General features: G+C 42.4%; 38 protein-coding genes and 3 tRNA genes. 13 read left to right on the forward strand and 28 right to left on the reverse strand.

The genetic code is table 11. The features are described 5' to 3' along the window. Positions 1 to 489: 489 nt before the first annotated feature. Positions 490 to 1,455 (reverse strand): EamA family transporter, encoded by a 966-nt coding sequence (locus WC639_04285; GenBank protein MFA6306996.1) that lies wholly within the window; start codon positions 1,453 to 1,455, stop codon positions 490 to 492. 26 nt (positions 1,456 to 1,481) lie between these two features. Further along, positions 1,482 to 2,378: an agmatinase gene (gene speB / locus WC639_04290; protein ID MFA6306997.1), complete on the reverse strand. Its 897-nt coding sequence runs from the start codon at positions 2,376 to 2,378 to the stop codon at positions 1,482 to 1,484. 159 nt (positions 2,379 to 2,537) lie between these two features. Between speB and WC639_04295 the strand changes: the two genes are divergently transcribed. Both WC639_04295 and nspC read left to right on the forward strand, forming a co-directional pair. Then, entirely contained in the window at positions 2,538 to 3,788 is a 1,251-nt protein-coding gene (locus WC639_04295; protein ID MFA6306998.1) for a saccharopine dehydrogenase family protein, read from the forward strand. Positions 3,789 to 3,809: 21 nt separating this feature from the next. Then, positions 3,810 to 5,006 carry a carboxynorspermidine decarboxylase gene (nspC, locus tag WC639_04300; protein MFA6306999.1) on the forward strand — a complete coding sequence of 399 codons (1,197 nt, stop codon included), beginning with the start codon at positions 3,810 to 3,812 and terminating at the stop codon, positions 5,004 to 5,006. Positions 5,007 to 5,084: 78 nt separating this feature from the next. Here nspC and guaB read toward each other — a convergent pair whose 3' ends face one another. Together guaB and WC639_04310 are read right to left on the reverse strand one after the other, a co-directional pair. Further along, positions 5,085 to 6,614: an IMP dehydrogenase gene (guaB, locus tag WC639_04305; GenBank protein ID MFA6307000.1), complete on the reverse strand. Its 1,530-nt coding sequence runs from the start codon at positions 6,612 to 6,614 to the stop codon at positions 5,085 to 5,087. A 72-nt stretch (positions 6,615 to 6,686) separates the two neighbouring features. Further along, positions 6,687 to 7,949, reverse strand: coding sequence for a glycoside hydrolase family 1 protein (locus WC639_04310; GenBank protein ID MFA6307001.1), 1,263 nt, complete (start codon positions 7,947 to 7,949; stop codon positions 6,687 to 6,689). Between the two features lie 100 nt (positions 7,950 to 8,049). On the opposite strand from WC639_04310, the gene infB reads away from it, so the two are divergent. From infB to clpP, 4 genes are all read left to right on the forward strand, one after another. After that, a complete protein-coding gene (gene infB, locus WC639_04315; protein ID MFA6307002.1) occupies positions 8,050 to 10,017 on the forward strand; it encodes a translation initiation factor IF-2 in 1,968 nt (655 codons plus the stop codon). 2 nt (positions 10,018 to 10,019) lie between these two features. Continuing rightward, positions 10,020 to 10,361 carry a 30S ribosome-binding factor RbfA gene (rbfA, locus tag WC639_04320; GenBank protein ID MFA6307003.1) on the forward strand — a complete coding sequence of 114 codons (342 nt, stop codon included), beginning with the start codon at positions 10,020 to 10,022 and terminating at the stop codon, positions 10,359 to 10,361. Positions 10,362 to 10,489: 128 nt separating this feature from the next. Beyond that, a complete protein-coding gene (locus tag WC639_04325; protein ID MFA6307004.1) occupies positions 10,490 to 11,443 on the forward strand; it encodes a bifunctional oligoribonuclease/PAP phosphatase NrnA in 954 nt (317 codons plus the stop codon). 210 nt (positions 11,444 to 11,653) lie between these two features. Further along, the gene (gene clpP / locus WC639_04330) at positions 11,654 to 12,232 is read left to right on the forward strand and encodes an ATP-dependent Clp endopeptidase proteolytic subunit ClpP (protein ID MFA6307005.1); all 579 of its coding nucleotides are present in this window, start codon (positions 11,654 to 11,656) and stop codon (positions 12,230 to 12,232) included. 116 nt (positions 12,233 to 12,348) lie between these two features. Here the strand turns inward: clpP and WC639_04335 are convergent, their stop codons facing one another. Next, the gene (locus WC639_04335; protein ID MFA6307006.1) at positions 12,349 to 12,612 is read right to left on the reverse strand and encodes a hypothetical protein; all 264 of its coding nucleotides are present in this window, start codon (positions 12,610 to 12,612) and stop codon (positions 12,349 to 12,351) included. Positions 12,613 to 12,837: 225 nt separating this feature from the next. Between WC639_04335 and WC639_04340 the strand changes: the two genes are divergently transcribed. From WC639_04340 to WC639_04355, 4 genes are all read left to right on the forward strand, one after another. Continuing rightward, positions 12,838 to 13,164, forward strand: coding sequence for a hypothetical protein (locus WC639_04340; protein MFA6307007.1), 327 nt, complete (start codon positions 12,838 to 12,840; stop codon positions 13,162 to 13,164). A gap of 90 nt (positions 13,165 to 13,254) precedes the next feature. Beyond that, positions 13,255 to 13,326, forward strand: a tRNA-Arg gene (locus WC639_04345). 143 nt (positions 13,327 to 13,469) lie between these two features. Beyond that, positions 13,470 to 13,546, forward strand: a tRNA-Met gene (locus WC639_04350). A 5-nt stretch (positions 13,547 to 13,551) separates the two neighbouring features. Next, positions 13,552 to 13,624 (forward strand) — tRNA-Lys (locus WC639_04355). A 53-nt stretch (positions 13,625 to 13,677) separates the two neighbouring features. On the opposite strand, the gene WC639_04360 is transcribed toward WC639_04355, so the two are convergent. The 12 genes from WC639_04360 to WC639_04415 all read right to left on the reverse strand — a co-directional run bounded on the left by WC639_04360 (position 13,678) and on the right by WC639_04415 (position 28,651). After that, the gene (locus WC639_04360) at positions 13,678 to 13,959 is read right to left on the reverse strand and encodes an HU family DNA-binding protein (GenBank protein ID MFA6307008.1); all 282 of its coding nucleotides are present in this window, start codon (positions 13,957 to 13,959) and stop codon (positions 13,678 to 13,680) included. A gap of 10 nt (positions 13,960 to 13,969) precedes the next feature. Next, entirely contained in the window at positions 13,970 to 14,770 is an 801-nt protein-coding gene (locus WC639_04365; protein ID MFA6307009.1) for a TIGR00282 family metallophosphoesterase, read from the reverse strand. 111 nt (positions 14,771 to 14,881) lie between these two features. After that, complete coding sequence (rny, locus tag WC639_04370; GenBank protein ID MFA6307010.1) at positions 14,882 to 16,399, reverse strand: ribonuclease Y; 1,518 nt, start codon at positions 16,397 to 16,399, stop codon at positions 14,882 to 14,884. Between the two features lie 288 nt (positions 16,400 to 16,687). Continuing rightward, positions 16,688 to 17,458 carry a hypothetical protein gene (locus WC639_04375; protein MFA6307011.1) on the reverse strand — a complete coding sequence of 257 codons (771 nt, stop codon included), beginning with the start codon at positions 17,456 to 17,458 and terminating at the stop codon, positions 16,688 to 16,690. A gap of 53 nt (positions 17,459 to 17,511) precedes the next feature. Then, positions 17,512 to 18,996, reverse strand: coding sequence for a LamG domain-containing protein (locus WC639_04380; protein MFA6307012.1), 1,485 nt, complete (start codon positions 18,994 to 18,996; stop codon positions 17,512 to 17,514). 24 nt (positions 18,997 to 19,020) lie between these two features. Continuing rightward, the gene (locus tag WC639_04385) at positions 19,021 to 19,932 is read right to left on the reverse strand and encodes a tail fiber domain-containing protein (protein MFA6307013.1); all 912 of its coding nucleotides are present in this window, start codon (positions 19,930 to 19,932) and stop codon (positions 19,021 to 19,023) included. Between the two features lie 23 nt (positions 19,933 to 19,955). Next, positions 19,956 to 20,336, reverse strand: a complete 381-nt coding sequence (locus WC639_04390; GenBank protein ID MFA6307014.1) for a hypothetical protein — start codon at positions 20,334 to 20,336, stop codon at positions 19,956 to 19,958. Between the two features lie 112 nt (positions 20,337 to 20,448). Next, positions 20,449 to 21,207: a class I SAM-dependent methyltransferase gene (locus WC639_04395; GenBank protein MFA6307015.1), complete on the reverse strand. Its 759-nt coding sequence runs from the start codon at positions 21,205 to 21,207 to the stop codon at positions 20,449 to 20,451. 165 nt (positions 21,208 to 21,372) lie between these two features. Beyond that, positions 21,373 to 22,605 carry an AIR synthase-related protein gene (locus WC639_04400; protein ID MFA6307016.1) on the reverse strand — a complete coding sequence of 411 codons (1,233 nt, stop codon included), beginning with the start codon at positions 22,603 to 22,605 and terminating at the stop codon, positions 21,373 to 21,375. Between the two features lie 209 nt (positions 22,606 to 22,814). Continuing rightward, complete coding sequence (locus tag WC639_04405) at positions 22,815 to 23,453, reverse strand: phosphoribosylformylglycinamidine synthase subunit PurQ (protein MFA6307017.1); 639 nt, start codon at positions 23,451 to 23,453, stop codon at positions 22,815 to 22,817. Next, a complete protein-coding gene (locus tag WC639_04410) occupies positions 23,446 to 26,391 on the reverse strand; it encodes an AIR synthase-related protein (GenBank protein ID MFA6307018.1) in 2,946 nt (981 codons plus the stop codon). Before WC639_04410 ends, WC639_04405 begins: the two co-directional genes overlap by 8 nt. A gap of 196 nt (positions 26,392 to 26,587) precedes the next feature. Continuing rightward, entirely contained in the window at positions 26,588 to 28,651 is a 2,064-nt protein-coding gene (locus tag WC639_04415; GenBank protein MFA6307019.1) for a RecQ family ATP-dependent DNA helicase, read from the reverse strand. 151 nt (positions 28,652 to 28,802) lie between these two features. Between WC639_04415 and WC639_04420 the strand changes: the two genes are divergently transcribed. Continuing rightward, entirely contained in the window at positions 28,803 to 29,894 is a 1,092-nt protein-coding gene (locus WC639_04420) for a dihydroorotase family protein (protein MFA6307020.1), read from the forward strand. Positions 29,895 to 29,958: 64 nt separating this feature from the next. On the opposite strand, the gene WC639_04425 is transcribed toward WC639_04420, so the two are convergent. The 5 genes from WC639_04425 to WC639_04445 all read right to left on the reverse strand — a co-directional run bounded on the left by WC639_04425 (position 29,959) and on the right by WC639_04445 (position 36,556). Then, on the reverse strand, positions 29,959 to 31,716 hold the full coding sequence (locus WC639_04425) for an FAD-binding oxidoreductase (protein MFA6307021.1): 1,758 nt from the start codon (positions 31,714 to 31,716) through the stop codon (positions 29,959 to 29,961). Between the two features lie 110 nt (positions 31,717 to 31,826). Further along, on the reverse strand, positions 31,827 to 32,690 hold the full coding sequence (locus tag WC639_04430; protein ID MFA6307022.1) for a bifunctional 5,10-methylenetetrahydrofolate dehydrogenase/5,10-methenyltetrahydrofolate cyclohydrolase: 864 nt from the start codon (positions 32,688 to 32,690) through the stop codon (positions 31,827 to 31,829). A 168-nt stretch (positions 32,691 to 32,858) separates the two neighbouring features. Next, on the reverse strand, positions 32,859 to 34,106 hold the full coding sequence (glyA, locus tag WC639_04435) for a serine hydroxymethyltransferase (protein ID MFA6307023.1): 1,248 nt from the start codon (positions 34,104 to 34,106) through the stop codon (positions 32,859 to 32,861). A 396-nt stretch (positions 34,107 to 34,502) separates the two neighbouring features. Continuing rightward, positions 34,503 to 34,898, reverse strand: coding sequence for an NUDIX domain-containing protein (locus WC639_04440; protein ID MFA6307024.1), 396 nt, complete (start codon positions 34,896 to 34,898; stop codon positions 34,503 to 34,505). Between the two features lie 26 nt (positions 34,899 to 34,924). Then, a complete protein-coding gene (locus WC639_04445) occupies positions 34,925 to 36,556 on the reverse strand; it encodes a tRNA uridine(34) 5-carboxymethylaminomethyl modification radical SAM/GNAT enzyme Elp3 (protein ID MFA6307025.1) in 1,632 nt (543 codons plus the stop codon). A 46-nt stretch (positions 36,557 to 36,602) separates the two neighbouring features. On the opposite strand from WC639_04445, the gene WC639_04450 reads away from it, so the two are divergent. Both WC639_04450 and WC639_04455 read left to right on the forward strand, forming a co-directional pair. Beyond that, positions 36,603 to 37,742, forward strand: a complete 1,140-nt coding sequence (locus WC639_04450; protein ID MFA6307026.1) for a polymer-forming cytoskeletal protein — start codon at positions 36,603 to 36,605, stop codon at positions 37,740 to 37,742. A gap of 10 nt (positions 37,743 to 37,752) precedes the next feature. After that, positions 37,753 to 39,087, forward strand: coding sequence for a phosphomannomutase/phosphoglucomutase (locus tag WC639_04455; protein ID MFA6307027.1), 1,335 nt, complete (start codon positions 37,753 to 37,755; stop codon positions 39,085 to 39,087). A 245-nt stretch (positions 39,088 to 39,332) separates the two neighbouring features. Here WC639_04455 and WC639_04460 read toward each other — a convergent pair whose 3' ends face one another. The 6 genes from WC639_04460 to WC639_04485 all read right to left on the reverse strand — a co-directional run. Next, positions 39,333 to 39,629: a hypothetical protein gene (locus WC639_04460; protein ID MFA6307028.1), complete on the reverse strand. Its 297-nt coding sequence runs from the start codon at positions 39,627 to 39,629 to the stop codon at positions 39,333 to 39,335. 4 nt (positions 39,630 to 39,633) lie between these two features. After that, entirely contained in the window at positions 39,634 to 40,614 is a 981-nt protein-coding gene (trpS, locus tag WC639_04465) for a tryptophan--tRNA ligase (protein ID MFA6307029.1), read from the reverse strand. A gap of 398 nt (positions 40,615 to 41,012) precedes the next feature. After that, positions 41,013 to 42,305, reverse strand: a complete 1,293-nt coding sequence (locus tag WC639_04470; protein ID MFA6307030.1) for a TrpB-like pyridoxal phosphate-dependent enzyme — start codon at positions 42,303 to 42,305, stop codon at positions 41,013 to 41,015. Between the two features lie 211 nt (positions 42,306 to 42,516). Further along, the gene (locus tag WC639_04475; GenBank protein MFA6307031.1) at positions 42,517 to 42,687 is read right to left on the reverse strand and encodes a hypothetical protein; all 171 of its coding nucleotides are present in this window, start codon (positions 42,685 to 42,687) and stop codon (positions 42,517 to 42,519) included. 617 nt (positions 42,688 to 43,304) lie between these two features. After that, entirely contained in the window at positions 43,305 to 44,357 is a 1,053-nt protein-coding gene (gene tsaD, locus WC639_04480; protein MFA6307032.1) for a tRNA (adenosine(37)-N6)-threonylcarbamoyltransferase complex transferase subunit TsaD, read from the reverse strand. 14 nt (positions 44,358 to 44,371) lie between these two features. After that, on the reverse strand, positions 44,372 to 45,696 hold a 1,325-nt coding region (locus tag WC639_04485; GenBank protein ID MFA6307033.1), incomplete at its 5' end, for a putative Ig domain-containing protein.

The following is a 45,696-nucleotide window of genomic DNA, read 5'->3' on the forward strand; positions in this document are numbered from 1 at the left end:
CCAAACTAAAAATACCGCCCAGATCATAACTTCCAAAAGCGTGGACGGCAAGCCAAAAATATTAAACCTAATTAAATAAGCCGGCAGAGCTGCGATTAAAAGCATAACCGCCAGGTCTAGCCGGCGCCAAGCTAAAAGAAAAAATAAAATTGTGAATAAAAATATTAAATATTGCATGTCAAAAAATTATTCATAAAATATTTAAAAGTCGCCAGGGGGTTTGGGGGTTGGAGTTGGCGTCAAGGCGAGCGCGCCGAAGATAAAACGGTGAGATAGCCAATCGGAAACCCCCAAGACTTTTTGCTTACTTTTTAGTCATAAAAAGTAAGGCCTAGCGCAGCGTCACGAATATTTTAATTTAAAAAAAGATATACTACAATGTTCAAATGATTTACTAAATAAAAAGAAAAATTATCTTTATTCCTCTAACTCCTGGATTCCCGCTTTCCCACCAGAGGCGAACAAGCGCGGGAATGACAAACGGTAATTTTACATAATAAACAAATACAGCCCCAGACAAATCATTACCGTGCCGATTAATTTTTGGAGTAGCACGCCGCCGCCCAGCTGTTCGTTTAACATTTTGGGGAACTTATTGGAAATTAATATAATTATGACAAACAGAAATAAATATTGCACGCCCTGCAGAGCGTTAATCATAGCCACGTTGCCTAAGCTGATGGCGTAATTAATCATTATAAAAGCGGCCGCGGCCATAAGCCTGATAAGCAAAAAGAAAAATAAATTTTTAGGAGTTTTCGCGCCGCGCTGCTGCTTAAAAATTACCCGCCGCCAATCAGGAATGAACAGCATTAAAAGCACGCCGATGAAAGATCCTAGCCGCGAGTAGACAAAACTGCCGACAAACGGCTGATACATATAAATATATTTCATCAAAACATAATAAGCGGCGAAAAAAACCGCCGCCGTCACCGAATTAACTAAAATACGGCTGGTCGGCTGGACGCCAGCCGGCACCTCGCCGACAATATCGCCGATAACTTCCCTGAATCTGGCTATGACTTTTTGGTAGGAATAAACTTTGGTGTGTTTTATGGAAATTAAAGCGCCGCCGCAGATTAAAATAACAAAAGCCAATAGCTGCCGCTCGGATAAAGTTTCACCTAAAAAAACGAACGACAAAATAAAGCTGAAAATCGGCACGAGCGCGCCGACGATCGGCACCACGCGCGAAGCTTCGCTTTGATGCAGGGCTTTATACCAAAAAACCAAAGTTACCAAAAATAAAAAACCGGCCAGTAAATCAAGAGTCATTTCCTGGAGATTCGGCATCCAGGGCCAAAAAAACAACAGGCAAGCGTTAAAGACGCTCCAAATCCCGACATAAAAGGCGTAAGCGATCGAGGAATGGATTTTTTTGGACAACAAAAATTTATCCGCTATATAAACTCCGGCATTGATAAAATACGCGCCGACAGCGATAAAAATCCACATAAATTATTTGATTATCTGGCTATATTTTAGCATTTTTTATCCATGATTGCGAGGCGGCCGGCCGAAGCAGGCTTAAAATCATTAAAAATATAGCTTAACAATTTATAAATCAGCTTAACCGCGAGATAATCTGATGTTTTATCAATTTTATTGGGGCATAGCTCAACTATGTCAAAGCCAATAACTTCTTTTTCTTGGCAAACTTTTTTTAGAAAATTAATCACCGGATACCAACTTAAGCCTCCGGGCTCCGGCGTTCCGGTCGCGGGCAAAATGCTTGGGTCAAAAACATCAAGGTCAATGGTAATATATACTTTGCCCGATAGTTTAGCCAAAGCTTTTTCTTGCCAATTTTTATTATCATAAATTTCCTGGGCATAAAAAATCCTGCCCGCCGCCAAACCTAACCGCTCGCTTATATCCAGGCTTCTAACGCCAACCTGAACGATCGGGCAAATCTCTTTTACTCTGGCCATAACGCAGGCATGGTTGAATTTTGACCCTGAATATTCCTGCCTTAAATCAGCGTGGGCATCTAATTGCAAAACATGCAAATCTGGATATTTTTCCTTATAAGCCGCGATCGCCCCAAGGCTGACCGAGTGCTCTCCGCCGAGGACAACCGCCATTTTATCTTGAGCCAAATATTTTTTTACCGCCGACTCAACTTGCTTTACCATTAGCTCGGGCTTAGCCGAAATTTTAACCGGCTTAGCGGTATGAATGCCTTTTTTATAAACTTCGGAGCCGGTTTCTATGTCATACCATTCAAGATTAACCGAAGAATCAATAATGGCTTTCGGGCCTTTATCCGCGCCTTTAAGCCAGGTGCTGGTGCCGTCATACGGCACAGGCAATAAAACTATTTTAGATTCTTTAAGCGCGGAATACTTTTCCGGCCAATCGCCAAATTTTGCAATCATAATTTTATATTTAATTATTTATATGATTATTTATATTAATTTTAACACCTTTGAGAAAATTAACAATCTTTTTAATTTCTTAAGCCTAAAAGCTCCGCCCCATGATTGACAGATGGTTGCCGGGATAGTAAACTTTTATTATATTCTTAAATAAAAACTATGTCTAAAATCCTGGTCATCGGCTGCGGCAACGTCGGCAGCGTCGGCCTGCATAAAATGGCCCAGCTACCGAAAACTTTTTCCGAAATCCATGTGGTCAGCCGCACTTCTAAAAAATGCGAAACAGTAAAAGCTTCTATTTTAAAAAGAAGCAAAGGCAAAGTTAAGCTCAATATCCATCAGGGCGACGTCAGCGATAAAAAATTTTTATTAAGCCTGATAAAAAAAGTTAAGCCCGAGCTCTTAGTCCATTGGGGCCATCCTTACGATAATTTAACCGTTATGGACGCCTGCCTGGAAGCAAAAGTGAAATATATTGATACGGCTTGCTACGAAGACCCGAAAAAATACGGCTTCTCCCATAAACTGCAATGGGCTAAAGACAAGGCTTTTAAGAAAAAAGGCCTGTTGGCGATTTTAGGCGCGGGTTTTGATCCCGGAGTTTCCAATATTTTTTCCGCATACGCCCGCGATTATCTTTTTGACGAAATTAAGACGATTGATATTCTTGACTGCAACGGCGGCTCCAAGGACAAAAAAATAAAATTCGCGCCGAATTTTGACCCGGAAATAAATCTGCGCGAGCTTATTCTGCCGATTGAATTTTGGAAAAACGGCAAATGGCAAAAACGCGGCCGGCTGATTGACGAAGGAGCGGCTTATTTTGAATTTGACTTTCCGGAAGCCGGAAAATTCACGCCTTACATGATGTACCACGAAGAAATGGAAAGTTTGGTTAAGCATATTCCCGGGCTAAAGCGCCTGCGCTTCTGGATGACTTTTTCTCCGCAGTATCTTACTTATCTGCGCGTGCTTTATAACGTCGGCTTAACCAGGATTGATCCGGTAGCTTACAACGGCTGTTCGGTCGTGCCGGTTAAATTCCTTAAAGCAATTTTGCCCAGGGGCGAAGATTTTAATAAAAGCTATAAAGGCAAAACCAATATCGGCAACATTATTTCCGGCCTGAAAAACGGGCGGAAAAAAGTTGTTTATATTTATAATGTCTGCGACCACCAAAAAGCTTTTAAAGAAACCGGCGGCAACGCCATCGGCTATACCACGGCCATCCCGACGGTTACGGCGGCTAAACTGGTGCTTGAGGGCGAATGGTCCGGAGCCGGCGTAAAAAACACCGAAGATAAATCGCTTAACTCAAAAATATTCTTAAATGAAATGGCCAAAGTCGGCTTAAGCTGGACGGTCAAAGAGCTTAAAGATCTGCCGGACGCGCTAAAAAAGGAATATTAAATTAATAATTTACAGTTAATTATGACTGTCAAAAAAGAAAAGCCATTTGTTGAGCCTTGGATTGATACAACCGGCTGGCGGGCCGATGATTTTAAAAATCTGCCAACGCCCGGCTATATAGTTGATGAAAAAATTCTGGAGCGCAATTTAAAGATTTTAGCCAAAGTACAGAAGCAGTCCGGCTGCAAAATTTTAATGGCGCTTAAAGGCTTTTCCATGTTCAGCGTTTTCCCGCTAATAAAAAAATATCTTCCCGGCGCCGAAGCCAGCTCGGTTGACGAAGCCCGGCTCGGCTCTGAAGAATTCGGCGGCGAAGTCCATGCTTTTTGCCCGGCTTATACCAAAAAAAATATCCGCGAATTCATAAAATATTCCGATCATCTGATTTTTAATTCTTTCTCCCAATGGCTGGCGTTTAAAGGAGCGGTTAAAAATTCGGGCAAAAAAATCTCCTGCGGCTTGCGGGTTAACCCGGAGCATCGCGAAACCAAAACGCCGCTTTACGATCCCGCCGGCCCCTATTCCCGCTTGGGCGTGACTAAAAAGAATTTTCAGCCGGAAAATCTTATCGGCCTGGAAGGCCTGCATTTTCATACTCTCTGCGAGCTTAACGCCGATGCACTCGTCCGAACGCTAAAAGCCTTTGAAAAAAAATTCGGCGAATTTCTGCCGCGCCTGAAATGGGTGAACTTCGGCGGCGGCCACCATATCACGCGCGCGGATTATGATATTGATTTATTGATTAAAACCATTAAAGATTTTAAAAAACGCCAGCCTCATCTTCAGGTTTATTTGGAGCCGGGCGAAGCCATTGCTCTAAACGCCGGAGTTTTAGTGGCGTCGGTCGTGGATATCATAAAGAATAAAATTAATATCGCTATCCTGGATATTTCCGCGGCCGCGCATATGCCCGATGTTTTAGAAATGCCCTATCGGCCGGCGATTTTACAAGCCGATCTAGCCGGAAAAAATAAATATCTTTATCGCCTAGGCGGGGCAAGCTGCTTGGCCGGCGATATTATCGGCGATTATTCTTTTAACCAGCCATTATCCATCGACCAAAAGATTATTTTTCTCAATATGGCGATTTATACTATGGTAAAAAATAACACTTTTAACGGTTTAAGGTTGCCGAATATCATGAAGCGGGACTTAAACGGCAGAATAAGGTTAATAAAAAAATTCGGCTATAACGACTTTAAAAACAGATTGTCTTAAAATTAATAAAGCACTTCGCTCAAATAAAAACCGCGGCTGCCGGATCTGGCAGCCGCGGTTTAATTTAAAAAATGTATTTTACGCCCGTCCGAAATAATTCGGCGCTTCTTTTTCCATGACGATGCCGTGCGGATGCGATTCGCTCAAACCGGCCGAAGAAATATAATAAAAATCCGCTTTAGTTTGAAGCTCTTCTATATCGGCAGCGCCCGTATAGCCTAAGCCGCTACGCAACCCGCCTAAAAGCTGAAAAATAATTTTTTCCACCTCGCCTTTATACGGCACGACGGCTTCAACTCCTTCGGGCACTAATTTATCTTTGCCGGTTTCTTTCTGGCTGTATCTTTCGCGGGCCGCGGCGCTCGCTTCCATGGCCGCGAGCGATCCCATGCCGCGATACTGCTTAACCGGCATGCCGTTTCTTATAAAAACCTCGCCCGGCGTTTCGGCCGTGCCGGCGAACATTTTCCCGAGCATAACCGAGTCGGCGCCGGCCGCGAGCGCGACCGTAATATCACCGGAATATTCAATGCCGCCGTCCGCGCAAACCGGCACGTTTAAGCCTCTTAAAGCGCGCGCGCAATTATAAACGGCCGTAACCTGGGGGCAGCCGATGCCGGCCACTACGCGCGTGGTGCAGATTGACCCCGGACCTTGGCCGACTTTAAGGCCGTCGGCGCCGGCTTTAGCCAGCCTGACCGCGGATTCGGCTTCCGAAACATTGCCGACCACGATATCAATTTTAGAATATTTTTTCTTAAGCTGTTTTAAAGTTTCTAAAACCGCGCGCGAGTCGCCGTGCGCCGTATCAATAACTAAAACGTCAACGCCGCGCTCGCTTAATAATTCCGCCCTGTCTAAAGCGTCTTGCCCGACGCCCACGGCCGCGCCCACCCTTAAATTGCCGTTGGCGTCAAGATTATAAAAAGGCGAACCGCCGGTAATAATACGCTTAACGTCGGAGTAAACATACATGCCGGCCAGTTTTTTCTGCTTATCAAGTAAAGGCAGAATCTTCTTCTTGGTTTTTTGCATCATGATAAAAGATTGCTTTAAAGAAATTCCTTTTTCAGCCGTGACTAAATTTTTAGCCTTGGTCATGATTTGCCCGACTTTTAAATTATGATTAGAGCAAAATTCTATGTCATTGCCGGAAATAAGCCCGGTTAAGCGGCCGCGCGCGTCAACTACCGGAAAACTGCGGAAAGGATAATTTTTTTCCTCTATCATCTTTAAAATTTCCTTGATAGTTTGGCTGGTCTCTAGGCAAATCGGCCTTTCAATCAAACCGTTTAAATAAAATTTCACCCGTGAGACTTCCTTGGCCTGGTCTTTGGGTTTAAGCGCGCGGTGGATTATGCCTAAGCCGCCGCTTATGGCCAAGGCAATGGCCATTTTATGCTCGGTTATCATATCCATGGGCGAGCTTACAAGCGGCGCGGCCAGCGGCACGTTGCGCGAAAATCTGCTGGCCAGCTTAACATCGTTGGGAGCGGTTTCGGAATAAGAAGTTTTAAGCCTGACGTCGCCATAAGACAAAGCCAAGCCTAAAGCCTCAATTTTTTCAAAAAATCCGTCTTTTTTCAAAAATAAATCTTGTTTGGACATATATTTATAGAAAGCCCCCTTTAACAAAGGGGCCTGCCTGCCGGTAGGCAGGGTTGGGGGATTTTATTATTTTTAATCTACCTTAACCTGATTATTTTTGCAAATCTCGGCGTAAACTTTAGCGCTCTGACGCGCCGTCCGCTTAAAGGTTTTGCGGTCAACCGCGTATAAGCCGAATTTAGGCCAATAGCCTTCGGCCCATTCAAAGTTATCTAACAACGACCAATAAAAATACCCGCGCACGTCAACGCCCTCGCCAATGGCTTGATGGATATAAAATAAATGGTCTTTTATAAAATCAACTCTTAATTTATCGTTCGCGTCAGCGATGCCATTTTCTAAAATATAAATCGGTTTTTTGTATTTTTTGTAATTTTTTAAAACAATATATATTCCTTCTGGATATATTTCCCAGCCGCGGTCGGTAATTTTTTCATTCAAATTTTTTCTAAACGGCGGATACCAAACTAAACGGTCATGATGATACCAATTTACTCCGATATAATCAAAATAGCCTCTTACCCGATTTATATACCAATCGTTACGCAGATAATTAGCCAGCTTAACCATTAATCTTTCCAGCGGATTATATTTATTAGCCGCGGTAAAAGCGCCGGAGGTCATAGTGATGCTAACTTGCGCGCCTGGATATTTATTATGAATAATTTTATAACAATTTTTATGAACGGCTACGAAATTATTGAATACTTTAAATAAGGCCGAGCTAAACTTTTTGTTCGGCGGAAACTTGCCGTCTAAATAGCCATGGCCGATTATCATAAGCGGTTCGTTAAGCGTCACCCAATAATCAACCAAGTCGCCGAGCTCATCAACTATAAACTGCGCGTACCTGTTAAAATACCCTCTAACTTTTTTGCTTTCCCAGCCGCCCTCTTTAATTAACCAAAGTGGATTAGTCCAATGCCAAAGAGTTAAAACCACTTTAATATTATTTTCTTTAAGCGTTTTTAAAATTAACCGATAATGCTCAATGGCTTTCATATCAAATTTTCCTGCTTCAGGCTCAACTCGCGCCCACTCAACCCCTAGACGATAAGCTTGGCAATTCAGCTCTTTAAGGCATTCTATGTCTTGACTAAATAATTCATACGATTTGCAGGCCGAACCGCAAAAATAATTATCACGGTTAAACATTTCCGGAAATTTTTCTTGCTGCCAACGATGCCAATATGTTTCAGCTTGCTTCACTAAGCGATCAGCATTTTTTTCTTCCCATTCGCTCCAATCATTAATAATCCCGCCTTCAACTTGATAAGCCGAAGTAGACGCGCCCCAAAGAAAGCCGGCGGGAAATCTTAGTATTTGTTTGGACATATAATAATATTATAACATTTAATTTTTAAATTACCATTTTTTTAGTTGACTTTAGGCTAATTTTATTGTAAAGTAATTAAATAAATTATAAATTTTTTCCATGAACATAACCGAACTAGCCAGAATTTTAAGGGTTCCGACCCAGGAGCTGCGCGATAAGCTGCCGCTCATCGGTTTTGATATCGGCCAAAAAGCCATAAAAGTGGATAATGTAACCGCGCAAAGGATTATTAAAGAATGGCCGATATTGATTAAACAGCTGGCGGCCAAAGAGCAAACGGCTAAAAAAGAAGAAACCGTAAATACGGCCGTAGCTCAAGAAGCCAAAGAAATAAAAATTCCCGCCTTTATAACCGTCAGGGATTTTTCCAGCCTGACCGGCGCGCCGGTTAATAGAATCTTGTCCGAGCTGATGAAAAACGGCATTTTTAGCTCGCTGAACGAAAAAATTGACTTTGATACCGCGGCCATCATCGGCCAAGATTTAGGCCTTAATATAACGCCGGCCGGAGAAGTTGAAGTTAAGAATGAAGCCGACCTGGATATTTTAAAACAGGTTTTTAGCCAAGAAAATCAAGCTGATTTAATATCCCGAGCGCCGATCGTCGTGGTTATGGGCCATGTTGACCATGGCAAAACAAAACTGCTGGACGCCATCAGAAAAACCGACGTAGTGGCCGGCGAAGCCGGCGGCATCACCCAGCATATCGGCGCTTACCAAATAATCCATAAAAACAAGCCCATTACTTTCATAGATACTCCGGGGCATGAAGCCTTTACGGCCATGAGAAACCGCGGCGCGCGCATTGCCGACATCGCCATTTTAGTCGTGGCCGCGGACGACGGCGTTAAGCCGCAAACCGTGGAAGCTTACCGCATTATTGAAGCGGCGAAAATTCCTTTCATCGTGGCCATAAATAAAATTGATAAGCCGGAAGCCAACATTGACATGGTTAAGCGCGAATTAGGCGAACAGCTTAAAGTCGTTCCCGAAGATTGGGGCGGTAAAACCGTCTGCCTGCCGATTTCGGCTAAAAATAACCTTGGCTTAAGCGAACTTTTAGATATGCTGCTCTTAACCGCTGAAATGGAAGAAAAGAATATTAAGGCCAACCCTAAAGCCAGCGCTTCGGGCACGATTATTGAATCGCATATTGACCGCGGCCAAGGCCCGGTGGCTACGGTCTTAATCCAAAACGGCCGCTTAAGAGTCGGCGACCCGATGATCTTTAACGGCATGTTTTACGGCAAAGTAAGAGCCTTAGAAGATTACACGGGGAAAAACATTAAAGAAGTTTTGCCTTCCATGCCGGCGAAAATAATCGGCCTGAAAATGGCGCCGGCCGTCGGCGATATTATGCAGATCGGCCAAGGCGAAAAAATTAAAATCAGAAAAACCTTCTCTGCCGGCGGCGAGGCCGCTAAAACCGAAGAAAAAAAAGTAGCGGCTGACGTTAAAAACATAAACATTATCATTAAAAGCGACGTTCTTGGTTCGGGCGAAGCCATTGAAGGATCGCTGGCTAAAATAGACCAAGAAGAAGTAAAAATAAATATTATCGCTAAAGGCCTGGGCAATATTACCGAAGGCGATATCGCGCGAGCCCAGGACAACCAAGCTAAAATTTTAGGCTTTAACGTTAAAATAACTCCGCAAGCGCAAAAATTAGCCAGAGAAAAAAATATTGAAATAAAAGGCTACAAAATAATTTATGAATTAATCAACGACCTTAAAGCCGAAGTGGAAAGTTTTATCCAATCAAAAATGATCAGGGTTGATCTGGGGCGGATGAAAGTCTTAGCGATTTTCCGAACGGAAAAATCAAGCCAAATAGTCGGCGGGCGGATAATTGACGGAAAAATTGAAGCTAACTCCTCGATTGAAGTTACGCGCGATAAAGCGGTTATAGCCGAGGGAAAATTGGCTAAACTGCAAATCGCCAAGCAGGACGTCAGCATAGTCGACGTTAACCAGGAATGCGGCGTTAATTTTGAAGGCAAGCCGGTGATTAAAGTTGATGATATTTTGCAGTTTTATAAAATGGAAAAGGTAAAAAAACAAACCTAATTATGCCCCGACGCATTGAACAACTGAATGAACAGCTAAAAGAGGAATTGGCCAACCTGATAATAAAAGAGGTGGCCTTAGACAACGGCCTAATCACCGTTTGTTTTGTTAATTGCTCAACCGATTTAAAGCACGCTAAAATCGCCATTTCGGTTTTACCGGATAAATTCGGCCCGTCGGTTTTAAAAAAAATGTGGAAACTTTCCAGCCTGTTTAGCCGAGAATTAAAAAATAAATTAAAAATCAGGCAGATCCCGAGGTTCCATTGGGTGCTTGATACGACCGAGCGCCGGGCGGCGGAAATAGAAGAAGTAATTAAGCAGATAAAAGAGGAGGAGCTTTAATTGTCATTGCGAGAAGCCCATAATCGGGCGACGAAGCAATCTCACGAACAACAAACTTTTGCTCAAGACAACATATATGTTAGATTGCTTCGCTTTTTCCAAAAGCTCGCAATGACAGATCATATTTTATGGATATCCAACTATACACCAAAGCCTACAACTTAATAAAACAATCACAAAATATCCTGATTGTCACTCATGAACAGCCGGACGGTGACGCCTTGGCTTCGGCTTGCTTAATGGCGGAAATTTTAAGCCTCTTAAATAAAAAATACCGGCTTTACTGCTATAGCCAAGTCAATCATCAATACGGTTTTTTGCCGCACCTGGAAGAGCTAAAAAATAATATTGAAAATTTTGATTTTGATTTAATCATCGCGCTTGACTGCGGTAATGTTGAGCGCACTAAGCTGGAAAAGGAAATTTTAGCCCGCCGACCCGATCAGCTGGTAATAGAGATTGATCATCACCCGAAAATAAAAGACTATGCCGATTTGGAAATCCGCGATTCGGCCGCGGCCGCGACCGCGGAAATATTATATTATTTCCTTAAAGCCAATAAAATAAGGATAAATAAAAACATGGCCAGCTGTATTTTAACCGGCATTCTAACCGACACGGGAAATTTTCTCTACCCGTCAACTTCGCCGGAAACCGTTAACATCGCTTCGGAAATGCTTCGCCTAGGTGCGAAACTGCCGCAAATCATGGAAAATACCTGGCGCAATAAGTCAATCGCTTCCATGAAAACCTGGGGCAAGGCTATGTCGCGCTTAAAAATCAATCCGCGATATAATTTCGGCTTTACGGTTTTAGAAAGCGCGGACGTGCCGGCCGAAGTAACCGAAGAAGAGCTTGAAGGCATGTCCGGCTTTTTAAGCAACTTAGACGCGGTTAACGGCACGATGCTTTTACGCCAGTTGCCCGACGGCAAAATTAAAGGCAGTTTGCGCACTGCCGACCCTAAAATAGACGTTTCCAAATTAGCGCGCGCCTTAGGCGGCGGCGGCCATGCCAAAGCGGCCGGCTTTACGGTAGAAGGAAAATTGGAAAAAACAGAAAATGGCTGGAAAATAATTTAAGGCGCATTTGTCATTGCGAGAAGCCCCGCGTCTGCGGGGCGACGAAGCAATCCCACGAACTATAATCTTCGTAAAACGTTGCCACTTTATTTTATATGCATCATTTCTGAGATTGCTTCGCTACGCTCGCAATGACAATCACAGATTGACAATTTAAAATATTATATCTACAATAAATTCGTAATTGATAATTTTTAATTGAAAAAATATATGCCTCTAATTCCAACCGTTATTGAAAAATCCGGGCAGATTGAACGGGCTTACGATATTTATTCGCGCCTATTAAAAGACCGCATCATTTTTTTAGGCGAGCCGATTAACGACCATACGGCCAATATCATTATCGCCCAATTTTTATTTTTAGACGCCGAAAGCAAAGGCAAAGACATAAAATTTTACATCAACACGCCCGGCGGCTCGGTTACGGCCGGATTAGCGATTTACGATACCATGCAATACGTTAAATCGGATGTTTCCACGATTTGCGTCGGCTTAGCCGCTTCTATGGGCGCGGTTTTACTCGCTTCCGGCGCCAAAGGCAAAAGATTTACCCTGCCTAATTCGGAAATTTTGATCCATCAAGTCATGGGCGGCTTTGAAGGCCAGGCCTCGGACATTAAAATCCATTCCGAGCATATCTTAAGAGTCAGAGAAAAACTAAATAAAATTTTAGCCAAGCATACGGGCCAGCCGATTTCCATGATTGAAAAAGACACTGACCGCGATCATTTCATGTCGGCCGACGAAGCGGTAAAATATGGCATAGTTGATAAAGTGATTGTAAAATAATTTTTTTATCATTCCAGCTAAACCTTAAGACGATAAAAAATCCAAAATTTTTGTTTAAATAAAATAAGAGCGGAGTTATGGTTCCGCTCTTTTTTATCTGGCTTTTTTTGAAAAAATTAAATCCGGTTATCGGGAAGAGTTTTTAATTTTTCTGGTTTCCCGCCATTTATGACCTGGAATTTACTTTTTTTATCTTCTGGCGATGAAGGCTTATGAGTTCCAGATACTTCGCCTAAGCCTTCCATGCTTTTTCTAATAGCTTCTTCCCTATCATGGTCAATTTTACTTAAAGGTCTACCTTTAAAACCCGGATTAACTTTTTTAAAAATTTTCGATATCGGACCATCTCCACTCGGTGGTTGTTCATTGAAATTACCCATATATTTTTTCCTCCTCCTTTTTTATTTAAATTATTTTTTATTTAGTTTCTACTCTAATAAAACCAAAAAACAAACGGTCTGTCAATGGCGGGATTAAAATTTCCCTTTTACAAACACCCGCGGTTTTGCTATAATATAGCTAAGTATAATGCAAATATACGCGTATTGCTTAATTCGCGCCGGTTTGTTATCATTTAAAAAGATTATAATTAAATTTAAAAAACCATGAAAAAAATTATTTTCGCCTCCCTGGCGGTCGCTATGGTTTTAACCGGCTGTACGGCCGGCAACTTAAACGGCGGAGTAGACGTTAAAACTCCCGAAGGCAGCGTTAAAACCGACGCTAACGGCGTTGAAGTTAAGTCCGAACAAGGCAGCGTAAAAGTTGATAATCAAGGCGGAGTGAATGTGCAAGCGCCTGAAGCTAGCGTTAACGTTAACGATCAAGGCGTAAAAGTTGACAGCCAGGCGGACGGCGTTAAAGTTGACGTTGATGCTGATGGCAATGTAAAGATAGAAACTCCTGATGTAGACATAAACGCGGGCGAATAAACACTGTTGATTTTTATTTTTTACTGTGTTAACATAGCAAATAACTCCTACATGGGAGTTTTTTGCTATAATGTAAATAGGCCAGTCTTCGCCCTTGTAGTGAAATGGATATCACGCGACGCTTCGGACGTTGAATTCCGGGTTCGAATCCTGGCGAGGGCACAGATAGATATAGGCGAGTAAATCGGGCCAAAAGGTTAGCCCCGTTTTCTTTTTCGGCCCCGAGGCAAGCACCGAGGAGCTTCAAATCCTCTCCGGGGCACAGGCAGTAGTAGGTATAAGTTAAAACTTAAAATGTAAATTTTGGTGGCGTAGCTCAGCTGGTTAGAGCGTAGCACTCATAACGCTAAGGTCGGTGGTTCAAGCCCACCCGCCACCACCATCCAGGCGCTGTTAGCTCAGCTGGTAGAGCAGGTCCCTCTTAAGGACAAGGTCACAGGTTCGAATCCTGTACGGCGCACTAAACAAAAAAAGAAGGCTTTTTGAGCCTTCTTTTTTAATGTTGTAATTTTTTTATTTTCCCTTTAGCGCGTCTTTTAAAGTCTTGCCGGTTTTAAATTTGGCCACCGTAACCTGGGGAATCTGGATGCGTTCGGTTGGCTTCTGCGGGTTAACGCCGCCGCGGGCGTGGCGCGATTTCGCCATGAAAGTGCCGAAACCGGTAATAGTAACTTCGTTGCCGGCTTTAAGCTCCGAAATAATTGTGCCGACTAAAGCCTCAACCATGTCTTCGGCCTGTTTTTTTGTCACCGCTACTTCAGCGGCGATTTTTTCTATTAAACCTGCTTTGTTCATAGATTTAAAATTAATTTATATTAATATATTTTGTAATAGGCTTGATGCTTTTAGTTTTTTTTGTTTTAGGATCAATTTGCAAAAAAACAGCGTTGAAAACCGAGCGTCCGCTTTCCGGAATAACATGCGAAGATTTAATCTGGGTCAAAAAAGTTTTAATGATGCCTTCTTTATCCACGCCGATAACGCCGTCGGCGAAGCCGGTCATGCCCACATCGGTTAAGAGCGCCGTGCCTAGCTCGGAAATCCGCGCGTCGGCCGTCATGACATGAGTATGCGTTCCTAAAACAGCGCTAGCTCGGCCGTCAAGGTAATGGCCCAAAGCAATCTTTTCCGAAGTGGCTTCGGCATGCATATCAACTATTATAGCAGATAGGTTATTATTGGCAAGATTAGATAAAATTTCATCAACTTTATGAAATGGATTATCATGATCCATGAGCATGAATACCTGGCCGATTAAATTAACCAACAGTATTTTATGGCCGTTTTTAAGTTCAATAATAGTAAAACCTTTGCCAGGAGCGTCGTTAGAATAATTGGCCGGACGAAGTAATGGTACGTCGCTATCATAGACTTTAAGCGAGCCGGTGTTGCCGAAGCAATGATCGCCGCCGGTAAAAGCGTCAACCCCGATCGCGAGCATTTCTTTTATCGTCGGCTCGGATACGCCGTTGCCATGGGCTAAATTGTCCGCGTTAAGGATAACCAAATCCGGCTTAAGCTCTTTTTTTAATTCAGGCAGAATCTCCCGGACCGCCTGGCGGCCGATTTTACCGTTGATTTCGCCGATGAAGAGGATGTTTAACATACAATGAATTGTCATTGCGAGGAGCGCTAGCGACGAAGCAATCTTTGGTTAAACTCCGAGTGCGTGAGATTGCTTCGCTCCTTTCAGTCGCTCGCAATGACAAATAAAAATTTATCTGGCGTATTCGGTCACGCGCATTTCTCTGATAACGTTAACTTTTATTTCGCCCGGATATTTTAATTCCTGTTCAATTTTTTTGGCGATTTCCTTGGCTAAATTAATCGCGGCCAAATCATCAATTTTATCCGGCGTGACGAAAATTCTGACTTCGCGCCCGGCCTGGATGGCGTAAGCTTTTTCAATGCCTTCAAACGACGTGGCGATTTTTTCTAGCTCTTCCAAGCGCTGGATGTATTGGTCAAAAGTATCGCGGCGCGCGCCCGGACGAGCCGCGGAAATGGCGTCAGCCACTTTAACGATAACGGAAATAAGGCCGTCGGGGCGGTCTTCATGGTGGGTTAAAATCGGCGCGATTATATCCGGAGTTAAATTAAATTTTTTGCCGATGTTGGCGCCGATTTCCGGATGCGTGCCCTGGACTTCATGGTCAACCGCTTTGCCGATATCATGAAGCAACCCGCCCTTTTTAGCCAAAGTAACATCCGCGCCTAACTCTTCGGCTAGTAGCGCTGATAAATGAGCAACTTCCACCGAGTGGCGCAAAGCGTTTTGGCCATAGCTTGAGCGGTATTTTAATCGGCCGATTATTTGCACTAATTTCGGGTCAAAACCGGTTACGCCGACTTCGTACATGGCTTCTTCGCCGGCTTTTTTAATGTCTAGAGCCAATTCTTCCTTAGCTTGCTTGATCGCGTCTTCAATTTTAGTCGGGTGGATGCGGCCGTCCTTAATTAAATGGTCTAAAGTTCTTTTAGCAATATGGCGCCTGATCGGCGAAAAGCCGGAAATAGTTATGGCGTTAGGCGTATCGTCAACGATAATTTCCACGCCGGTAAGCTGTTCAATAACTTTGATATTCCGCCCTTCGCGACCGATAATCCGGCCTTTCATTTCATCGTTAGGCAAATCAACCGTGGTGGTAGTGATTTCCGTGGCGAAAGTTGAAGCCAATCTTTGGATAGCGCCGGCCATTAAATCGCGCGCCTTATCGTCTAAGGCGTCCGAGGATTCTTTCTCCAGCTTGTTGATTCTAATAACCAAATCGTTTTTAATATCGCTTTCAATGTTTTTAAATAAAACCTGTTTGGCTTCTTCTTTGGACAAGCCGGCGATTTTTTCCAATTTGGCCAGCTGTTCTTCTTTAATTTGTTTGATTTTTTCTTTAACCTCTTCAAGCTTATTGACTTTGTCATAAAGCTCTTGCTGCTTGTCCTGGAGTTCCAAGAGTTTTTGCGAAAACACGGTTTCGCGTTTTTCTAAGCGAGATTGCAGACCGTTAATTTCCCGGCGCCTTAATTCATCTTCTTTTTTCGCTTCTTCAATGATTTTTAAAGCCTTTTCCTGGGCTTCGAGTAGCAGTTCTTTTTGCTTGGCCTTAGTCTCGGTTAAGATTTTTTCCGCGCGGGCTTCGGCGCTGGAAACTTGGGCTAAACCACGGCTTTTTCTGACAAAATAGCCAACAAAAAAACCGCCGATGACAGCTAGAATTCCAATAATAATATAATACATAGAATGGCATTCCAGCGCCGGAGGTTAGTTGTTACAAACAAAACAAGACCAAACGTTTATTTTAGCTTGGGCAAAATATTGAGAACGCAATTTGATATTTTAGAGAAAATGTTACGTGCCACAAAATTAATTGCTAATCTAAAGTAAAATTTAATCCCGCCTGAATTGTCCGTAAGCTGTCCGACCGCTGGAAATTATTTTTATTAATTTACATTTTCCAGCTTAACATAAGGCGGGAGTTTTGGCAAGGCTGATAAACTATCTAAACATAAAGCCAACGGCAAATCGCTATCGGTTGTTTTCTATTAATTTCCCACCTGATTTTTCAATCTCAATTTTCATTTTTTCAATATCTGGATTGCTAATTTCAGTCGGTTTAATAGCGCTCCGGGAGGTAATCAATGTGCCCTTGCAGGCAGAGGAGCCATTTTCTTTTTCCAGAGTTAAATAATGATAAATATTCATAACAAAATTGGCGTAATCTTTAGAAGGAGACGCGGGAGATAAATATTCTATATTTTTAATATCAAAAGGACATTCTATGTATTTTTCCGCTTCCCCGATTTTTTGTTCGGTTTCCGCTGTCCGATTATCAATCATTCCTATTAGACATTTGCCTTCTGCGTCTTTCCTGTTGTATAGGATAATTGAAGTGGCAAAATTGTCGGTTAATTCTACCCGGGCGGGTAAACATTCTTCTGTTATAGATCTACCAAGACAGGTAAGCGCCTGGTCTTGCTCCAGCATTAATTCAAATCGCCCGATTCCGGGTATGGCATCATTATTAATTCCGCATAATTTCCCCTGATTATTTTTTATTGCATCTTCCGCCGAATTTTGCTTAGTCCACGGATTTAAATTTTTATTAATAACATTTTTTGGCAAAATTACAAAAATAAATAAACCGCCGATTAGAAAAAAAATGAATATAATAAAAATCAGCCATTTTAATTTGCTCAGCGTTATAGAGCTGTCGCTTATTTTATTATTTTCAACATTCAATAAAGCGGGATCGCTAACCTTCTGTTTTGTATTTGTAATATTTTTATCTTTTTCCATTTTTACAATAGCAAATAATTATTAATTTTTATATATTAAACAAACTTATTAACTTAATAACACGAGCAACTATCTATGCACTTTATGCAAAGATTACCGCTGCAATTATACGGACAAGCGTTACCGCATGCGCCGTTGAGCAAATAAGCTCCTGGCGGCGATGTACAAATGCTGCCATAACCCCATGTCGCATATTTTGTTCCTTCTGATGGCGAGCATACAGCGCCAGGGCAAGCGCCAACTTTTAATGATGGGATAGCAACATACCAAGTATTGCAAGTTGTGCCACAATGCCACGTTGGTGGTTTACAGATATATTGCGAGGTGGCAGAATCGTAACTGCAAGTCTCACTACCCGTGCAATCCTGCTTTAGCTCTTCTCTGACGTTACAGCTGTTCATCCAATAAACATCGCCTCCGTAACACGTTGTGGATGTATGCGGAGTGCAAACGCATGAGCCGCTAACGCAAGTCGCGCCTGTTTGACAGCCGACCGTACAGCTAGTAGACGGCTTTTCTCCTTCATTGCAAGTATTTTCTTGCGTACACCAAACATCTCTGGTGCCGCTACCGCAAAGGTTCGCGCCAACATCGCAGCTGCTAGTTAGCCAAACGCCGGGCGGCGGCGAATCCATTAATATTTCCTGGATTTCATCGGAAGTCAAAGCCACGTTCCAAAGCATAATTTCGTCTAAAATGCCATTCCAATATTTTGCCGTTCCTAAGGTCGCATCATCTCTGGCGCCGATAAGCAATCTTAAAGCATTGGCCGGCAGAAGGCCTGAATTAGCAAAACTATATCTTTCTTCACCGTTAACATAAAATTTAGCGACGGAACCATCCCGTGTTAAAGCTAAATGAACCCATTTATTAAGAGGAATTACAATGGAAATTGGCATGCTGATAAATTGTCCTTTTAATACTACCCTTATATGGCTAGCATCTAAATACATGGCATATGCTTGTTGCGCATAATTTTTTGAGAGAATATAGGAGAGTAAGGAACTGCTAGTTTTAATCCAAGCGCTCATCGTAAGCTGATCGGTAATATCCAAACTATTGCTATCAGCAACTGTTACATAGTCGGTTGTTCCATCAAAGATATATGCCCCGCTTCCCCCGCCATCCGTTGTCCAAGTCGGGCAATTTCCTCCGGTACAAGAGCCGTGATTATTATTTCCCGACGAATCTGTAAAAAATGTCGCGCCCGGACCATCATTAAAATGCAGTTCCATCACCGGTGTAGGCATGGATGAACAACTTTCCACCGACAAACCGGACGGTAAATGGCTGCTAAATGCCTCCCATTCGGCCTGCGTTTTAGTGGGTATAAAATAATTGTTAGTTGAGTTATTGATTATTTTATAGCAATCTCCGGCCTCGCTGCCGATTACAACGTCGGCCGTGCCGCCCGGATTAACCTGATAGCCTTGGTCCCAAAAATTATCAGCCCAGCTAATCCCGGCGATAACTAATATAAAAAACCCGACTAAAAAAATAATTAAACCGATTTTTTTATTGTTTAGCGCTATTTTCATTGTAGTAATTTCTAAATTTATTTTTTATTTTTCCAGCAATCGCAGTTGCTCTTTTAAACTTTTGATTTCCGCTTGCTGTTCTTTAACCGCTTCAATTAAAGGCGCGATCAGGCCGGCATAATTAAGCGATTTTAAGCCGGAGTCCGGACTGGTAGTTACCAGCTCAGGGAATATCTTTTCCACATCTTGCGCAATTAAACCGATTGACTTCTGACCGTTATCGCGCCAAGAAAAAGATACTCCGTTTAACTGCGAAATTTTATCTAAAGAATTAGATAAAATTTCAATATTATCTTTTAAATTTTTATCCGAAGAATAAAGAAAAGCCGTGGCCTGGACATTGCCGTTAACGTCTAATTTTTGCGACGGTGCCAATGTCCCAATCCCAACTTTGCCTGTATTAGTAAAAGATACTAACTCTCCGGCTCCCGGAGAATAAAATCTTAAATCCGCTGAAGCTTCTGGCGCATACATATACCAATCCGAAGCCGTTCCTCCGGATCTTCGCAATCTTAATTGCGCCTGCCCCACGCCCGTTGACTTAACTAAAATTCCGTCGTTTGCTCCGGTTGCTATCGCTTTTTCTATATGCAATAAATTGCTTGGTCCAGCTGTTCCGATGCCGACGTTGCCATTTTCCACGATTAAACCTAGAGGGGAAATACCGTCAGTATTAATCCAGAGGGGACCTGATTTTGTTTGCAGTAAAGGTCCGGCATTAAGCGGCGCGGAACAGCCCGGATTACCGCTAGCGCAGGTTGGCGGATTAGCCACTGGCGCGGTCCAGTCGGCTAACAACGATTGGAAAGAAATGGACAGGCCGAGAGTTAAAATTACGGCAAAAATAAAAAGAAAGGAGGTTTTAAAGTTTTTAAATTTCTTTTTAGCTAACTCCGCCGACTGGTTTAAAAATTTACTAAAATTAAAAATCGCCATATTTTTTTAAATTATAAATAATTTTATTTTATCTCCGCGTTAATCTGATCAATTATTTTCTGCCTTTCCTCTTGCGCTTTTAAGTCCGCGGCTTTTTCTTCCGGGGTTTTGTTCTCTTCCTTTTCTACTATTTCCGCGTTAATCTGATCAACTATTTTCTGCCTTTCCTCTTGTGCTTTTAGATCAGCGGCTTTTTCTTCCGGAGTTTTATTCTCTTCCTGCTTTATTATTTCCGCGTTAATCTGATCAACTATTTTTTGCCTGTCTTCATCCGAGATAACAGTTTGATTAGTGTCTAACCCGTCGCTCGGCGCGATAGCTTTATTAACGTATAAAACAACAAAAACAAATACTATAATTAAAAATAAAATTAAAATAATTAAAACAGCTTTTTTTGAAGACATAAAATTAAAATTTATTGCTATATATTAATAAATTTACAATTATATTATACCAAATTAACCAATTTATGTAAAATAAAAAATAGCACTATAGCATGCTAGGCTATTTTTAACTTTATTTACCTAAAACCGAATAATAATTATATTTGTCTTTGTATATTTTTTCTATTTTTAAGCCGGCGGCCAGAGCAAGTTTTTTAAGCTGATTTTTAGTAAAAGCGTGGTAATAGCGCCGGCCGATTTGCTCGCCTTTATTATTTTTCCAATTAAATAATATATCGCCGAAATCCATTTTATGGCGGCCGGCCAGCTTTAAGAGCCCATATTTTAAAATCAGCCGCCTAAATTTTTTCTGATTCCATAAATTCCAAACCGTAATGATAATTTTTCCACCCGGTTTTAATTTGCCTTTCATCTGTTCAAGCGCGCGTACGCGCAAATCATTTCCCGGCAGGTGATGCAGGACCGCGACGCAAAAAACATAGTCAAAATTATTTTCCGGCAGTTTATCCAATTCCAAAATATCGACAACCGCATATTTGTCATTACGAGCGGCCATTTCCTCTTTGTCATTCCCGCACAGGCTTGCCTGTCCGGTAGACAGGCGGAAATCCATATTTTTTCTCGCCGCCTCAATCAATCTCTCACTGTTGTCCACGCCTAAATACTCTATTCTTTTATTAACAAACGCCTGCAAAAGCCTGCCATTGCCGCAGCCAACATCCAATATTTTATCTCCATCTTTAACCATGCCGGCTAATTTTACCAATTCCGGCCATAATGGTTTTTTTCTAGTTATGTCAAAATCCTCCGCGATTTCTTCATAATTGCGCTTAACCAATTCTAATAAATTTTTTTGAGTTTGCTTATCCATAAAATTTACCTCCTCCTATCAAAAGAAACCGGAGGAATTTCCCTCTCCTTAATAAGGAGAGGGCTAGGGTGAGGTCTTCCTCTTATTTTCTTACCATTTCTCCGTCAAAAAGAAAAGGGCAAACCCGAAGGTTCGCCCTGTATGTAGATTTTACTTCTGTAAATTTTATTTCTTCAGCTCTTCAGAGGAAAGAATTCTACCTTCTTGGAATCGCGACCGAATCATTATTTCAGAACTATTTGACCTTGTTGTTGATCCGACAACATGGCCAGCAACGCCATCCTTCTTGGCTTCGCTTATTAGCAGATCAGCATCTTCTAAATCTTTAACGATTACGAGCAAGCCGCAACCACCATGGAAATCGCCATAAGCATCCAAGTCGGTGATCGGTGTAAGATCAGCCCCTTGCACTTCATAGGAAATTTTTTGAGCCAGCTGCAATACTGTCGGCGGCTCCGGCATATATTTAAGCTCTGCGCCGATGCCCTGGGGAAGAATTTCCCCAAGCTTGCTCCAGACGCCTCCCCCGGTTATGTGAGCGATACCGGTTATGGCAACGTCAGCCTTTTTAATGTTGCCGTCGGGAAGCCAGCCATGAACCCGCGTTATTGTCCTGGAATAGTTGACGGACGGACGACAAAGCTCTTCAAAATAGTGCAATGCAGGAGTAGGAAGTAGTTTTACCGACGAAACCTTGCCCCATTTTTTCGTGCCGATTGTAATGAGTTTTGTGTAACCATTGCACCTGGCGCCTTCTTCATTAAGGCCGACAATAGGCATATCGGGTTCAATCGCCGATCCGTCAATTTCTTTGTCAACATGTCCAATACCTAAAGCTGTCCCGGTCCAAGTAAGAATGAGTTGTTCGGGGCTGCCGTCATCGCAGAAAGTCGTAATAGCCAATTTCATAGTTGCATTTTCACCAGTGATATTCATAGTCATTGTCTCTTTCAGCGCCATGCCATAACCCGTAAGAAGCGCCCTGATAAGCGACAAATTTTCCTCAGTTATACGCTTGAAATCAATCTGATTGGCCAGCATGGCTACAGGCAAACCGCCATCGCGCACAATGTCCTCATAGCACATTTCAATTATTTCCCTACCCAGAAAATAAAAATGCCTAGGGCTGGAAAGAAGCGTAAAGCACCCCGGCTTATGTCCTGCGCCATCATTCTGCGGGATCATATACATTTCATCGCGGGACATCATCTCTAATACAGCCTTACTCCAATTAATACACACCATGCCGCGAAAAGACCCACGTTTTTTAACAATAGGCCGCAAAATTTCATTATTGCCTAAACTAGCGTCATTGATCTTTTTTGCCAGAGATGAGACCAAATCCCCTGGTTCAATCGTCTCTTTAAAATAATCACTTTCTCTTTTTTCAGCCATCATTTTCACCCTTTCCTTTCAACCAAAATGGTTAACTCTATTATATCCTACCCTATAAATTCTTTAATAATAAAAAGAGCATCCTCCTATTAGGATCCTCCCTGTTTTTAATCATTTATACTTTATTTTATATTGGCTAAAAAGTCAAACAAAAAATCCCCGCTGGCGGCTAGCGTCAGCGGGGTGAAATGTTTTTTATAATGAACAATTAACTATGCCTCCAATCCATTGGCATAAATTAACAAGCCATCGGGATTGTCATACGGCCGGCCGGGATGATCCATCAACCCGAACCAATTGCCTTTATAAATGCCGGCAATTTGCCCGCCATTGGGAGATTCTGGCTCATAGACCAGCGCGACATTAGGCTGCCTATCTCCGGTCACAACCAACTTCCCATATCTATGGGCCGAGGGGAATTTAAGAATTTTACCCTCAAAACCTTTGGTCCATATGCAATTAGACCTCACGACTCGGTGAATAACCGGCATACTGCGGAATTCACCACAATCATTTTGCACCAAAGACAAGCCATCGCCGAAAATTTTAGCTCTCATTCCGATTTGAAAACCATTACACTCCATAATAACCGGAAGTTCGGTTTGCTTCAGCATTTCAATGGCTTCCCTGGCCATTAAGGTGGCGATGGAACCCGCTCCGGCATCATCACCGTAAGTAAATCCTCCGGTCCAGTGATGAACATCGTAATCTGTCACCTTTTTAACGCCGGAAACGAAATGTTTGGCAAACACCATTTCTGCTTCAGCGCCGAGAAATTTCCAAGATTCCAGGCTCTCCACCTCACAATTCGTACCCGGCCAATACCATACGGCCACTTTTTTCTTATGCATTATTATATACCTCCTTCGCAAAACGAGTATTCCAGCCATCAAATAGCCGCTTCCAATTTAGACGTTGATTATTAATAATAATACCTTTGTCTTTAATTATACGGCCAACGCACAAAGCGTCTCCGCCAAATAAATTTTCCAGTTTAATGGAATTTTCCGGTTTCACCTCAACTAATACCGTGCCGAAACTCTCCGGGAATAATTCAGCGCAGAGATCGGTTTCTACGCCGAAACCCGATGCCTCAACGCCTTCAAATAACCGCAAAATCAACCCGCCGCGATTTACCGGAACGGCAGAAAGATATATGCCGTTAAAAGCAGCTTGATAAATACTCTGCACGTAACTTTTAATCTCATTCATAGGAATAGTATCAACTTTGCCGGCAATAATTTCCAGTGAAGATGCCAGAGTTGATCCGGCCAGGGAATAGGCTCTTCTACCTAAACTATAAAGTAAGTTTCCTGGACGATGCCACTGATGAAGGATCAGCCGAGAGACATCAGGAATTTTACCAAGAGCCATAAAGTTTACGGATGGCGGAATATTAATTACCTGTCCTTCATATTCGCCAGAACCATAATTACTGTCCTTACCGTTAATAATCGGCCCGGTCTGTTTCTGTAGTTCACAAAGAACTTCCACCTGTTTAATTACATAATACGGAGCATAAGGATCGCGGTTAGGAGAATAAAAATTTTCCACCATGGCAATATCGTCCGGATTCACTCCTGCAGCTACTTGAGTAATGTAGGCGTCAAGAAATCCGCAAAAGGCACCGGCGATTGGATCGGCCTCGAAAAGCCATGGACTAAAGCACATACTGGTGGTAGCGCCATAAGGCTTGCCATAAACCGGCTTAGATACAGCCAAGTGCGAACCAACATTATAATTCTCGCCGTATAATGGCCCTTGCAAGCAAATTCCCTGAACCGTTGAATCATATTGCAGCCGCGCTCTTGACTGATTACAGTTGTCAAAATGCCCAACCACCATTACCGTCATATCTTCAACATTCTCTTTGATAATAGGAACAAATATAGGCACATCTTTACGCGGCGGCTCAATTACTTCAATTTCTGATAAAGGACAATTTTCAAACACTTCGTACGGCAAGTCTAAAAGAATTTCACCAGAGAGCGGAGTGTCTTTAGTAAATTCACGAACTTCTTCATCGCGAATAATTTGCAATCTGCGATTGCCGGTGAAAACTCCGATTCTCGTGCATTCCAACTCCATGAGTTCGCAAATAGCGACGAATTCCGACACTTTTTCCGGAATTATCGCGAAAGCGAATCTCTCCTGGCTTTCACCGATTGCCAACACTTTATCGGGAAGTCCTGCGCATTTAAGGGGCGGCAAAGCGAAATTCAATAACAGCCCGCCAGCATAACTTTCACCCCAAGGCAATTTTTTCGGTTCGGCCATTTCGCCAAAAGCGGATATGAAACCGCCGGCGCCGAAATCATTACGCGCCCGCGCGCAGCCTTTATCACGGATCATAAAAGTCGCCTGCATCATCTTCTGCTGCGTGAACGGATCTCCGAGTTGAACATGATCTGCCGCTGCGTTATCGGAATGCTCGCTTAAGGTACCCGAAGCTACTGTGCCGCCGTGATAACCGTCATTGCCTGACCTGTTGCCGACAATCCATGCCTCATCGCCAGCTTGGGGCAAACCTTTTAACGCTGCCTCCTTGGTAGTAATACCTAAGGTTCCGCCAAAAGCGAAAGGTTTTACCCCAAAAGCCGGATGGCTGTACATTCTGGCAAGATTCATGGGAATGCCGGTAGTGTTCCCGGCCTTAGCTATGGCCGCGATGGTTTCGCGAGCCACCTGCGCTTCAGAAAATACATATTTCTCAAGCACGGGATAAACTTTGCGGACAAATTCTCCAACAGTAGTCATCTCAAGATGACCGATCGGTTTAGCCCCACGTCCAGTCTGGTATACATCGCGGTCATGGCCCACCGTTTTGGTTAGCTGGCCGCCAAAGGTAAATTTACGCGATGGACTATTATGAGTCTCTCCGCCAAAAACCAGAGCGAGATCGTCATAAAAATCCCAAACGCCAGCATTATCTAAAAAAGCCGAAAGAACATTGGGGTTGTTGATTTCCTCCGTGGTTTTACGAAGTTTTTGAAGCAGTTGCCCCAGCTCCTGCCACCAGTTGTGATTACAGTGATCGCACCAACGAATCGCGTAGACGTCCAACCTCAAATCGGTAACAAAGGAAAGACCTTGTTCCTTTTGGTCATTGCGAATTTTCTTCATCTGTTTTAAAGACAAAGAAAGATTAAGATTCTTGCTTAAACCTGAAAGTTGTTCATCAGTCATTAGCAATAAATTGTAGGTATCCATCGGAATACGTTGACCGGCCGGTTTGAGAGTCGTAAATTCCGGCTCTTTGGTAAAACAAATTTCCACGTTAGGATTAACGGTTACACCCTTGAAAGCATCTCCATAATAGCGAGTGCCAACTTTAACAGCTTCTACTTTAATTCCTAATTTCTTGCAGGCCTCGCCGATTGTCTTACTCTGAGGATCAATAATGGCATTCTTAAACATAACTTCGTGAAAATCTCCTTCCGGTAATTCATCAATAATATTTTCAACTTCGCTGTCATGAAGAACCGGATATAGTAATGACAATTTTTCGACCTCGCTTGACGGCAGGTCAATGTTATAAATAATATACACGCCTACCTCGCCTTTCCTCGGTTGCTTTGGCGCAACCGCAATTCTAATAACACTGTTCATCTTCTCCTCCTCTCGTTTTAGTATTTTTTCACCTTCTTCTGTTAATTTGAATCTTGGTCCGCTATAATGCATCAACCCTAATTCTTTTAACTCAAAAGTTGCCATAACCGTATAATCGCCTAAAGACTTTGCGCCCTTGATCAACTGCAATAATCTAATTTGTTGCTTGGTTAGCTTCATCCCTTTCACCTTTCCCTTTCTATTTATCTTTTTATCTTTCAAATCAAAATAAACTGCGAATTGTTAAAGTGCCGTATATAAAATAAAAACTAACCCCCTTCCTCCTTGGGTTAGTTTTTTTATTTTCTAAAAAGATTTTACCTAATTTTACTAAAAAAGTCAAGCGGCAAAAAATGCCAGGCTGGAAAATTATTTTTTACTTCTTTTTCATCTTCGCCAGCACTAACTTTATCTCGTCCCAGCTATAATCCTCGCCTAAGGCCTCACGAATCGGCGTTAACTTATCCATGCCGACTTTTTTTATAACTTCCATAATTTTTTTCTGCCGTTCCGGTTTAACCAGCTTATTAATATCAACGCCTAAGCCTTTTTCCGCTAGAAAACATAGATGGCCGACAATCGTGCCGACGGTTAGCTCGCGCGCTTCGGCGATTTTCTCCAGGCTTAACCCCTTATTCCATAATTCCAAAGTCTCCAATTGCGTCAGCTTGGTTGATAAGCTGGAAGTTTTCTTTTTGCCTCTGGTTTCAATCTGAATTTTTTCCACCTCGCCCATATTTTTCACCAGGCAATTATCGCATTTAGCGCATTTTTTAGCCTCTAAATCGCCGAAATAATCAAGAATATATTTTTGCCTACAGTCAAAATGATAAATATAATTTTCCATCAGATCCAATTTATTGTAAGCGTGCTTTAATTTATATTTTAAAGCCTCAAAATCAAGCTTAACTTCGGCGCCATCAACCCGTTTTAATATTTTTAATTCCGTGCCGCGAAACGGCGGAATGTATTCAGCCAGATTCAAATCTTTTAACTTTTTAATCAAGCGCAGCAAAGTGTCTTTTTTAATTTGTAAAACATCGGCCATCTCTTCTATATTAGCATACAGGCCGGCCACCAGCTCATCGCCATATTTATCAAGTAAGCGTGTAAATGTCTCTTTCCGCAACTTGTTTTTGGTTAAAAACAAGTTGCGAGTTGCGAGTTGCGAGTTGCGAGTTTTTATATACGCTTGCCCGACGCGGTCATGCGAGCGCGTAACATAGCCTTCGCGCTCCAAAACTTTTATGGCCGTGCCCACGGCCATTTCCGGCAGCTTGTCCGACAGCATTTCCGCGATTTCGGCGTAAGTGATTAAAATCGTCTCCGTCTCATAATTTTTTAAAATTTCATAAATTTCCAAAATCATTTCCGGCGGCGGATTGTCGCCCTTGATAAAAAATTCTTGAAGATACCGGTCGCGCGGGCTGTATAATAACAAGCAAAAGCTCTGCTTGCCGTCGCGGCCGGCCCGGCCAGCTTCCTGATAATAAGCTTCAATCGTGCCCGGCATATCATAATGGATAACGAACCTGATGTCGCGCTTATCAATGCCTAGGCCGAAAGCGTTGGTAGCCACGATGACTTTGGCTTGGCCTTTCATAAAATTTTCCTGCACCCATTTTCTGTCCTCCGCCTCCATGCCGGCATGATAGCTTACGGCTTCAATATTATTGGCAAGTAAAGTCTGGAGCAGTTCATCCGCGCGCGAGCGCGTGCCAACGTAAATTATGCCCGTGCCGTCCGGTGCGCTATTAATCGCGTCTAAGACGAACTGCGGCTTGCGGCTATCCTGCGTATTAATCACGCCGAATTGTAAATTCGGCCGGGCAAAACCGGTAATCACTAAATTAGGATTAATTAAACCCAGTTGCTTTATGATATCATCCCTAACTTCTAACGTAGCCGTAGCGGTTAAAGCCACGACCGGCGGCCGGCCTAACGATTCAATTACACTTTTTAATTTTATATAGCTTGGCCTAAAGTCATGCCCCCATTGGCTGATGCAGTGCGCTTCGTCAACCGCGAACAAGCTTACTTTTATTTCTTTAAGCGCGGCCATAAATTCCGCGCTGTAAAACCTTTCCGGCGCGATATAAAGCAATTTGTATTGCCCTTGTTTAACGGCTTCTAGGCGGTTAATGGTTTCCGCCTGACTGATAGAAGAATTTATAAACGTCGCCGGCAGGCCGATTTTTAACAGGCTATCAACCTGGTCTTTCATTAAAGCGATTAAAGGCGAAATTACTAAAGTTACACCATTTAGCACTAAGGCCGGCAATTGATAGCATAGCGATTTTCCGCCGCCGGTCGGCATAATAACTACGGTTGACTGGCCGGCTAAAATATTATCAATCACTTTTTCCTGGCCTGGCCGAAATGAGTTAAAGCCGTAATGTATTTTTAAAAGCTCTTGAAGCTCTTGTTTTTTATTATTCATATTTTGCATTGTCATTCCCGCGTAGGCGGGAATCCAGAATTCTTGACATTCCACGCGAATTAAACTAATTTAAGATTAACATAAGGAGAAAATTAAGACAAAAAAATCTAAAATAACCGGTCTTTACAACTTATTTAAGGAGGAATACGGCATGAAAATAATAAAATTCCGGATACCGCTAGTAATTTTTGACATGCATGTGCATGGGCGAGGATTTATGCAATGGCAAAAGACAACCGTTAAACAAGTTATGGCAGAAGCTATGAATGGTTTAATTAATATTTCAGCTTTTATGCCAAATACCATTCCGGCCATAATTAACGATACTAACCTTAAACATTATTTTGATTTAGTTGAGGAGGCCAAAAGGATAAATAATAATAAATTTGAACAATACATTTGGTTCGGCGTAACAGACGGAAACTTAACATATTACGAGCAAGCTCTATTAGAAAATTATGTTATTGGTTTAAAAATTTATCCTTTAGCCCCGGACGGTAAAGGCGTAACCACTGGCACTATCGGCGTAATGCATGACAGCACTATCGTAAAAGCCATGTTATTGGCGAAAAAAAACGATAAAGTCCTTGCCGCGCATTGCGATGACCCGATTATTATTGCCAGACTTAAATATAACCCGATTGAAGCTGAAATTGAATACGTAAAAAAGATACTAAAACTGGCCGAACAAGTGCCTGGCGTTAAAATTATGATTTGCCATGTTTCCTGCAGGCAGAGCGCCGAATTAATCCTTGAGGCGCAAGCCAAAGGCATGAATATCGCGATTGAACTTTGCCCGCAGTATCTCTGGTTTGATAATGAGAGCACTAACTGGAATGAAAATCTACATTCGATTTTCTATCATTGCTTTAATAATCTGCGAGGCTCTGAACATAGAAAATTCTTAATCGGGCTTTTAGCCTCCAACAATGAGTTAGTTTTAATCGATTCTGATACGGCTTGTCATGCCAGGGAGGAAAAATTACGAGACCAACCAGGCGGCATTCCGTCTAACCAGGAATTAGTGCCGGTAATTATCACTTTAGCAATAGAGCATAAAATATCCGAAGCTAGAGTGGCTCAATTACTTTCTTTCAACCACTCAAAATTTTTTAATATCCCGGTGCCAAACGAACTCGTGGAATACAAGTGGGAGTTCAAGGAAGATCGACTGCTCTACAACAATGGAAAAGTAGAAAATCCCTGGAATGGTTCCCGGTTATATTTTCCAATTTTAAATTAATGGATTTTCTTAAAAAAAGAGGTCGGTTTGTATCACTACAAACCGACCTTGTTTTATTTTATAATTATTTAACCATTGACCCGACCAGCTCCTTAATGTTGGACATGCCATAAGCGGCAACTTTTCCTCTTAATCCATTATGAATTTCGACCAACACCTCTGGATTGTATAATAAAGCTGTGCCTATACCAATAACTGGAGCGCCGGCGACCATATACTCGGCCGCGCTATCGCCACTGTCTACGCCGGTCTGCCCGATTAAAGATATACCTAATTTCATTTCATAAAGTATTCTTAACTTTCTTAACGCTATCGGCATTGCCCCGGGGCCGGAATAACCTCCGTAAGTATTGCCCAAAGCCGCCCGTCCGGTTTCTAGGTTAACTTTTAAACCAGGGTAAGTGTTAAAGCAGGCTAAGGCGTCAGAGCCACCTTTTACAGCCATTAGAGCAATTTTCTTTAGATATTCGCCGTCCGGTATGGGCGAAAGCTTTGTAATAATAAAAGCTTCGGGCGCCTTAAGCCTGACCGCTTTAACCACTCTAAAAGTTGATTTCGGAGATAAAGCGAAAATTTCTTCGTTTTGCTTTTTGTTAGGGCAGGAGATATTTACTTCGAAAACTCTTATACCGTGCTTATATAATATTTCCGCCAGCTCTGCATACTCATCCACGCTATTGCCGAAAATATTAACGATAACGGTTTTCTTAAAACTTAGCCAGTGAGAGAGCTTGTCTTTTAAAAACACTTCCAAGCCTACATTCTCAAGGCCAATGGCATTAAGCATACCGCCGGGCACTTCTGCTATCCTCGGACCTTCATTACCGACACGCGGCAACAAAGACAAACCTTTTGTGGTAATCGCTCCAGCCTTACTTATATCTACCATTCCGTTTTCAACCGCCTCTAAATCCAGACAGCCGGCGCAAGTAATAATCGGGCTGGGCAAAATTAATTTTTTACCGCCTTGCCCGACTAACACGGTTTTCATGTTTATCTTTTTAACCGGCATACGCTCTTCTTCCGGTACTACGAGGCTGATATTTGATTGTTTTACCTTTTCCCAATCAACTAGCATGCCGGATAAAAACGGCCCGTCTTGGCAAAGATGATAATATCCGCCGCCTTTTTTTGGTATGGGGCAGCCCTTGTAAGCGCCTTCACCGCAAGCTACCAAAGTTTCCATGCCGACTAAAGAGGTCATCCCATACCTTAAGGCCATTATTGCAACTTTTTCCAGCATAGCGTTAGGACCGCAAGCTATTATTCTGTCATTTCTATTATAATGTCCTGTCTTTAATTCTTTTTCCAGCAAATCTGTAACCAGCCCCTCTTCATCGGTAATAGTTTCCAACTTGCAGCCGTAAATTTTAAGCAATTTTTTATCTATTTTATTTAATTTTCCTTTACCGCCATAAAGGCAAGTTATTTCAACAGATAATTCCTTCAGCTTAGAAATCAACAGCATTATTCCGGCAATGCCAGCGCCGCCGACCACTAGTATTACTTTTTTGTAATTGCTTGCTACCGTAATTGGCTTGCCTAACGGCCCTTTCACGGAAATTTTATCGCCCGGCTTCAATCTTGCATAATGCTCGGTATTTTCCCCTTTAACTTGAATTCTAGTGGCAAAATAATTAAATCCTTGCAAAAATACTGAAAATGGCCGCTGCCAAATTTTATCTGCAAAAAATGACTGCAGCATTACAAATTGGCCAGGCTTTGCTCCAAGCGGTTGTTCTTTTTTCAAGGTAAGATAAAAAACGCCGATTTTTTTGCTTCCCTCGCAGTTTATTACTGTTGCCGTAAAAAATTTTTTCATCTTTTTGCCCCCTCCTATTTTAGATTGTTTAAAATTGTAATGTGCGAATATTTAATAAAAAGCCTAACCCCTTTGAGTTAAGCTCCTTGTTTAATTTTATTTATTTTATCTTACTGCATCCGTCGTTTTTTGTAAATCTCCAGCGTATTTTTAAACGCCATGGCGATCGTCATGGGCCCGACTCCGCCGGGCACGGGCGTAATATAGCCGGTCTGATCCTTAACCTCTTTAAAATCAACGTCGCCCACCGCTTTGCCGCCTATTTTGGTAATGCCGATGTCAATTACCACCGCGCCCTTTTTTACCATATCCTTTTTTATGAATTCAGGCTTGCCCGCGGCCGTTATTAAAATATCGGCTTGGCTGGTTATAGCCGCTAAATTTTTATCATCTGCCTTAATCGCCTCAACTTTAGCTCCTCGGCACTTTAAAATATGGGCTAAAGTTTTTCCAAAAATATCCGAATTGGAAATTATTACTACCTGCTTATTTTTAATTTCGTAATTTATGCTTTTCAGCATTTCTAAAACCGTGGCGAACACCGGCGGCATTAAGCCGGAAAAATCGCAACTTTTTAATAATTTTTCCAGATTATCCGGTTGAAAGCCGTCAACGTCTTTGGCCGGATCCAAAGCTAAAATAATCGTATCCGCGTCAATCCCGGCCGGCAGAGGCATTTGCACTAAAATCGCGTCAATGGCTTTATCATTATTCAAGCATTCTATCATTTCCAAAATTTCCCGCTCGCTGGTATTTTCCGCGCATCTGTATAGATGCGTATCAACGCCGACTTTTTTAGCTTCACGCTCTTTTAAGCTTACGTACAATTCCGAATCCGGACGTTCGCCGATTAAAACAATCGCCAGGTTTGGCCTGGTGATATTATAAATATCTTTATTAAAGCTGATAATTTCCTTTACGATTTGATCTTTAATTTTTTCAGCTAATTTTTTTCCGTCTATGATCTTAGGCATAAAAAGGCATTATCATCGCGAGCTTAAGTAGTTTGTTTTTGTCATTTCGACCGAAGGGAGAAATCTATAATAGACAATAAGCGCGATTAGCAAGTATTAAAGATCTCTCCTCCCTGCGGTCGTCGAGATGACAAGGGGAGAGCTTTTCTCACAATAACAATTTTGTATTTAAATTGAAGGTATGGGAAATTCCAAACACATTTCTTTAACTTGGTTTTTAATATTATCCAGTATCTCCGCCTCATCCTTTTGTTCTAAGCCAGCGTTAATCCAGCCAACGATTTTTTTAATTTCCGCCTCTTTTATGCCGCGCGTGGTTATGGCCGGAGTGCCGAAGCGCACACCTGACGGATTCATGGGCGGATTCGGATCATTCGGGATAGTTGAGCGGGAAACCGAAATGCCGCATCTTTCTAAAATAACTTCAGCTTCTTTGCCGGCAAGACCCTTAGAAGTCATGTCAACCACCATTAAATGATTATCCGTACCCCCGGAAATTACCCGATAGCCTAATTTTATGAATTCCTCGGCCATGAGCTTGGCGTTAGCGATCACCTGTTTGGCGTATTGCTTAAACTCCGGGCGCAGCGCTTCGCCGAAAGCCACGGCCTTGGCCGCGGTAATATGGTCATGCGGTCCGCCCTGCATGCCGGGAAAAACCGCGCGGTTAATTTGCTTGGCGAATTGCTCCTTGCACATTATGATGGCGCCGCGCGGACCGCGTAAAGTTTTATGCGTAGTGGTTGAAACTACGTCAAAAAACGGCACCGGATTAGCCATCTCGCCGGCCGCGATTAAACCGGCCGTATGAGCGATATCGGCGAAAGTGAACGCCCCGACTTCATCGGCAATATCCTTGAATTTTTGCCATTCAATTTCCCTCGAGTAAGCGCTGTAGCCGGCCACGATCATTTTCGGCTTTTCGCGCAAAGCGATTTCCCGAACTTTATCCATGTTGATTCTGCCGGTTTCTATGTCCACTTCATATTGGGTGAAATTATACAGCATGCCGGAAAAATTTATCGGATGGCCGTGCGATAAATGCCCGCCATGGTCTAAGCGCAAGCCTAAAACCTTGTCGCCCGGTTTTATAAAGGCGAAGTAAACCGCCGCGTTGGCCGGCGAACCGGATAAAGGCTGGACGTTAACATGCTCGGCTTGAAATAATTTTTTCGCCCGCTCTATGGCGATGGTTTCCGCTTCATCAATATATTGGTTGCCGCCATAATAGCGGTGGCCGGCATAGCCTTCCGAGTATTTATTGGTCAGCACCGTGGCCATAGCTTCCAATACGGCTTTAGAAACATAATTTTCCGAAGCGATTAATTCCATTTCCTCAACCTGCCTGTTCATTTCCCGCTTAACCACGGCCATAATTTCTCCGTCTTGCTCGCTTAGATTTTTATAATTTAGCATATGTTTGTATTAAACCCCCTTTAACAAAGGGGGTGAGGGGGATTTAGTATTAATTTAATAGTAGTTTCTTCCACCCATTTTGTCAAAAAAAATAAGGGGCAGGTTTTTAGGCCATGCCCCATAGGCTTGTGGTCACGAGCACCAACAGTTCTACTTCTTATCCTTGGTTGACTCAACTCCTTCTCTGTATCCTTTTGCATAGTCTTGTGTCCCCGGGACTATCCCTGATATAAACTCACTTTCTGCTGCTTTGTCTACATCTCCGCTTTTCTGACCATCTTTAAAGCCTTGCTCTTTCGAACTATCAAACCAAGCCATTGTCCTCACCTCCTTTCATTAAAATAAGCGATATTATTTGATATTATTATAAAAATTTTAGCCTGTCAAATTAAAAATTTATTTTATAAACCCAAAATATTTTAACGCCGGAATTATATTCGGCCCTAAATCGGCCGGCAGATTATTTATATCAAACCACCGCCATTCTCTAATATCCTCCCCGGGCTTAATTTCGCCGATTCGCTCGGCTAAAAAATGGACTAAAATAATATCAATTTTCCCCTCGTCCGTTTCTTTTCTGGTAAAGCTAAAAAACGGCTCTTCGTCTAAAATTTTTATTTCTATGCCCATTTCTTCTTTAGCTTCGCGTCCGGCATTATCAATCAAATTTGTCTCATAATCTTCAACTCGTCCGCCGCAAAATTTCCAAAAAGCCGTATCGCCATGCTTATTTAATAAAACCTTATTATTTTCCACGATTACCGGCCCGGAAGCGATTATAATTTTTGGCATATTTTTTATTTAATAATTATTATAAATTATACCAAATTCTTCACCATATAACTACTCTGCAATTTATAGCCTAATTTACGGTAATACCCCCTTACGCCCACGCCGGCGATCACGGCGATTTTTTTATAGCTCTCTCTCCGCGCGATTTTTTCCGCTTCTTGCATTAAAAGCTTGCCTAAGCCCGCGTGCTGGACTTTTTTCTTCCGCCCCATAGATACTAACTCGCCATAAACATGCAATTCGCGGATTAAGGCTGCATTTTTTATTGGGTTATGAGTTGCGGGTTGCGGGTTGCGGGTTGCCAGCCTTAACCGGCAAAACCCATAAAGCGTTTCATCTTTTTTATCAGTTGCCTGGATAAAATATTCTATACCGTTAGAAGCCTGATATATTATTTTTGAAAATTGAAAATTGAAAATTGAAAATTTTTCTTCCCTGGCTTCTCTACATCTAATGCACCGGCATTTTACGCCCCGGTCTTTCATCACCTGTCTTAAATTGGTTATTAAATTCCCGGCCATAATTGATTCGCCCGGAATATCGCGGATCAATCTGATAATGCGCACGTACGGCGGCACGGCTTTTTTGCATTGCACGATTAAATTCTGTAAAACCTTATCGGAATAAGGCTTATATTTTCCCGCGCGCCACCATTTATATAATAGACTGCCGCGCGTTACGATAGTCGGGTAAAATTTTAACTGGTCGGGCTGAAATCGCTGATCGCTGAACAAGAGCTTAAACATAGCTAAATCTTTTTTGGCCGTGGCGCCGGGTAATCCGGGCATAATATGATAAGTCACCTTAAAACCGTAATTTTTTAAAAATTCGGTGGCTTGGGCGATTTCCGCTACGCCATGACCGCGCTTGTTTAATTTTAAAATTTTATCGTCAACCGCCTGTACGCCGAGTTCCACGCGCGTCGCGCCTAATTCGCGCATTTCCAAAAGTTCTTTATCGTTAATATAATCCGGCCGGGTTTCTAACGTTATGCCGATAATTTTATATCTAGCGCTTTCGTTCTTTTTCTGCTCGCTGAATAATAATTTTTTTATAATTTTAATTTTGAATTTTGAATTGAACTTTTGACTTTTTACCTTTAACTTTCTACTTCCCCCAAATTCATTCGCCGCCTTAAAGCACCGCGTTATATACCAATATTTATAATTCTCCGGCAAAACCGACCAAGTTCCGCCGATGACAATCAATTCAATTTTCGTGGGCTCATGGCCGTTGGCTTCTAAGGCGCGCAGACGCAACTCTACCTGTTTATATGGATCGTAATTACAGCGAATGGCGCGCATGACCGCCGGCTCGTTGGACAGATAGCTTTGCGGCACGTTTAATTCACTAGGGCAATAAGCGCATTCGCCCGGGCAAGGATAAGGCTTGGTTAAAACGGCCACGGGCGCTATGCCGGACATAGTGCGCACCGACCGTTTTCGTAAAATTTTTTCTAAAGCCGCCGAACCCCGCGCCGCGCCGGTTAGCAGGCGATTTTTATATTCATTTAAAATTTCCGAATTTGCTAAAATAACCTGGCCGTACTTTTTGGCCAGCTTTCTTTTAACCGCCATTAGCTCGGCGCGCGAGCTTATTTTTTTACTTAATAATTCGCTAATAGCCTTAATTTTCTTTTGTTTATCCTTGATTGTCATTTCTTTGCATGTTATTATTAAAACATCTAAATTTAAACATAAATCTATGAAAAAAACAACTCTTCTCGCCGGTTTAGTTCTTCTGTTCCTGCCCTTCACGGTTTCAGCTTACAGTATTAAAACCGATGACTCGGTTTATGTTCCAAAAAGCGAAACCATTGAAGGCAATCTCTACGCGGCCGGAGCCAACGTAACCATTGAAGGCAAAGTCACGGGCGACGTCTTCTGCGCCGGGCAAGCCATTAATATTTCCGGCGAAGTCGCCGGCGATGTTATCTGCGCCGGGCAATCAATCAGCGTTAGCGGCAATGTCGGCGGCAGCTTGCGCGCGGTCGGCAATTCCATTAATTTAAGCGGTAAAGTCAGCCGCAACGTTATGGCTTTCGGCGCTTCCATTTTATCATCCGCCAGTTCATCGGTTGGCTGGGATATGATGACTTTTGGCGCTTTCGGGCAAATCGCGGGCAATGTCGGCCGCGACCTTTATGGCGGCCTGGGCCAAGCTTCCCTTTCCGGACAAATTGGCAAAAATGTTAATTTAAATTTCGGCCAACAAAATAAAAAATCCGATAAACCGGCTTTAATTTTGACCGGCACGGCTGTAATCGGCGGCGACGTTAAATATACCTCTAACCAAGAAGCGACCATAGAAAACGGCGCGGTTGTTAAAGGCGAAGTCATCCATAACTTTCCCAAAATAACCGCTAAAAAATCCGGCGCGAACGGCATAGGCTGGTGGTGGGGAAAAATAATTTCCTTATTTTCCGCGTTAGTTTTAGGCTTGGTTTTAATCAGCTTCTGGCGCGAGCAGATTATTAAAATTACCGATTTAATGTTAAAAAAGGTCGGTCCGAGTTTAGGCTGGGGCGTTTTAGCTTTATTATTAACGCCTATCGCGGCGATTATTTTATTAATTACCATTATCGGCATTCCTCTGTCTTTGATTTTAATGGCGCTCTGGTTAATCGCCATGTACGTCAGTAAAATTTTAGCCGGCATTTTAATCGGCCGCAGTTTTTTAAGCAACTATTGGCTCAAGCAAAAAGACTCTTTGATTTTAGCCATGATTATCGGCATCATCATAGCCTATTTGATTTTCGCCTTGCCGATTATCGGCTCCTTCGTAGCGCTTTTAGCCGTACTTTGGGGCCTGGGCGGAATTTTATTGGCGCTAAAAAATAAATAATTTAATTTTTATGCGAGTAACCGCCAATATCTTTAAGGCTTACGATATCCGAGGGATTTATCCAAACCAATTAAACGAAGAAACGGCAGAGGCCATCGGCTTTTGCTTCGCTAAAATTATTAAAGCCAAAAAAATTATTGTTGGCAGAGATATGCGGCTTTCTTCAAAGCTAATGCTTAACGCTTTGGCCAAAGGCATAAATCAAGCCGGCGCCGAAGTAATTGATATTGGCCTGGTTTCAACCGACGCGACTTACTTTGCTTCAGGAAAATTTAGCTTAGCCGCCGTTATGATAACGGCTTCCCATAACCCCAAAGAGTGGAACGGCTTTAAACTGACTAAAGCCGACGCTGTTCCTTTTGGCGAAGATGATATAAAAAAACTTAGGCAAGCGGTTATAAAACATAAAATAAATAAAAAAAACGTTAAACGGAAAATGAAGAAAATTGATATTTTCCCTGGCTATATTAAAACCGTCTTGAATTTTATTGATAAAAATAAAATCAGCCGACTGAAAATAGCCGCTGACGCCGGCAACGGCATGGGCGGAAAAATCTTAGCGAAAATTTATGCGAAACTTCCCTGCGAAATCGTGCCTTTATATTTTAAGCCGGACGGCTCTTTTCCTAACCATCAACCCAGCCCGATTGAGAGCAAAAATTTAGTGGACTTGCAAAAAAAGGTTAAGCAAGTAAAAGCTGATTTCGGCATGGCTTTTGACGGCGACGCCGATAGGGTATTTTTTGTTGATGAAAACAGCGATTTAGTCAGCGGCGCCTCTATCGTCGCCGTTTTAGCGAAATATTTTTTGGACCGGCATCAAGGAGAAAAAATAATTTATGATTTGCGCTGCAGCCATTTTATTCCGGAATTAATCAAGGCTAACGGCGGCCAGCCGGTAATTTCCAGAGTCGGCCATAGTTTTATAAAAAAATTAATGAAGCAAACCGGCGCTATTTTTGGCGGCGAAATTTCCGGCCATTACTATTTTCGCGATAACTACCGGGCCGATAGCGCCATGATAGCGGCGGTAATTATCACGCAAATACTTTCGGAAAGTAAAAAAACTTTTTCAGAAATGATAAAAAATTATGTTAAATATTTTCAAATAGAAGAAACCAACAGCGAAGTTAAAAATAAAGACGCTAAACTAAAACAGATAAAAACAAAATATAAAGATGGAAAAATTTTCTGCCTGGACGGCGTAACTGTTGAATATCCGAATTGGTGGTTTAACGTCAGGCCGTCAAACACCGAGCCGGTCTTACGGCTTAATTTAGAAGCAAAAACTAAAAAATTACTAGCCAATAAAAAAAACGAGCTCTTAAAATTAATCAGAGGCTAAAAATATTAAAATCACCCCGGGGTTTGGGGTGACGAATAAGCGCCAAGGCGTGAGCATTAAAAGATAAATCAACGTGATAGCGCATTGAGGCACCCCAAAACTTCCCTGCCTACCGGCAGGCAGGTTTGGTTACTTTCTTAGTTATAAGAAAGTAACCTTAGCGGAGCGACACAAATGTAAATCATAAATAAAGTTTGCCATAACAAAAAGTTGAGATATATAATCTCAACTTTTTTATTTATCTTCTACTTTTTAAATAACCCCAAAATTTCTTTTATATCAGCCAAATCTTCTTCGGTTAAATTTAATTTTATTCTGTCCTGGTGAAGCTTATAGATTTCCCGCTCCGCCACGGTTGACGATATGCCGTAGCCGTTATGGATATTGGATAGATGCTTTTTAATAATAGCCAAAACTATTTTCCGGTTAGATTCGTCCAAATTGCTATAGCGATAATTTTCCCTGACTAGCGTATTTAATTTTTGCGCAAACCGGTCAAAAGTTTGCGTTTTGGCCGAAGCTAAAAGTTCTTGGATGTCCATTATATTAATTTATGCCTAATTTATTTTTAACTTTTTTCAAAGTCTCTTCGGCTATGAACCTAACCTTATCCGCACCGTTTTCTAAAATCTGCTTAACTTCCTCGTCGGAAAAACTATTATATTTAATTTGAAATTCAGTTAGAAAATTTCTAACCGTTTCGGCTAAATCTTTTTTAAATTCGCCGTAAAGCTTATTTTTATAATTTTTTTCCAATTCTTTAACGCTTACGCCGGTTAATAGCGAATAAATCGTCATTAGATTAGCAATGGCCGGCTTTTTCTTTACGTCATATTTAATCTCCGAACCCGAATCCGTAACCGCGCGCATAATTTTTTTCGCCGCTATCTCCGGCGCGTCGGTTAAAGCGATGTAATTAGCCGCCGAACCGGCGCTTTTGCTCATTTTTTTCAGCGGGTCGTCTAACCCCATAATGCGCGCGCCTTGTTTTCTGACCGCTACTTCGGGAATTTTAAAAACTTGCCCGTATTCGCGGTTAAATCTTTGCGCTAAAGTCCTGCAAAGTTCCACGTGCTGAACCTGATCATCGCCAACCGGCACGGCATCGGTATTATAAAGTAAAATATCCGCGGCCATTAAAACCGGATAGTCGTAAAGCCCAATGCTAACCGATTCTTTGGCCGCGCCTTTTTCCTTAAACTGCGTCATTTTATTTAAATCCGCCATGCGCGCGGCCGCGCAATTTAATATCCAAGCCAATTCCGTATGCGCCGTAATATCCGATTGCTGAAAAATTACCGCCTTCTCCGGATTAATGCCGGACGCCAAGTACATTTTTACCACATCTATAATCCTGTTTTTTAATTCTTTAGGCTCCTGCTTAACCGTTATGGCGTGATAATCCACCACGCAAAAAATGCAGTTATATTGATTCTGCATTTCCACCCATTGCGTTAAGGCGCCAAGATAATTACCCAAATGCAAAACGCCCGAAGGCTGAACTCCGGAAAACACGGTTGGTTTCATATTATTTTTAGCTAATTCCATAGTTTTATTGTATATTCAATCAAAACAATTGTAAAGGCAATAAAAATTATAAATGTCTATATATATATTAAAATCACCAGGGGGGTTGGGGTGACGAATAAGCGCCAAGGCGTGAGCATCAAAAGATAAATCAACGTGATAGCGCATTGAGGCACCCCAAAACTTCCCTGCCTACCGGCAGGCAGGTTTGGTTACTTTCTTAGTTATAAGAAAGTAACCTTAGCGGAGCGACACGAACGAAAGGTTTAGAAAAAAGTACACAATTATATATAAATTATTTTTCTAAAAAACCAGAGATTGCTTCGCTATCGCTCGCAATGACAAAACAAAAAGACGTCGGACGTCCGATTGGACGTCCGACGTCTTTAGTTATTCTATTACATCTTCCCTTCCAAATAACTTTCATACGACGCCATGTCAAAATGCCCATGGCCGCTTAAGTTAAACAGTATCGTTTTGCTCTCTCCAGACAAGCGGCATTTTTCCGCTTCTTGAAATACGGCCTTAATCGCATGCGCGGATTCGGGCGCCGGAACAATTCCCTGGCTACGCGCGAATTTTACGGCCGCGGCAAAAATTTCTTTTTGCTCATAAGCCACGGCTTCAATCAAGCCTTCATCTTTTAGCAGGCTGACGATCGGCGCCGCGCCATGATATCTTAGACCGCCGGCATGAATCGGCGACGGCACAAATTCGTAACCCATGGTATACATTTTTATGAGCGGCGTTAAGCCGACCGTATCGCCGAAATCATATTTATATTCGCCCTTGGTTAATGATGGGCATGAAGTCGGCTCGGCCGCGATGACGCGTAAATTTTTCTTTTGGCCTTTTAACTTATCTTTCAAGAATGGAAAAGCAATGCCGGCTAAATTACTGCCGCCGCCATGGCAACCGATAATTATGTCCGGATAGTCTCCGGCGATTTCCATTTGCTTCATAGCTTCCTGCCCGATTATTGTTTGGTGGTGCAAAACATGGTTTAAAACCGAGCCTAAAGCATATTTAGTATCATCATGCTTAGCCGCGTCTTCAACCGCTTCGGCAATGGCCATGCCTAAACTGCCGTGAGTATTCGGGTCTTTCTTTAATATCTTTTTTCCGGCCTCGGTTAAATTAGACGGGCTGGAAATACACTCGGCGCCGTAAATTTTCATCATTGTTTTGCGGTAAGGCTTTTGCTCGTAGCTTATTTTAACCATATAAACGGTTAAAGCCAAACCGAAATAATTACAGGCAAAGCCCAAAGCCGAGCCCCACTGGCCCGCGCCGGTTTCAGTAGTTAATCTTTTAACGCCGGCTTGCTTATTATAATAGGCTTGCGCTAAAGCCGTATTTAACTTATGGCTGCCCACCGGGCTGGCGCCTTCATATTTATAATAAATCTTGGCCGGAGTTTTTAACTCTTTTTCAAGCCGACTCGCTCGGATGAGCGGGCTGGGGCGATATAGCTGATAGGCTTTTCTAATTTCCTCGGGTATGGCGATCAATCTTTCGCCGGACATTTCCTGCTTGATTAATTCCATGGGAAATAACGGCGCCAAATCTTCCGGCGTTATGGGTTTTTTCGTTCCCGGATGAAGCGGCGGATCTAACGGCCTAGGCAGATCCGGAACAATATTATAGTAATGAGTCGGCGCATCTTTCTGATCTAAGAATATTATTGGCATATATTTATGTTAAAAAATAATAATTAATTTTTTGTCATTCCCGCGCAAGCCTGCCTGTCCGGTAGGCAGGCGGGAATCCATTACCTTTTTAAACTTCGCCAAAATTCACTGCACCTATTTTTGTAAAAATATTTTTTCATATAATATAATTAAATTTAATAATTTTAGAATTGGCGAGGAACGAAACATAATTTCGCTCCCCGCCTTTGCTTCACTGCCAGCCGGCTCGGCCCGCTGAAAAAATAACTTGATCATTGCCGCTCTTGCTTGCCTGCATAAGTTCTTTTTTACATTCCGGGCATTCCAGCTTGCTTTCATTGCCCCAGCCAACCGCCATTTCCTTAATTACCATTTTAGAACCATGTTTTAAGCACTTCTCCATTTTTTAATTCCTCCCCAGTTAGAATGAACAATAAATAAAAAAGCTTTCCGTCCCTTAAACATAGCCAAACTATGTTTAAGGGACGGAAAGCCTTGACTTTACGTGTTGCCACCCTAATTTTGGTTTTGAAATAACAGGCGAATTTAACAAAAAAATCCGCCAGTAAAACGGATTTCAAAACCACTTTTACTGACTCGTGCCCCGCCTCTGGCGGAAGACATCAGTTATCCTTTGATTACGGAGGAAGCCGGGCCAACACTAACGCATTGGCCACCCATTATGCTTAAGCCCAACCCCCGCGAATTAACGCGAGGACTCAAGCGGATTTTATAATTATTTAGGTTCTATTAGCACTTTATCACAAATAAAAAATTTGTCAATTTTATTAATTCATTTAATCCATCATTTTAAAATAACCAGGGGGCTTGGGGGTCGGAGTTGGCGCCAAGGCTAGTTAGTCGGAGAATAATCAGTGCGATAGCCAATCGAAGACCCCCAAAACTTTTTGCTTACTTTTTAGTTATAAAAAGTAAGGCCCGCGGCAGCGAAAAACTGTAGTAACTGACAAATAAAAATTAAAAAATAACAAATCTAATATTTAGAAATAACTATTATATTTATTTTAACTCCTGATTGGCCTCTGCTTTCAATTTTCGCCACGGCGTGAGTTTTTTCCTTTTAGCCTGAAAATATCCGGCGGCGGCGATCATGGCCGCGTTGTCCGTGCAATACTTAAAATCAGGAATTATTAATTTCGCGCCGGTTGATTTTTCTTTAACCACGTTTCCCATTCGGCTGCGTAATTCTTTATTCGCCGCCACGCCGCCGGACAGCATTATATTTTTACAATTATATTTTAAAGCGGCCTTAAGAGTTTTATGGACTAACACCTCGGCTACGGCCTGCTCAAATTCATAAGCATATTCGGAAATTTTCTTCTTCCAATTCTTATCTCTTTGCGTCGCGTATAATAAAGCCGTTTTCAGCCCCGAGAACGAAAAATCAAAGTTATTGGAATTCATCATCGGCCGCGGCAATTTATTAATTCGTAATTCGTAATTCGTAATTCGTAATTTCGCGGCTTCAGCCGCGATCGCCGGCCCACCGGGATATCCTAGTCCAAGCAACATTGCCGCTTTATCAAAAGCTTCTCCGGCCGCGTCATCCCGTGTCTGGCCCAAAACTTTATATTTCCCATGTCCGCTCATCAATATCAGCATAGTATGCCCGCCGGAAACAGTTAAAATAAGCGCGGGAAATTTTGGCTTGTTATCTATAAAATTAGCGTAGACATGCCCTTCAATATGGTTAACCGCCACAACAGGAATACGCCAAACATAGGCTAAAGTCTTAGCCGTTTCCACGCCGACCAATAATGAAGTAATAAGCCCGGGCCCAACCGTTACCGCAATTGTGTCAATAAATCCCCCTCTCCTTGGCAAGGAGAGGGCTGGGGTGAGGTCAGCCTTTTCCAGTGCCTGATTAATTACCGGCAATATATTTACAACATGCTCTCTGGCCGCCACTTCCGGCACCACGCCGCCGTATTTTTTATGTATTTCTATCTGCGAGGAGACAATATTTGATAATACTTTAACTTTATCTCCGCGGCCTTCAATTATCGCGGCCGCGGTTTCATCGCAGGAAGTTTCAATGCCCAATATAATCATAAATTTCGCCAGAGCTAATCGCAAATAGCCGTGCCATAAGTATTCCGGCAATAAGACGTGATAGCTACGCCGTCATTACAAGCTGATATATCATAACAACTTACCCAGCCTCCGTAATCCAATCCATTGCAACGGCATTTAATATTTGAATCCGGGTCGCCAATAATATATATCCATTCAGGCCTTATAACTTGTATCAACGCGTACCAATCATAATAAATAGTACAAACGCGATGATCTTCATGGCCAACACTCATTGTTACATAATTCGCCGCTTGCGGACATTCACCATTATAGCTATGCCAAGTATACCCATAAGTTGCTAACCCTGCTAAAGCTTTGTCGCCAGCATAAGAATAAGTGAAAGAACCCAATAAAGCCTCAACATATGTCCATGTTCCATTATAAAAAGGATACCACTGTCCTCCGGAGACGCTTTCCGTAGCAACCAATTTTTGAGCAAAAGTCGTGTCATCTCTTGAAAAAGTTAGGCTCAACTGTTCATTGCCGCCCGTACTAAATACTTTTAAATATTTAAATGGCTTATTTCTAATCGTGCTCTCCAGATCTCCTGAATTATAAGTCTGGCTGTTAAAATTAAAATCCACGTTTGAGCCTAATGTTCCTTTCCAAAACAAACTGTCTTTATTATACGGGCCGATATCGCCATGGGCCAATAGCGTCCAGCAATTATTTTGATAGCAGATATCTTTAACATCGCTGCAGGTTCCGCAACTGCCGCCGCAGCCATCATCGCCGCAGGTTCTGCTCGCGCAGTCCGGATGGCACACCCCTGAACAATTATTATCACAACCGTCAGTATCTATTTGATTGCCATCATCGCACTCCTCCCCTCCATTAGCCACCCCGTCCCCGCACCAGCTATTAGCCAAAACATGAACGGTGAAATTTTTGCTGGCCATAACCTGACAGCCATTATTGGTAGTGGCTCTGACTATGACGTTTTTATCCCCCGGGTCATTGATATTATCCGTGGGCGTGCCCTGGATAGCGCCGGTAGCTGGATTAATAGTCAGCCAGGCCGGATTATTAAACAGGCTGTAAGTTACGGGCGTAGGCGTGGTCACGTTGGCCTGGGCGTTAAACTGCACCGGGCCGTAGTACAAAGGCAGAGTAGCCCCGGTTGGATAAACATAAATTGTGTCATTAGCAATAGGCAGATTAACCGTGAAATTTTCATTAACCACGGTCAAAGTAAAAGTTCTGGTGGTTTCGGCTGAATAGGGAGAGATTGTTTGATCGTAAAATTCATCTCTAGCCGCGGCGGTAAAGTCATAATCCCCGGCCGGTACGTTAGGCGTGCCGGTGATCTTGCCGC

It is taken from the genome of Patescibacteria group bacterium, assembly GCA_041662965.1.
Classification (GTDB): Bacteria; Patescibacteriota; Patescibacteriia; order Patescibacteriales; family GWC2-42-12; genus JACPHD01.

Excerpts from the sequence above, each read along its gene's own strand:
- WC639_04285 (MFA6306996.1), bottom strand. The coding sequence starts at position 1,455 with ATGTGGATTTTTATCGCTGTCGGCGCGTATTTTATCAATGCCGGAGTT.
- speB (MFA6306997.1), bottom strand. The coding sequence starts at position 2,378 with ATGATTGCAAAATTTGGCGATTGGCCGGAAAAGTATTCCGCGCTTAAA.
- WC639_04295 (MFA6306998.1), top strand. The coding sequence starts at position 2,538 with ATGTCTAAAATCCTGGTCATCGGCTGCGGCAACGTCGGCAGCGTCGGC.
- nspC (MFA6306999.1), top strand. The coding sequence starts at position 3,810 with ATGACTGTCAAAAAAGAAAAGCCATTTGTTGAGCCTTGGATTGATACA.
- guaB (MFA6307000.1), bottom strand. The coding sequence starts at position 6,614 with ATGTCCAAACAAGATTTATTTTTGAAAAAAGACGGATTTTTTGAAAAA.
- WC639_04310 (MFA6307001.1), bottom strand. The coding sequence starts at position 7,949 with ATGTCCAAACAAATACTAAGATTTCCCGCCGGCTTTCTTTGGGGCGCG.
- infB (MFA6307002.1), top strand. The coding sequence starts at position 8,050 with ATGAACATAACCGAACTAGCCAGAATTTTAAGGGTTCCGACCCAGGAG.
- rbfA (MFA6307003.1), top strand. The coding sequence starts at position 10,020 with ATGCCCCGACGCATTGAACAACTGAATGAACAGCTAAAAGAGGAATTG.
- WC639_04325 (MFA6307004.1), top strand. The coding sequence starts at position 10,490 with ATGGATATCCAACTATACACCAAAGCCTACAACTTAATAAAACAATCA.
- clpP (MFA6307005.1), top strand. The coding sequence starts at position 11,654 with ATGCCTCTAATTCCAACCGTTATTGAAAAATCCGGGCAGATTGAACGG.
- WC639_04335 (MFA6307006.1), bottom strand. The coding sequence starts at position 12,612 with ATGGGTAATTTCAATGAACAACCACCGAGTGGAGATGGTCCGATATCG.
- WC639_04340 (MFA6307007.1), top strand. The coding sequence starts at position 12,838 with ATGAAAAAAATTATTTTCGCCTCCCTGGCGGTCGCTATGGTTTTAACC.
- WC639_04360 (MFA6307008.1), bottom strand. The coding sequence starts at position 13,959 with ATGAACAAAGCAGGTTTAATAGAAAAAATCGCCGCTGAAGTAGCGGTG.
- WC639_04365 (MFA6307009.1), bottom strand. The coding sequence starts at position 14,770 with ATGTTAAACATCCTCTTCATCGGCGAAATCAACGGTAAAATCGGCCGC.
- rny (MFA6307010.1), bottom strand. The coding sequence starts at position 16,399 with ATGTATTATATTATTATTGGAATTCTAGCTGTCATCGGCGGTTTTTTT.
- WC639_04375 (MFA6307011.1), bottom strand. The coding sequence starts at position 17,458 with ATGGAAAAAGATAAAAATATTACAAATACAAAACAGAAGGTTAGCGAT.
- WC639_04380 (MFA6307012.1), bottom strand. The coding sequence starts at position 18,996 with ATGAAAATAGCGCTAAACAATAAAAAAATCGGTTTAATTATTTTTTTA.
- WC639_04385 (MFA6307013.1), bottom strand. The coding sequence starts at position 19,932 with ATGGCGATTTTTAATTTTAGTAAATTTTTAAACCAGTCGGCGGAGTTA.
- WC639_04390 (MFA6307014.1), bottom strand. The coding sequence starts at position 20,336 with ATGTCTTCAAAAAAAGCTGTTTTAATTATTTTAATTTTATTTTTAATT.
- WC639_04395 (MFA6307015.1), bottom strand. The coding sequence starts at position 21,207 with ATGGATAAGCAAACTCAAAAAAATTTATTAGAATTGGTTAAGCGCAAT.
- WC639_04400 (MFA6307016.1), bottom strand. The coding sequence starts at position 22,605 with ATGATGGCTGAAAAAAGAGAAAGTGATTATTTTAAAGAGACGATTGAA.
- WC639_04405 (MFA6307017.1), bottom strand. The coding sequence starts at position 23,453 with ATGCATAAGAAAAAAGTGGCCGTATGGTATTGGCCGGGTACGAATTGT.
- WC639_04410 (MFA6307018.1), bottom strand. The coding sequence starts at position 26,391 with ATGAAGCTAACCAAGCAACAAATTAGATTATTGCAGTTGATCAAGGGC.
- WC639_04415 (MFA6307019.1), bottom strand. The coding sequence starts at position 28,651 with ATGAATAATAAAAAACAAGAGCTTCAAGAGCTTTTAAAAATACATTAC.
- WC639_04420 (MFA6307020.1), top strand. The coding sequence starts at position 28,803 with ATGAAAATAATAAAATTCCGGATACCGCTAGTAATTTTTGACATGCAT.
- WC639_04425 (MFA6307021.1), bottom strand. The coding sequence starts at position 31,716 with ATGAAAAAATTTTTTACGGCAACAGTAATAAACTGCGAGGGAAGCAAA.
- WC639_04430 (MFA6307022.1), bottom strand. The coding sequence starts at position 32,690 with ATGCCTAAGATCATAGACGGAAAAAAATTAGCTGAAAAAATTAAAGAT.
- glyA (MFA6307023.1), bottom strand. The coding sequence starts at position 34,106 with ATGCTAAATTATAAAAATCTAAGCGAGCAAGACGGAGAAATTATGGCC.
- WC639_04440 (MFA6307024.1), bottom strand. The coding sequence starts at position 34,898 with ATGCCAAAAATTATAATCGCTTCCGGGCCGGTAATCGTGGAAAATAAT.
- WC639_04445 (MFA6307025.1), bottom strand. The coding sequence starts at position 36,556 with ATGACAATCAAGGATAAACAAAAGAAAATTAAGGCTATTAGCGAATTA.
- WC639_04450 (MFA6307026.1), top strand. The coding sequence starts at position 36,603 with ATGAAAAAAACAACTCTTCTCGCCGGTTTAGTTCTTCTGTTCCTGCCC.
- WC639_04455 (MFA6307027.1), top strand. The coding sequence starts at position 37,753 with ATGCGAGTAACCGCCAATATCTTTAAGGCTTACGATATCCGAGGGATT.
- WC639_04460 (MFA6307028.1), bottom strand. The coding sequence starts at position 39,629 with ATGGACATCCAAGAACTTTTAGCTTCGGCCAAAACGCAAACTTTTGAC.
- trpS (MFA6307029.1), bottom strand. The coding sequence starts at position 40,614 with ATGAAACCAACCGTGTTTTCCGGAGTTCAGCCTTCGGGCGTTTTGCAT.
- WC639_04470 (MFA6307030.1), bottom strand. The coding sequence starts at position 42,305 with ATGCCAATAATATTCTTAGATCAGAAAGATGCGCCGACTCATTACTAT.
- WC639_04475 (MFA6307031.1), bottom strand. The coding sequence starts at position 42,687 with ATGGAGAAGTGCTTAAAACATGGTTCTAAAATGGTAATTAAGGAAATG.
- tsaD (MFA6307032.1), bottom strand. The coding sequence starts at position 44,357 with ATGATTATATTGGGCATTGAAACTTCCTGCGATGAAACCGCGGCCGCG.